The sequence below is a fragment of the Prevotella sp. P4-51 genome (genome assembly GCF_002251455.1).
In the GTDB taxonomy this organism is placed as follows: Bacteria; Bacteroidota; Bacteroidia; order Bacteroidales; family Bacteroidaceae; genus Prevotella.
Genome location: NZ_NPJM01000054.1, coordinates 1 through 57,671 on the forward strand (window position 1 = coordinate 1; position 57,671 = coordinate 57,671).

The 57,671-nt window shown below is 54.5% G+C and carries 40 protein-coding genes and 1 tRNA gene (1 of these 41 running past the window's edge); 28 read left to right on the forward strand and 13 right to left on the reverse strand.

What is annotated here, in order from left to right; translation table 11 throughout:
- Positions 1-757: 757 nt before the first annotated feature.
- A complete protein-coding gene (gene nadB / locus CIK94_RS07980; protein ID WP_094422508.1) occupies positions 758-2,347 on the reverse strand; it encodes an L-aspartate oxidase in 1,590 nt (529 codons plus the stop codon).
- Between the two features lie 89 nt (positions 2,348-2,436).
- Here nadB and CIK94_RS07985 point away from each other — a divergent pair, with 89 nt between their 5' ends.
- From CIK94_RS07985 to CIK94_RS08080, 17 genes are all read left to right on the forward strand, one after another.
- Positions 2,437-2,823, forward strand: coding sequence for a hypothetical protein (locus CIK94_RS07985; RefSeq protein ID WP_094384456.1), 387 nt, complete (start codon positions 2,437-2,439; stop codon positions 2,821-2,823).
- Positions 2,820-4,076 carry a D-alanyl-D-alanine carboxypeptidase/D-alanyl-D-alanine-endopeptidase gene (gene dacB, locus CIK94_RS07990; RefSeq protein WP_094422510.1) on the forward strand — a complete coding sequence of 419 codons (1,257 nt, stop codon included), beginning with the start codon at positions 2,820-2,822 and terminating at the stop codon, positions 4,074-4,076. The genes CIK94_RS07985 and dacB overlap by 4 nt, the downstream gene beginning before the upstream one ends.
- Positions 4,077-5,099: 1,023 nt before the next feature.
- The gene (locus CIK94_RS08000) at positions 5,100-8,180 is read left to right on the forward strand and encodes a SusC/RagA family TonB-linked outer membrane protein (protein WP_371591648.1); all 3,081 of its coding nucleotides are present in this window, start codon (positions 5,100-5,102) and stop codon (positions 8,178-8,180) included.
- Between the two features lie 12 nt (positions 8,181-8,192).
- Positions 8,193-10,163 carry a RagB/SusD family nutrient uptake outer membrane protein gene (locus tag CIK94_RS08005; protein WP_094422514.1) on the forward strand — a complete coding sequence of 657 codons (1,971 nt, stop codon included), beginning with the start codon at positions 8,193-8,195 and terminating at the stop codon, positions 10,161-10,163.
- A 24-nt stretch (positions 10,164-10,187) separates the two neighbouring features.
- Complete coding sequence (locus CIK94_RS08010; RefSeq protein ID WP_094388466.1) at positions 10,188-11,510, forward strand: DUF5000 domain-containing lipoprotein; 1,323 nt, start codon at positions 10,188-10,190, stop codon at positions 11,508-11,510.
- 22 nt (positions 11,511-11,532) lie between these two features.
- Positions 11,533-12,735 carry a DUF4998 domain-containing protein gene (locus tag CIK94_RS08015; RefSeq protein WP_094388467.1) on the forward strand — a complete coding sequence of 401 codons (1,203 nt, stop codon included), beginning with the start codon at positions 11,533-11,535 and terminating at the stop codon, positions 12,733-12,735.
- Between the two features lie 187 nt (positions 12,736-12,922).
- Positions 12,923-13,822 carry a diaminopimelate dehydrogenase gene (locus CIK94_RS08020; protein ID WP_094422565.1) on the forward strand — a complete coding sequence of 300 codons (900 nt, stop codon included), beginning with the start codon at positions 12,923-12,925 and terminating at the stop codon, positions 13,820-13,822.
- Between the two features lie 27 nt (positions 13,823-13,849).
- Positions 13,850-14,254 carry an FMN-binding protein gene (locus CIK94_RS08025; RefSeq protein WP_094422516.1) on the forward strand — a complete coding sequence of 135 codons (405 nt, stop codon included), beginning with the start codon at positions 13,850-13,852 and terminating at the stop codon, positions 14,252-14,254.
- Between the two features lie 1,035 nt (positions 14,255-15,289).
- Positions 15,290-16,780 (forward strand): IS1182 family transposase, encoded by a 1,491-nt coding sequence (locus tag CIK94_RS08035; protein WP_094422520.1) that lies wholly within the window; start codon positions 15,290-15,292, stop codon positions 16,778-16,780.
- An 805-nt stretch (positions 16,781-17,585) separates the two neighbouring features.
- Entirely contained in the window at positions 17,586-19,517 is a 1,932-nt protein-coding gene (locus CIK94_RS08045; protein ID WP_158216542.1) for a sialate O-acetylesterase, read from the forward strand.
- Positions 19,518-19,691: 174 nt separating this feature from the next.
- Positions 19,692-21,671 (forward strand): OPT family oligopeptide transporter, encoded by a 1,980-nt coding sequence (locus CIK94_RS08050; RefSeq protein WP_094422526.1) that lies wholly within the window; start codon positions 19,692-19,694, stop codon positions 21,669-21,671.
- A gap of 28 nt (positions 21,672-21,699) precedes the next feature.
- Positions 21,700-22,917: a hypothetical protein gene (locus CIK94_RS08055; protein WP_144008347.1), complete on the forward strand. Its 1,218-nt coding sequence runs from the start codon at positions 21,700-21,702 to the stop codon at positions 22,915-22,917.
- A 130-nt stretch (positions 22,918-23,047) separates the two neighbouring features.
- On the forward strand, positions 23,048-25,774 hold the full coding sequence (locus CIK94_RS08060) for a 3'-5' exonuclease (protein ID WP_094422530.1): 2,727 nt from the start codon (positions 23,048-23,050) through the stop codon (positions 25,772-25,774).
- Positions 25,775-25,842: 68 nt separating this feature from the next.
- Positions 25,843-27,138, forward strand: a complete 1,296-nt coding sequence (locus tag CIK94_RS08065; protein WP_094422532.1) for a sialidase family protein — start codon at positions 25,843-25,845, stop codon at positions 27,136-27,138.
- 263 nt (positions 27,139-27,401) lie between these two features.
- On the forward strand, positions 27,402-32,855 hold the full coding sequence (locus CIK94_RS08070) for an alpha-2-macroglobulin family protein (RefSeq protein ID WP_094422534.1): 5,454 nt from the start codon (positions 27,402-27,404) through the stop codon (positions 32,853-32,855).
- 1 nt (position 32,856) lies between these two features.
- On the forward strand, positions 32,857-33,951 hold the full coding sequence (locus tag CIK94_RS08075) for a DUF1573 domain-containing protein (RefSeq protein WP_254046172.1): 1,095 nt from the start codon (positions 32,857-32,859) through the stop codon (positions 33,949-33,951).
- 12 nt (positions 33,952-33,963) lie between these two features.
- Positions 33,964-34,827 carry a 4-hydroxy-3-methylbut-2-enyl diphosphate reductase gene (locus CIK94_RS08080; protein ID WP_022311286.1) on the forward strand — a complete coding sequence of 288 codons (864 nt, stop codon included), beginning with the start codon at positions 33,964-33,966 and terminating at the stop codon, positions 34,825-34,827.
- A 259-nt stretch (positions 34,828-35,086) separates the two neighbouring features.
- Here the strand turns inward: CIK94_RS08080 and CIK94_RS08085 are convergent, their stop codons facing one another.
- Complete coding sequence (locus tag CIK94_RS08085; RefSeq protein WP_158216543.1) at positions 35,087-35,812, reverse strand: radical SAM protein; 726 nt, start codon at positions 35,810-35,812, stop codon at positions 35,087-35,089.
- 361 nt (positions 35,813-36,173) lie between these two features.
- On the opposite strand from CIK94_RS08085, the gene CIK94_RS08090 reads away from it, so the two are divergent.
- Genes CIK94_RS08090 through CIK94_RS08100 form a run of 3 tightly spaced genes read left to right on the forward strand, consistent with a single transcriptional unit; the run spans position 36,174 to position 41,912 of the window.
- A complete protein-coding gene (locus tag CIK94_RS08090; protein ID WP_144008348.1) occupies positions 36,174-36,509 on the forward strand; it encodes a hypothetical protein in 336 nt (111 codons plus the stop codon).
- A 31-nt stretch (positions 36,510-36,540) separates the two neighbouring features.
- Positions 36,541-39,018: a glycoside hydrolase family 2 TIM barrel-domain containing protein gene (locus CIK94_RS08095; RefSeq protein WP_371591649.1), complete on the forward strand. Its 2,478-nt coding sequence runs from the start codon at positions 36,541-36,543 to the stop codon at positions 39,016-39,018.
- 56 nt (positions 39,019-39,074) lie between these two features.
- Entirely contained in the window at positions 39,075-41,912 is a 2,838-nt protein-coding gene (locus CIK94_RS08100) for a two-component regulator propeller domain-containing protein (RefSeq protein ID WP_094422542.1), read from the forward strand.
- Here CIK94_RS08100 and CIK94_RS14060 read toward each other — a convergent pair.
- Entirely contained in the window at positions 41,849-42,193 is a 345-nt protein-coding gene (locus tag CIK94_RS14060; protein ID WP_144008349.1) for a hypothetical protein, read from the reverse strand. The two genes, CIK94_RS08100 and CIK94_RS14060, sit on opposite strands and share 64 nt — an antisense overlap.
- A 422-nt stretch (positions 42,194-42,615) precedes the next feature.
- On the opposite strand from CIK94_RS14060, the gene CIK94_RS08105 reads away from it, so the two are divergent.
- From CIK94_RS08105 to CIK94_RS08130, 5 genes are all read left to right on the forward strand, one after another.
- A complete protein-coding gene (locus tag CIK94_RS08105; RefSeq protein ID WP_094422544.1) occupies positions 42,616-43,110 on the forward strand; it encodes an RNA polymerase sigma factor in 495 nt (164 codons plus the stop codon).
- A complete protein-coding gene (locus CIK94_RS08110) occupies positions 43,107-43,781 on the forward strand; it encodes a hypothetical protein (protein ID WP_094422545.1) in 675 nt (224 codons plus the stop codon). The genes CIK94_RS08105 and CIK94_RS08110 overlap by 4 nt, the downstream gene beginning before the upstream one ends.
- A gap of 11 nt (positions 43,782-43,792) precedes the next feature.
- Entirely contained in the window at positions 43,793-44,284 is a 492-nt protein-coding gene (locus tag CIK94_RS08115; RefSeq protein ID WP_144008350.1) for a hypothetical protein, read from the forward strand.
- Positions 44,285-45,041: 757 nt separating this feature from the next.
- Positions 45,042-45,281 carry a hypothetical protein gene (locus CIK94_RS08125; RefSeq protein ID WP_094384407.1) on the forward strand — a complete coding sequence of 80 codons (240 nt, stop codon included), beginning with the start codon at positions 45,042-45,044 and terminating at the stop codon, positions 45,279-45,281.
- Entirely contained in the window at positions 45,278-45,772 is a 495-nt protein-coding gene (locus CIK94_RS08130) for a hypothetical protein (RefSeq protein ID WP_094384405.1), read from the forward strand. Before CIK94_RS08125 ends, CIK94_RS08130 begins: the two co-directional genes overlap by 4 nt.
- Positions 45,773-45,876: 104 nt before the next feature.
- On the opposite strand, the gene CIK94_RS08135 is transcribed toward CIK94_RS08130, so the two are convergent.
- From CIK94_RS08135 to CIK94_RS08140, 3 genes are all read right to left on the reverse strand, one after another.
- Positions 45,877-47,079: an IS4 family transposase gene (locus CIK94_RS08135; RefSeq protein WP_254046173.1), complete on the reverse strand. Its 1,203-nt coding sequence runs from the start codon at positions 47,077-47,079 to the stop codon at positions 45,877-45,879.
- Between the two features lie 356 nt (positions 47,080-47,435).
- A complete protein-coding gene (locus CIK94_RS14405; RefSeq protein ID WP_158216544.1) occupies positions 47,436-47,612 on the reverse strand; it encodes a hypothetical protein in 177 nt (58 codons plus the stop codon).
- Between the two features lie 14 nt (positions 47,613-47,626).
- On the reverse strand, positions 47,627-50,254 hold the full coding sequence (locus tag CIK94_RS08140; protein WP_144008351.1) for a hypothetical protein: 2,628 nt from the start codon (positions 50,252-50,254) through the stop codon (positions 47,627-47,629).
- A 432-nt stretch (positions 50,255-50,686) separates the two neighbouring features.
- Between CIK94_RS08140 and CIK94_RS08145 the strand changes: the two genes are divergently transcribed.
- Positions 50,687-50,905, forward strand: a complete 219-nt coding sequence (locus CIK94_RS08145) for a LytTR family DNA-binding domain-containing protein (protein ID WP_158214788.1) — start codon at positions 50,687-50,689, stop codon at positions 50,903-50,905.
- A gap of 191 nt (positions 50,906-51,096) precedes the next feature.
- On the opposite strand, the gene CIK94_RS08150 is transcribed toward CIK94_RS08145, so the two are convergent.
- The 4 genes from CIK94_RS08150 to CIK94_RS08165 all read right to left on the reverse strand — a co-directional run bounded on the left by CIK94_RS08150 (position 51,097) and on the right by CIK94_RS08165 (position 53,757).
- Positions 51,097-51,187: transfer RNA gene (locus CIK94_RS08150), tRNA-Ser, on the reverse strand.
- A gap of 72 nt (positions 51,188-51,259) precedes the next feature.
- Positions 51,260-52,054, reverse strand: a complete 795-nt coding sequence (locus tag CIK94_RS08155) for a TatD family hydrolase (protein WP_094422553.1) — start codon at positions 52,052-52,054, stop codon at positions 51,260-51,262.
- The gene (locus CIK94_RS08160) at positions 52,054-53,025 is read right to left on the reverse strand and encodes a polyprenyl synthetase family protein (protein WP_173845688.1); all 972 of its coding nucleotides are present in this window, start codon (positions 53,023-53,025) and stop codon (positions 52,054-52,056) included. Before CIK94_RS08160 ends, CIK94_RS08155 begins: the two co-directional genes overlap by 1 nt.
- A 21-nt stretch (positions 53,026-53,046) precedes the next feature.
- Positions 53,047-53,757, reverse strand: coding sequence for an energy transducer TonB (locus CIK94_RS08165; protein WP_094389194.1), 711 nt, complete (start codon positions 53,755-53,757; stop codon positions 53,047-53,049).
- Positions 53,758-53,856: 99 nt separating this feature from the next.
- Between CIK94_RS08165 and porQ the strand changes: the two genes are divergently transcribed.
- A complete protein-coding gene (gene porQ, locus CIK94_RS08170) occupies positions 53,857-54,804 on the forward strand; it encodes a type IX secretion system protein PorQ (protein WP_094422555.1) in 948 nt (315 codons plus the stop codon).
- Between the two features lie 10 nt (positions 54,805-54,814).
- Entirely contained in the window at positions 54,815-55,507 is a 693-nt protein-coding gene (cmk, locus tag CIK94_RS08175) for a (d)CMP kinase (protein WP_022311278.1), read from the forward strand.
- Between the two features lie 392 nt (positions 55,508-55,899).
- Here the strand turns inward: cmk and CIK94_RS14410 are convergent, their stop codons facing one another.
- The 3 genes from CIK94_RS14410 to CIK94_RS08185 all read right to left on the reverse strand — a co-directional run.
- Positions 55,900-56,076 carry a hypothetical protein gene (locus tag CIK94_RS14410; RefSeq protein ID WP_158216545.1) on the reverse strand — a complete coding sequence of 59 codons (177 nt, stop codon included), beginning with the start codon at positions 56,074-56,076 and terminating at the stop codon, positions 55,900-55,902.
- Positions 56,077-56,127: 51 nt separating this feature from the next.
- Entirely contained in the window at positions 56,128-57,483 is a 1,356-nt protein-coding gene (gene nhaD, locus CIK94_RS08180; protein ID WP_094422557.1) for a sodium:proton antiporter NhaD, read from the reverse strand.
- 145 nt (positions 57,484-57,628) lie between these two features.
- Positions 57,629-57,671 carry the 3' portion of a uracil-xanthine permease family protein gene (locus tag CIK94_RS08185; protein WP_094422559.1) on the reverse strand. Its footprint extends 1,160 nt past the window's final position, so 43 of the gene's 1,203 nt are visible here — the last part of the coding sequence; the start codon falls outside the window, past its right edge — the gene reads right to left on this strand; the stop codon is at positions 57,629-57,631.

Genomic DNA, 57,671 nt, shown 5'->3' on the forward strand with positions numbered 1-57,671 from the left:
TGAATGTTAAACTTAAGGACATTGATACTTGGGCTGCCAAGAACATGTCCACAAACTGGGTTACAGAACGAACCAAAATATTCAGAAAAGCAATCTGAATTTGGAACCGTTAACTGGACACCCTAATCAACTTATTACATATGAAGGTAATAATGGATTAACCCCGCAATTGGCCTCCCGCAAGCAGCGGCAACTCTGTAGGAGTTGCGATTCCTCAGCCCAGGGTTGCGGGCGAAGCACGCTACCCTGGGTAGCTGCCCCACTAATCTGGCAACTCTGAACCGAAGGTCACCGGCGCGGCGCAGTGCGGCGCGGAAAGGTAATGGAGTTGCGCTTAGCCGTAGGCGTTACCCGCAGCAGGATGATTGGCAGGAATGGGTAGACGGATAATATCAGATTGAGAATAACGCCTTCGGCTAATCGCAACTCTTACAGAGTAGCTACACCTTATTATATATATACCCAGGGTAGAGGTGCTGCGCCCCTCAACCCTGGGCTATGAAATCGCAACTCCTACAGAGTTGCCAGGGGTGCGTACCATCAACCACATGCCCCATCCTAACCTTCCCCACGGGGAAGGAAAAAAGCCAAAACAAAGACCCCATACCAGCCTTTTTCAAGAAAAAGAGCGTAACTACAATCCCCTAAAGCACAGCGAGAATGAATTCCCGCCTCTTGGGGAGGGTTGGGGAGGGGCTTTCAACCCTCTCTCCTTGTGGAGGACCGTGTAGGGGCTTCCATTGTCTATGTGCCGTGCTTATTTCTTATCGTAAGCGTGTACCGGGTAGTCGATGGTGTAGTGCAGGCCACGGCTCTCTTTGCGCTCTATGGCCATACGGGTGATGAGGTAACCTGTGTTGATCATATTGCGCAACTCGCAGAGCTCCTTGCTTACCTTGACGCGCTTGAAGAGGTTTTCGGTCTCTTCGTAGAGCAGGTCCAGGCGATCCCAGGCACGCTTGAGGCGCAGGTCGCTGCGCACGATGCCCACATAGTTGCTCATGATTTCGCCCACCTCCTTCACACTCTGTGTGATGAGCACCTGCTCCTCGTTGGTCATGGTGCCGTCGTCGTTCCAGTCGGGCACCTTGTCGTTGAAGTCATACTCGTCGACGTGCTCTATGCTGTGGCGCGCTGCGGTCTCAGCATATACCACCGCCTCGATGAGCGAGTTGCTGGCCAGGCGGTTGCCGCCGTGCAGACCCGTACACGAGCACTCGCCGATGGCGTAGAGCCGGTTGATGCTCGAGCATCCGTTGAGGTCGACCTTGATGCCACCACACATGTAGTGGGCTGCGGGGCGCACGGGGATATATTCCTTGGTGATGTCGATGCCTATGGAGAGACACTTGGCATAGATATTGGGGAAGTGGTGGCGCGTCTCTTCGGGGTCTTTATGGGTGACGTCGAGGCAGACGTGGTCGAGTCCGTGGGTCTTCATCTCGCGGTCGATGGCGCGAGCCACGATGTCGCGTGGAGCCAGCGAGAGTCGCTTGTCATACTTCTCCATGAAGCTCTCGCCGTTGGGCAGACGCAGTATGCCGCCGTAGCCACGCATGGCTTCGGTGATGAGGTAGGCGGGGTGAGTCTCGCCGGGGTGGTAGAGCGAGGTGGGGTGGAACTGCACAAACTCCATGTCCTGTACGGTGCCCTTGGCGCGGTAGACCATAGCCTCGCCGTCGCCGGTGGCAATCACGGGGTTGGTGGTGGTCTGGTAGACGGCTCCGCAGCCACCGGTACACATCACGGTGACCTTGCTCAGATAGGTGTCTACCTTCTGGGTGTCGGGGTCGAGCACGTAGGCTCCATAGCAGTTGATATAGGGAGTGCGTCGGGTGACGCGCGCACCGAGGTGGTGCTGGGTAATAATCTCTACGGCAAAATGGTTTTCCTTGATATCGATGTCGGGGTTGCTGCGCACGGCTTCCATCAGACCGCGCTGTATCTCGGCACCGGTGTCGTCGGCATGGTGCAGGATGCGGAACTCGGAGTGGCCTCCCTCGCGGTGCAGGTCGAACTCACCGTTGTCCTTGCGGTCGAAGTTGACACCCCAGTTGACGAGCTCTTTGATTTGCTCGGGTGCCATCGTCACTACCTGCTCTACGGCCTTGGGGTCGCTGATGTAGTCACCGGCTATCATGGTGTCTTCGATATGCTTTTCGAAATTGTCTTTCAGCAGATTGGTTACCGACGCCACTCCGCCTTGGGCGAAGTAGGTGTTAGCTTCGTTGAGCGATGTCTTGCATATCATGCAGACCTTACCTTTATGTGCTCTCGCTACCTTAAGCGCATAACTCATTCCGGCTACGCCTGAGCCGATAATGAGAAAATCGTACTTGTAAACCATATTTATCTTATTTCGGTGCAAATTTACTAAAAATTATAATAATCATAACTCTTTTGGCAATTAAATTCGTAATTTTGCATACAGTTATTATGAACAGGATATTCCATTACAGGGTTACGGCCATCGATGTGAGTGCCATCGTGCTCATGGCTTTGCTCTCCTTCTACTTCTTCTGGATGCAGAGGGTGGTGGTGGCTCTGCCTGTGGCAGCCGTGTGGGTGCTGATGGTCGAGCGCGTGCTCCATACCACCTATTCCTTCACCCCCGAGGCCCTCGTGGTGAGTGGTGGTCGCTTCTCGCGTACCCGCAGCATTGCCTATGCCGATGTAAGCCGCTGCCAGACGATGACAAACTGCTTCGGGCTGGTCGGCTATGTACTCGTAGAGTATGGCAAGGGCAGGTCGCTGAGTCTGAAACCACAGATGGAACAGCTGTTTGTAGATGAAATGACAAAGAGAATAACTGTTAAACAATGACGCGTACCTATTTATATATATTAGGTTGGCTGCTGATGTGGCTGACCGCAGTTCCCGTACAGGCCCAGGACGTAGCGGGCGAGGACGAGACAGTGGGGGAGACTCTGCCTGCCGACACCCTCGTGCGCGACTCGCTCTCGCTGAAGTGGCCACAGTCTGCCGTACATGGCATCGACCGTCTCCTCGAAGCCGATATGTTCCAGACCTCTCAGGTAGGGCTCATGGTCTATGACCTCACAGCCGACTCTGTCATCTACCGTCACAACGAGCGGCAGATGATGCGTCCGGCGTCGACCATGAAGCTGCTCACTGCCATTGCCGCCATCGACCGCCTCGGCGGGTCGTATCAGACCAAGACCGAGCTGTGCTATACCGGGCATATCGCCAACCGTACCCTCGAGGGCGACATCTACTGCGTGGGTGGCATGGACCCCCTCTTCAATGCCGATGATATGTCAGCCTTTGTCGAGAGCATCCGTAAGATGGGCGTCGACACTATCCGCGGCCACCTCTATGCCGACAAGAGCATGAAGGACTACGACCTGCTGGGCGAGGGATGGTGCTGGGACGACGACAACCCCGTGCTCACGCCCCTCATCTATGGCCGCAAGGACCAGTTTATGGAGCGCTTTGAGCGTGAACTGCGCGAGTCGGGGCTTGTGGTCCAGGCTTTTGCCTCTACCGCCGTCAAGCCCGACACAGCCTTCTGCATCTGCGCCCGTTATCACACCATCGACCAGATACTCATGCGTATGATGAAAGAGAGCGACAATCTCTATGCCGAGTCGCTCTTCTATCAGCTCGCTGCCTCGGGTGGCGCCCGTCCGGCTTCAGCCCGTCACGCCCGCCAGTATATCCGTCGCCTTATAGACAAGGTGGGGCTCCACGGCCAGCGCTACCGCATTGCCGATGGTTCGGGTCTGTCGCTCTACAACTATGTCACCGCCGAACTCGAGGTGCGTCTGCTCCGCTATGCCTATCGTTATCAGAATATCTATATTCATCTGCTCCCTTCGTTGCCTAAGGCAGGAGTAGATGGCACTCTGGAAAAGCGTATGCACGGAACCTTCACCAAGGATAACGTCAAGGCAAAGACCGGCACCCTCACCGGTGTCATCTCGTTGGCAGGCTACTGCACTGCCGCCAACGGTCACCAGCTCTGTTTCGCCATACTCAACCAGGGGGTGATGCGCGCCAGTGATGCCCGCCACTTCCAGGACCGCGTCTGCGAAGTCCTCTGCAATCCGCAGTGATTGGCGGGAGAGGGGGAAGGTAGCAGGATGTGAGCGGAGGTGATAGCGTGTTGCGCTTAGCCGTATGTGTTATATGTCGCGTGTGGTTCCATATCCTTGAATATGCTATCGCAAGAAACTACAAAAAGATTTGTGGCTTTTCAGGGCTTCGCCCTATGCGTCTGTGTGTGTCGGTAAATATCTCGAGAGCATGCTCTCGGATATTCCCCGCCACCCCCATCCGCGCCTGCCTGGTGGCAGGCTGAAAAGCCGCAAATACAAAAAGACCGCCTTTGGCGGTAAAAAAAGTCCGGCTACGCCGGTACAAAAAAATGATTACCTGATTATCTATCGGTAGCGTCATATAAGCGTAATAACACAAGCTGCTATTCCTGCTGTGGTAACGCCTTCGGCTAACCGCAACTCTTACAGAGTAGCTCCACCTTATTATATATATACCCAGGGTAGAGTCGCTGTGCCCCTCAACCCTGGGCTATGAAATCGCAACTCCTACAGAGTTGCTGCTGCTTGCGGGCCATAATTCATCGTTGATGATGCGCCCGCCAAGGGTTATATATAATTTGGTTGTTGTCGATGATATGCACACCAACAACCATGTATGGTTATACCATCGTAGGCGGTGCGCATCCCTGGCAACTCTGTAGGAGTTGCGTTTCCTCAGCCCAGGGTTGCGGGCGAAGCACGCTACCCTGGGTAAGCGATCAACTAATATAGCTACTCTGTAAGAGTTGCGATTAGCCGTAGGCGTTACCAACCTTTCAACCCTCTACTATGTCCCCTTATATATATAAATAGGTATAGGGGGAAACGCAATTATTTTCTGATTAGTCCCCGTGGTTCTGGAATTGCGCAAATTTTGCGCTAAAAATTACCTACTGTAACGCAATTTTCACCTTAAAAAGTTTTTGGGTCTCATAATTAATTGTAAATTTGCATCAGCATCATCTTAATAATTGATAAAATATGAGTAAAAAATGTAGTTTAACATTACTCTTTTTCTTGCTTTTCATGCCTTTGTCTCTTTTGGCACAAGAGATAACGGTCAAGGGAAAAGTCTCTGAGAAAGGTACTGGCGAACCCTTGCCGGGCGCAAGCGTAGTAGTCCAGAAATCCACAAAGGGTGTTATGACCGACGTTGATGGTGGCTATGAAATCAAAGTCAAGCCAACCGACAAACTTGTGTTCTCCTACGTAGGTATGGAGGACAAAGTCGTTACCGTGGGAAACCAGACAGTTATCAATGTAGAGCTTGCCCCCAAGGGCAACGAGCTTGACGAGGTAACGGTAGTAGCCTACGGTAAGCAGAAGAAGGAAAGTATCGTGAGCTCTATCACCACGGTAAACGCCAAAGATCTGCGTGTGCCGTCGAGCAACCTTACCCAGTCTTTTGCCGGTAACATCGCCGGTATGATTGCTTACACACGTTCGGGTGAGCCTGGTCAGGACAACACCGACTTCTTCGTTCGTGGTGTGACAACCTTTGGTGAGGGTGGTTCCAACCCACTTATTCTTATCGATAACATTGAGCTGACATCTGCCGACCTTAACCGTCTGCGTCCCGATGATATCGAGAGTTTCTCTATCCTGAAAGACGCCTCTGCAGCTGCCCTCTACGGTGCCCGCGGTGCTAACGGTGTAATCCTCGTTACCACCAAGCGCGGTGAAGAAGGTCCCGCCAAGATCTTCGGCCGTATCGAGCACTCTTTCCAGAGCCCTCTTCGCAAGGTTGAGTTGGCTGACCCTGTAACCTATATGCAGTGTTACAACGACGCTTTGATTTCTCGCGGTTCGCTGAATATTGATGACCTCGTCTACAGCCAGGACAAGATCGAGCAGACCGGTAAGCCCGGTGCCAACCGTCTTATCTACCCTGCCAACGACTGGTACAACATGCTGTTCAAGAACGTATCTCACAGTACCCGTGCTGACGTTTCTATCCGCGGTGGTGGTAAGGTGGCTACCTATTATATCTCTGGTGCCTATACTCAAGATGGCGGTATGCTCAAGGTTGACCATCGCAACAGCTTCAACAACAATATCGACAGTAAGAAATACACCATGCGTGCCAATGTGGATGTCAATGTTACCAAGACCACCAAGGTGGGCCTGCGCCTTACCGGCAACTTTGACGACTACACCGGTCCGATGTCGTCTGGTAATGACATGTTTGTCAATGTTATGCACGCCGACCCCGTACTCTTCCCCGCTTACTATCCTATGGATGAAGAGCACAAGGGTATCAAGCACATCATGTTTGGTAACTACCTCGATGGTCGTTACATCAACCCCTACGCCGAGATGGTACGCGGTTACAAGGACTACCAGCGTTCACAGATGATCGCTGCCTTGCAGCTCGATCAGGACTTGAGCTTCATCACCAAGGGTCTGAAGTTCACCACCCTGTTCAACCTCTCTCGTCTCTCTGACTTCGGAATCAAGCGCTACTTCCAGCCTTATTGGTACACTCTCGGTGAGTATGACTCTTACACAGGCGAATACCACATTACTCGTCTGAACGAAAATGGTACTGACTATCTTACTTATAATGAAGATGCCAAGAACGTGGTGAACACCATGTACTGGGAAAGCCGTCTGTACTGGAACCGCACCTTTGGCAAGCACTCTCTCGGTGCGCTTACCGTATTCACCACTCGCGAGGAGCGCAAGGCTAACGCCGGTACACTCCAGCTCTCTCTGCCTTCACGCAACGTGAGCCTCGCAGGTCGTTTCACTTATGGTTATGATGACCGCTACTTCGCTGAGTTCAACTTCGGTTACAACGGTTCTGAGCGTTTCTCTAAGGAGCACCGCTGGGGTTTCTTCCCATCAGTAGGTCTCGGCTGGTTGGTATCTAACGAGAAGTTCTTCCAGCCTCTTACCAATGTCATCAGCAAACTGAAGCTCCGTGCTTCTTATGGTCTCGTGGGTAATGACAAGATTGGTGGTTCCAAGAACCGTTTCTTATATCTCTCAGAGATGTTAATGAATAATACCGGTGTAAAGTCTTATTTTGGTGAAAACCTTCAGACTTCATCTAATGGTATTACCTTCAAGCGTTATGCAAACTCAGCCATCACTTGGGAGCGCGCCAAGAAGCAGAACTACGCTATAGAGCTCTCTCTCTTCGGTGACCTTGACATCATCGCCGAGTACTACCGTGAGAAGCGTACCGATATCTATATGACACGTGCCGATATTCCTTCTACAATGGGTCTGCAGACCTCTATCGGTGCCAACATCGGTGAGGCAACTGCCCACGGTGTGGACATCCAGGTAGAGTATCGCAAGAACTGGAACAAGGACCTCTGGACATCTGCCCGCGGTAACTTCACTTTCGCCCGCAGTAGATATGATGTATACGAGGAGCCTACTTACAAGGAAGGCTATCGCCAGCACGCTGGTCGCAGCATCAAGCAGAAGTGGGGTTATATCGCTGAGCGTCTGTTCGTTGATGACGAAGAGGCTGCCAACAGCCCCTCACAGGCTGCTTTCGGTTCACAGTATGGCGGTGGTGACATCAAGTACACCGATGTCAATAAGGACGGTGTAATCAATGAGGCTGATATGGTGCCAATCGGTAATCCTACTTCACCTGAATTCATCTACGGTTTCGGTTTTTCTGTAGGTTACAAGGGCTTCGACCTCTCTATGTTCTTCCAGGGCCTCGCCAATGAGTCATTCTGGATTAATGCCGGTGGTTTCTCTACTACCAATGAAGAAACCAAGGGTGGTTTGGCTCCATTCTACAAGAACACCCAGCTGCTCAAGGCCATCGCCGACGACCACTGGAGCGAGAGCAACCGCAATCTCTACGCATTCTGGCCCCGTCTGAGCACTTATCTCAACAACAACAATACCCAGCCCAGCACTTGGTGGATGCGCGACGGTTCGTTCATTCGTCTCAAGCAGTTGGAATTTGGTTATACCGTTCCTCGTAACCTCACCAAGAAGTGGCACATGGAGAGCCTGCGCTTCTATGTATCGGGTAGTAACCTCCTCAACTGGAGCAGCTTCAAGATGTGGGATCCCGAGCAGGGCTCTTCTGCACTGAACTATCCTCTGCAGCGCACTATCAATGTCGGTCTGAATGTTACATTCCAATAAATAGCAATCATTATGATAAAGATATTCAATAAAATCAAGATTTCGGTAATGGCTGCCGTTGTTGCTCTGATGGGTCTTACGGCGTGCAACGATTACCTTGATGTAGTACCCGATGGTGGCGACCCTACTTTACCTGATGCGTTCGCCCTTCGTTCGGTAGCCTATCGTTACCTCGGTACCTGCTATAGCTATATGCCTAAGGATGGTACCGGCAGCGACCCTGCTATGCTGGGTAGCGACGAGCTCGTGGACCTCTATCCCCGTACCACAGGCAAGTATTTCAGTACCAGTATGACCATGATTGCCCGTGGTTATCAGAACAAGTCAACTGTTTATGGTGATGATTGGCATTCTCTCTTTACCGGTATTCGTGATTGCGACAACCTGATTGACAATGTTGATTTGGTTCCCGATATGAACCAGGAAGAGAAGAACCAGTGGAAGGCCGAGGCTCGTTTCCTCAAGGCTTACTACCACTTCTGCCTTATCCGCAAGTGGGGTGCTATCCCTGTGGTTAAGCACAGTCTACCTATGGACGCCAGTGTCGAGGATGTACGTGTATATCGCGATCCTATCGATACTTGCTTCAACTTCGTGCTCAGCGAACTCGATAAGGCCATCCCTGACCTTGCAGAGTCATTCTCCAATACCGAGTATGGCCGCATCACCAAGGCTATCGGTTATGCGTTCAAGGCACGTGTAGCCTGCTACGCCGCCAGTCCTCTCTTCAATGGCAACGATGACCAGAAGAACCTCGTAGACAAGCGTGGTGTGCAGCTCTTCCCCACTAAGACCGAAGAGCAGAAGCTCGAGCGTTGGCAGTATGCCGTTGACGCTTGTAAGGCTGCCATCGAGGAGTGTCAGAAGATTAACGTCAAGCTCTATGAGGGCGAGGATATCCTCTATCGTATGAATGATACGCTGAAGACCGACCTCATTCTCCGTGGCGCTATGTGCGAGAGATGGAACTCTGAGCTCATCTGGGGTAATACCCAGTCTTGGACTGCCGAGCGCATCAACTGGCAGGTTATGGGTTGTGTCAACCTGCAGTACGAGGATAATCCCCAGTTTACAGGTGCCCTAACCGGTTATCGCTGCTTCGGTGTGCCATTGAAGGTGGCTGAAGAGTTCTATTCTAAGCATGGTGTCCCAATCGCTGTTGACAAGGATCGTCAGGCAGGTTGGAATGAAATGGAAATCAAGCGTGGCGACGAGCAGAACCAGTTCTATCTCGAGCGTGGCTATGAGACTGTGAAGCTCAACTTCGACCGCGAACCTCGATTCTATGCCTTCTTGGGCTTCGACGGTGGCAAGTGGCTCGGCCAGCTTACCGATGCTGAGTACAACGACCTGACCTCTGACAAGGTGAAGAAGGTCAAGTGCCGCGTAGGACAGTATGCCGCCAAGGCAGGTGCCAACGTAGGTCCTGTGACAGGCTACTTCCCCAAGAAGACCTTCCCCTACAAGAACCGTGTCAATGCAGCCAACGGTACTACCAATATATCTTCTACTTGGTTCCCTTATCCTATCATGCGTCTTGCCGACCTCTATCTGCTCTATGCCGAGGCCATCAACGAACTTGAAGGTCCTAACGGTGCCCACAGTACCGACCTCTTCTATTATATCAACGCTGTTCGCGAGCGTGCCAAGATTCCAGATGTCAAGACCGCTTGGGATGACTACAGCACCAACCCCGGTTACTACAATACCCAGACCGGTATGCGCGCCATCATCCATCAGGAGCGTATGAACGAGCTCGCTTTCGAGAGCCAGCGTTTCTGGGATATCCGTCGTTGGAAGGAAGGTCCAACTGAGTACAATAAGAACATCTATGGTTTCAATATCGCAGGTGCTTCTGCCGAAGACTATTACAAGAAGACCCTCGTATTCGAGCAGCCCTTCTTGGTACGCGATTATTTCTGGCCCATCAGTACGTACAACCTGGAGCACAACCCCAATTTGATACAGAACACTGGTTGGTAAACTAATATTAGACATTATACGATTATGAAGAAATTATTATTATCGTTCAGCATATTGCTCCTGTCTGCTATGGCTATCTCCAGCTGTAGCGACGGAGACAGAATAGACCAGCGCGGAGGCTTACCCTTGCCCCAGCAGCCCAAGATAGTAGACGTTAAGTCTGTTCCTGGTGGTGCCGTGCTGAAATTCCAGATTCCCGATGACCCATACATCAAGGGCATCGTAGCTACCTATGAGCGCAATGGTGCCATGGTAGAGTCTCGTATCTCCCGTTATCTTGATACCTTGATGGTAGAAGGCTATGCCGACCTTCAGGAGCATGCTGTAGAGGTACGCAGCTTCAACGCCGACGACGTGAAGTCAGAGGCACAGACCGTGAAGATTACTCCTCTCGAGGCACCTGTCAATACTGCCAGCTTTGAGTTCTTCGAGGCTTTCGGTGGTTTCAAGGTAAAGATTAAGAACAATCCTACCAAGGCTACTCTCGCCCTCGTGGTTCAGGCCGATACCCTGAATGCCGACCAGGACCTCACCTACGAGCAGCGCAAGTGGAAGGACGTTTCTACGCTTTTCATGTCGAGCGACTCGGTTATGCTCACACGCCGCAACATGTCGGCTGTGCCCACCGTGCTTTCTGCTTATCTGCGCGACAGCTACGGCAACACCTCTGAGCGCCAGCTTATCAAGATTACTCCTAAGGCCGAGACTGAACTTGACAAGAGCAAGTTCAAGTATTACCCTGTTGCCGACGACAACTTTGTCAACGACCCCAATGGTGGTGGTGTTGCCGCACTCTGGGACAAGGCGACTACCGGTACTGGCAGATTCTTCGTTGCCGCTAAGGGTTGTCCTATCCCCACATGGCTTACCATCGACCTCGGTGTAGGCGAAGAGGGTACCGTGCTTAGCCGTATCAAGACTTATCCACGTTCCGACTACGATGTATTCCAGGGTGGTAACATCCGTCAGTGGGAGTTCTGGGGTATCTATGACGACCCCAAGGAAGACCTTACCAAGAATCCTTGCGCGAAGACCGACCCCGACTACCAGCAGCGTCATGGCTTCAGCCGTGGTTGGGTGATGTTGGCTAAGGGTGAGCAGTACAAGCCCTCTGGCTATGCTCCCGACGGCACTGTCGATGGATGGACTCCTGAGGACCGTGAGTATTATCTCTACAATACCGAGTATGAGGTAGACAATACCAATGAGCTTACTCCTAACGCTTACGACAAGATTCGCTACCTGCGTCTCGTAGTGGTCAATACCTTTGCCACTTACCAGTATCCCGCTACATCGGGTGCATGGTTTATCGGTGAGATCACACCATGGGGACAGGTGAACAAATAATAACTCTTAAAACGTTAAAGCAATGAGAAAACTATTATATATATCGTTGATAGCCGCACTCGTAGGTAGCTTTACCTCTTGTAAGGATCAGGATGATATCTACAAGGAGTGGGTAGTACCTGGCGGCAGCATTTATCCCGAGAAGGCCAATGGACTCAGAGCTATTCTGGGTTCAGGCAGAGTTCAGCTCAAGTGGGCTGCTCCCAAAGACCCAGCCGTTAAGCGCGCTGTCATCACATGGGACAATGGCGAGAAGACACGTGAGATTAGTTATGCTGACTTTGAGGGACAGGACAGCATCCTTGTCGAGATTAACGACCTCAAGGAGCAGAGCCACTCTTTCACCATCACCAACTATGATGCCGAGAACCACGTTTCCATGACTTCCGAGAAGTCAGCATCGCCCTATGGCGCCATCTGGCTTTCTACCCACGCAGAGCGTACCATCAAGTCGGCCGAGATGAAAGGCGCTGATGCCAACGTAGCCCTTGGCTTCGGTACCAACGAGATGGTTGCTACCAAGTTCCGTTACCTCAACGCCGACGGCGAATGGGTTGTCACCGAGCCCGTGCCCAGTGCACAGGCCAGCACAGTCTTTGCCAACGCCAAGGGTGGTGTGCGTTACCAGTACAGTTCTGGTTACTGCCCCGCCGAAGGTCTTGACACCATCTGGAATGACTGGAGCAAGAGTCCTACACCTATCGCCAGCCGTCTCGATCCCTCTGAGTGGGAAGTTACTGCTACAGGCTGGAACGCTGCAACACCTCCCAGCAAGGTATTCGACGGACTTGTTACCGCTGACATGACCAAGGCATGGGTTTGGAACAATGGTGGCAAGTGGCCGGTAGTCCTCCAGATTGATATGAAGAAGACTTCATACGTTATCAACCGTATGGTTGTACACAACTTCTTGCCAGGCAACATGGGTAGGCGTCGTCTGTACAATGTGTCTTACTTCTTCGGCGACGAGCCTTTCAATCTTGACCCAGGTTCTGCTTATGCCTCTCCATCTGGCACCCCATGGCCTATCGCTACTGAGCCTACTTTTGCCAAGGCCAAGTACTGGCGTGGCACCACCTTCTGGAATGGTGATGCTTCTCACAACGAGAATGCCAACGGTACTCAGTGTCGCTACATTGCCATGGTAATGCACAATAGCCGCGCAAGCTCTCAGATCGCTTGTCAGGAGATTGAGGTTTATGGCTATGACATGGAAGCCGAATAATACACCTTATTATATAATATAGTTTAGAAGAGTCCCGATGACCATGAGCGTCATCGGGACTTTTTTGATGGTTGGTGCGTTGGCATTTTATCTTTTCTCAGTAATAAATACTGTTAAGATGGCGGTTTTTACGCAGAAATGGAGTAATTTTGCCATCGCAAACAACAAATTTAACATTATACTGACAATGAAAAAGATTAGAGCCGCCGTAGTAGGTTACGGCAATATCGGTCATTACGCCGTGCAGGCCCTCGAAGCCGCTAAGGATTTCGAGATTGCCGGCATCGTGCGTCGTCAAGGCAACACAGACTGCCCATTGGAACTTACCCCTTATGAGGTAGTAGATGATATCTCCCTGCTCCACGATGTAGATGTGGCTATTCTCGCCACGCCTACACGTTCTTGCCCCGACTATTCAGCCAAGATAGTGGCTATGGGCATCAATACCGTCGACAGCTTTGATATCCATACCAGCATCCTCGACTATCGCCGCCAGCAGATGGAAAACTGCAAGAAGGCAGGCCGTGTCAGCGTCATCGCTGCCGGATGGGACCCCGGTTCAGATTCCGTAGTGCGCGTGCTCATGGAGAGCCTCGCCCCCAAAGGACTCAGCTATACCAACTTCGGTCCCGGCATGAGTATGGGTCACTCTGTCTGCGTGCGCAGCAAGGAGGGTGTACGCAATGCCCTCTCTGTCACCATTCCCCTCGGCGAAGGCATCCATCGTCGTATGGTCTATGTAGAGCTCGAAGACGGAGCCACCCTCGAGCAGGTTACCGCTGAGATCAAGGCCGACCCCTATTTCGCCAACGACGAGACCCATGTCTTCGCCGTAGCCTCTGTCGATGATGTGCGCGATATGGGCCATGGTGTCAACCTCGTGCGCAAGGGTGTGAGCGGCAAGACCCCCAACCAGCGTTTCGAGTTCAATATGAGCATCAACAATCCCGCCCTCACCGCCCAGGTGCTTGTCAATGTGGCTCGCGCCGCAATGCGTCTGCAGCCCGGTTGCTACACCATGCCCGAGATACCCGTTATCGACATGCTCGCTGGCGACCGTGAGGAGATTATCAGTCATCTGGTATAAACAGCAAGCAACAGAAAACGAATCATAATGAATCGCAAAACTTATCTTATGCTTGCCTCCGTGATGGCGGCAGTGGTAGTGGCGCTGCTCATCAGTGCGCGTCCTGCCGATGAGATCATGACCCGTAAGGGCAACACCACCATCGTCAACACCACCCAGTTGGGTGCGCAGGTGCGTGGCTTCAAGGGCGCCACTCCCGTGTTGATACATATCGAGAAAAACAAGGTGGTCAAGGTAGAGGCTCTGCCCAACAGAGAGACTCCCAAGTTCTTCGCCCGTGCCAAGGCTGTGCTCCAGCAGTTTGAGGGCCTTACAGTGGCCAAGGCCCAGAAGGCCGAGGTCGATGGCGTCAGCGGCGCCACCTTCAGTTCCAATGCGCTCACCAAGAACGTCAAGCTCGGACTGGAGTATTACATGAAGAACAAGAAGTAACCTGACAGTATTGGCAACGCCCATACCGCCCTATTTCATACAGCGTGGCAAGGATTGAGTTCCCTGCCACGTTTTTTTTATTGGTGTGGGGGAGGGAGGTGCATTGTGAGCCCCTCCCCAGCTCTCACCAAGGGATGGAAATCCATTCCCGTTGTGTTTAAGTAGGTTATGGTTACGCTCCTTTTCTTGAATAAGGCTGGAATGGGGCCTTTGTTTTGGCTTTTTCCTTCCCCTTGGGGAAGGTTAGGATGGGGCTTGTGGTTGATGGTACGCACCCCTGGCAACTCTGTAGGAGTTGCGATTACATAGCCCAGGGTTGAGGTGCGTAGCGCCTCTACCCTGGGTATAAATATAATAAGGTGTAGCTACTCTGTAAGAGTTGCGATTAGCCGAAGGCGTTATTCTCAATCTGATATTATCCGTCTACCCATTCCTGCCCATCATCCTGCTGCGGGTAACGCCTACGGCTAAGCGCAACTCCTACAGAGTTGCCAGGTTAGTGGGGTGCTTACCCAGGGTAGCGGACTTCGCCCGCAACCCTGGGCTTGGGAAACGCAACTCCTACAGAGTTGCTGCTGCTTGCGAGGGGTTCATTCGCGGGGTTAATCTATAATTGGCTACTTATGTAATGGGTTGAAATAAACACAAAAAGCCATGACGGCTGTTGTCGGCTTCTCCTTTTTGTGACTGTCGGTGACGCCAGTCGGAAAACGAGTTTTCCTCCTTGTTGTCGCCACCATCCCCAACGCCATGCTTTGCATGACGACAACAGCCGGCATGGTTCAAAAAGCGGCCTTTGGCCGTAAAAAAAGGCCGCCGTTGGCGGTAAAAAAATAGCTGATTGTAAGCCCCTCCCTAACCCTCCCCAAGGGGCGGGAATTCGTTCTTCTTGTGTTTGAGGAGGTTGTGGCGCACACCTTCCCCTTGGGAGGGCACTGAAAAAGTCCCCCATCCCCTACAAATAGCTGGATAATAGATGGGTAAATAGTTGCATATGTCAATGTTTTTTCGTATCTTTACATAAAATAAAGCCATATGTTACAGCAGCAAAAGCAAATAAAATTCAGCAATTATTCGGAGTTGTATGACCTGTTAGTCCCGCAGGACCATCTTCTGCGTTCAATTACCGAACTCGTTGATTTCAGTTTCGTCTATGACGAGCTCAAGGACAAGTATTGTTCCTACAACGGCCGTATGGCAGAGGACCCGATACGCATGTTCAAGTATCTCCTCCTGAAGACCATCTACAGTATCTCGGATGTGGATGTGGTAAAGCGCACGTTGACCGACCTTTCATTCAAGTATTTCCTCGGCCTATGCCCCGAGGAGACGAACCTGATAGACCCGAGCCTGCTGTCGAAGTTCCGCAGGCAGCGGCTGAAGGATACGAAGATAATGGACATGCTGATCAAGAAGACCGTATGCATCGCGCTGGAGAAGGGCATCATACAGTCGAAGCGCTTCTTCGTAGATGCCACCCATTCGCTGTCAAGGTCAAATTCCGTCAACGCCACCGACTATCTGACATACCAGATGGAACAGACCACACGGATTGTACACTCCATCAATGAAAGTTTCAAGCTGCCTGAATTGCCTGACTTGCACGGATTGTCCGAAAAGAAGAAGTTCCCGGTGGTACTGTCCACGGCGGTCGACTATGTGGCCGCCGTCGAGGCTGCCCCTCCGCTGGTCGCCATGCCGGCCGTGTCGGAGCGTCTGAACCTGCTCAAGGAGATCATCGCCGACGCCAAAATCCGGTACGTAACATCCAAGGATCCCGACGCCCGTATCGGGCACAAGACCAAGTCGCGCAGCTTCTTCGGCTACAAGACCCATCTGGTCATGAGCGAAGAGCGTATCATCGTGGCGGCAGATGTCACCTCCGGCGAGGCTGATGACGGAAAGATGCTGGAACGGCTCGTCGAGAAGACCGAGGAAAACGGAGTTGAGATAGACACCATCATCGGCGACACAGCCTACTCGTCAAAGGCAAATCTGGATATGATAAATGATAAAAACGAAAATGAAAACAAGGATATAAAACTCTGTTCACCACTCAACCCAGTCATCAGCAACGGTACAAGGAAGGGCGCTACCTTCGACTATAACAAGGATGCCGGAAGGTTCGTCTGTCCGGCCGGACACATGGCCGTTTCCAGGTCAAAACCGCAGCAGAAGACCAATGTCCCAGGAAAATACCATAACCCCGTTATCGTCTTCAGTTTCGATGTGGAGAGGTGCAAGGTCTGTCCGCTAAGGGAAGGGTGCTACAAACCGGGAGCCAAGAAGAAGACCTATAGCGTCAGGGTGTTGGCAAATACGCATAAGAAGCAGATGGAATACGAGAAGACCAGCGAGTTTGTTTACCTGCAACGTAAGCGGTACATGATAGAAGCCAAAAACGCAGAGCTAAAGAATGTCTTCGGGTACGACAGAGCCATGTCGTACGGACTCGCCAGTATGGAACTGCAGGGCGCAATGGCCATTTTTGCCGCAAATCTGAAGCGAATTATCAGAATAATGTAAGAAAAACGTAGGGAAACCTACATATCAGCCAAAACGTCCCCGAGAAAGCCGTTTGGAAGCGTTCCAAGCCCTTCTCGGGGACGATTTTTGCTTTTTACTCTCACCACACATCGTAGCCAGAACGCCTCGTAAACGCCCGATAATGACGCCTGACCACGCCGATAAAATGGAAATAACGGTAGTTTTTCAGTGCCCTCCCTTGGGGAAGGCTGGGATGGGGCCTTCGTTTGGGCTTTTTTCCTTCCCCGTGGGGAAGGTTAGGATGGTGCCTATGGTGGACGGGACGCACCCCTGGCAACTCCTACAGAGTTGCCGCTGCTTACGGAGTGTACCCAAGAAGCCCCTCTCTGGCTCTACAAAGGGAGAGAATTGAGCCCATCTCCCAAACCTTCGCCATGGGGTGTGAGTTCATTCTCCTTGTGTTTGAGGAGATTTGGTTGCGCTCCTTCCCCTTGAGGAAGACTGGGATGGAGCTTCACTTTGCCACCGCCGTGACCCTGTCGGCTGGCTCGTACCTTATGATACGTGAGCTCGTGCCTTATGATACGTGAGCTCGTGCCTTATGTTACGAGGGCTCGTGCCTTATGATACGAAGTTGGCGGTGTGGTCTCCTCGCTCCCCGTCTTCCCTTCCGCGCTCCGCAGTGCTATCTACTGCGACGCAACCATCCTCTCGTTGCCTACCAATTTCATCCCAATATGCAAAAACATGGCGGGGGATGGCGTTTTAACCGCTAAAAATGTGTAAATTTGTAGTCACAATGACCATAAACCTACTTATTGAGTTGTTAAACTTATCCACTGTCATGAAACAAAGAATCTACACATTGACACTCCTGCTCATGGCTTTTGCCTTGGGCGCTATGGCGCAACTCCGTTTGCCCGCCATCATTTCAGACCACATGGTGATTCAGCGCGGCGAGCCCGTACACGTTTGGGGATGGGCTGCCCCAGGTCAGAAGGTTACAGCCACCCTCGCTGGACACAAGGCTACCGTGCGCACCGGCAAGGACGGCCGCTGGAGTCTCTATCTCCCCGCCATCAGCGCCGCCGGACCTCACACCCTCACTGTCTCAGCCGGCAAGGAGAGCCTCTCCGTGACCGACATCCTCGCTGGCGAGGTGTGGATGACCAGTGGCCAGTCCAATATGGACTTCCGTCTGCGCAGCATCGACCGTGCCGACGACGAGATTAGCCATGCCACTAATGCCAGCATACGCCTCTTTGAAATCAACCACGCCCTGGTGAGCCGTCCTGCCGACGATGTGAGCGGCCACTGGGCTGTGACCACCCCCGAGGCTGCCGACTGCTTCACCGCCGTGGGCTACCTCTTCGCCAAAGAGCTCAATGCGGCGCTCGACTGTCCTGTGGGCATCGTCAACGCCAGTTGGGGCGGCACCCAGATTGAGAGCTGGATGACCATGGGGTCGATAGACCATTTCCCCAAGTATACCCAGCTCATGGAGCAGCTCCGCTCCGACGCCTTCCGTGCCAACGAGCTGCGCGGACTTGCCAACGACGCCCGCTTCGAGCGTGAGGTGGCTGCCGATCGTGGCGAAGCCGAAGGCTGGTATGCCCCCTCTTACGACAAGAGTCACTGGCAGCCCCTCGCCATGCCCGGTCTGTGGGCCGACGCTCCTCTCGCCCGGATGGACGGCGTGGTCTGGACCACTGCTAAGTTCACCGTGCCCGACTCCCTCGCCGGTCGCGAGGCTCTGCTCTCCCTCGGTTTCATCGACGATGCCGATGTGACCTGGGTCAACGGCCACCGTGTGGGTGCCACCCGTGGCTATGCCGTCAAGCGTCGTTACCAGATACCTGCCGGTGTGCTCCATGCCGGCGACAACGAGCTGACGGTCAAGATTATCGACGACCACGACGGTGGCGGATGCTATGGCTCAGCCAGCCTCTTCTATGTCCAGGTGGGCAGCCGTCGTCTCTCTATCCTCAATCATCCCTGGAGCTACTGCGTGTCGGTAGAGAAGGACAACAGCGGTTTCCGCAGCTACTTCTCCAACGACTTCCCCTCACGTATATATAATGGTATGGTCGCCCCCGTGGCTCCCTATCCCGTCAAGGGCATCGTCTGGTATCAGGGCGAAGCCAATACCGAGCGCCCCGGCGAATACTACGACCTCTTCCCAGCCATGATTGACGGCTGGCGACAGGCTCGTCAGCGTCCGGAGTTGCCATTCTACTGGGTGCAGTTGCCCAACTTCATCGCCACGCCCAAGAACGACCTTGCCGGACTGCGCGATGCCCAGACTTCAGCCCTCTCCCTTGCCCATACGGGTCAGGCGGTGACTATCGATGTGGGCAATCCCACCGACGAACATCCCCTCGACAAGCATACCGTAGCCCGCCGCCTTGCCCTCCATGCCCTGCACAACGACTATGGCCATAGCGACCTCGTCTGCCAGAGTCCTCGTGCCACCGGCGTTACCCGCCAGGGCGACGGCACCATCCTGGTTACCTTCAGCCATGTGGCCCAGGGTCTGCAGTGTCATGACCGCTATGGCTATCTCTGCGGATTTGCCGTCATCGACGCCCAGGGCAAGCGCTACTGTGTCAAGGCCGAGATAGCAGGCACCGACAGCGTGCGCCTGCTCACCACTCCCAACCTCGCAGTGACCACGGTGACCTATGGCTGGGAAAACAATCCCGAAGACGCCAACCTCTTTGGTTCGACAGGACTGCCTGCCACGCCCTTCATGATGAAGGTAGGGCAGGGGAAGTGAGTGGAAATGTAAAAAACAATAGATTGTTTTGTATTTCGCTCGGTTTGCATTACCTTTTGATAAGTTAGGCGGCGTCTCAACAATGCAAAATGAAAAATCTTATGCTTTTTCTTTGCATTGTCTTCGACTTGCACTACCTTTGTATCAGTTAAAACATTACTAATATATACTACAATGACAGAAAAAGAGAAAGACGCGGTGCAGCTGCCCGACAACGCTTTTCGTGAACTTCACGACGGCGAGGAGTACAAGCCCATTATGGGTCCCGAAAAGACCATTCCCGAAGTCACAGCATGGAGTGTGACGTGGGGATTGTTGATGGTAGTGCTGTTCTCGGCTGCTGCCGCCTATCTGGGATTGAAGGTAGGTCAGGTATTCGAGGCCGCCATCCCTATCGCCATCATCGCCATCGGTTTGTCGTCGGCCACCAAGCGCCGCAACGCCATGGGCGAGAATGTTATCATCCAGAGCATCGGTGCCTGTTCGGGCGCTGTGGTAGCCGGAGCCATCTTTGTGATGCCCGCCATCTATATGCTTGACCTCCAGGCCGACTTCCTGCGCGTATTCATCGCCTCGTCGCTGGGTGGTATCCTCGGCATCCTCTTCCTCATACCTTTCCGCAAGTATTTCGTCAAGGATATGCACGGCAAATATCCCTTCCCCGAAGCCACTGCCACCACCCAGGTGCTCGTGTCGGGTGCCAAGGGAGGCAGCCAGGCCAAGCCCCTGCTCGTGGCTGGTCTCATCGGTGGACTCTACGACTTCATCGTCGCCACCTTTGGTCTGTGGAACGAGAACTTCACCTCGCGTGTAGTGACATGGGGTCAGCAGCTTGCCGACCATGCCAAGCTCGTCTTCAAGGTCAACACCGGAGCTGCCGTCCTTGGTCTGGGCTACATCATCGGTCTGCGCTATGCCGCCATCATCTGCTTCGGTTCGCTTGCCGTGTGGTGGCTTATCGTTCCGGGTATGGCTTTGCTTTTCCCCGACACCGTCCTCAACCAGTGGGACCCCAATATCGCAATCCCTGTGGGTGAAATGACACCCGAAGCCATCTTCAAGGCCTACGGCCGTTCCATCGGTATCGGTGGCATCGCCATGGCTGGCGTGATAGGCATCATCAAGAGCTGGGGCATCATCAAGAGTGCCGTCGGCCTTGCCGCCCGTGAGATGAAGGGCAAGGGCGCTGGCGCCGAAGAGGTAGTGCGCACCCAGCGCGACATCTCCTTCAAGATTATCGCCATCGGCTCGGTGCTCACCCTTATGGTTACCTTCGCCTTCTTCTATGCCGGCGTGATGGACTTCAACCTCACCCATGCCGTGGTAGCCATCCTGCTGGTTGCCGTGATAGCCTTCCTCTTCACCACCGTGGCTGCCAACGCCATAGCCATCGTGGGTAGCAACCCCGTATCAGGCATGACGCTCATGACCCTCATCCTCGCCTCGGTAGTGATGGTGGCTGTGGGCCTCAAGGGCAATGCTGGTATGTTGGCAGCCCTCCTTATGGGTGCCGTGGTATGTACCGCCCTCTCTATGGCAGGCAGTTTTGTCACCGACCTCAAGATCGGTTACTGGTTGGGTACCACTCCCAAGAAGCAGGAGACCTGGAAATTCCTCGGCACCATCGTGTCGGCAGCCACTGTAGCCGGCGTGATGATCGTGCTCAACAAGACCTACGGCTTCCAGAGCGGCAAGCTCGCCGCACCCCAGGCCAACGCCATGGCAGCCGTCATCGCTCCGCTCATGAACGGTCAGGGGGCGCCCTGGTTGCTCTACGGCATCGGCGCCGTCATCGCCCTCGTTCTCGACCGTTGCAAGATTTCAGCCCTTGCCTTTGCCCTGGGTATGTTTATCCCTATGGAACTCAATATCCCCCTCCTCGTGGGTGGCGCCGTCAACTGGTTTGTCACCACCCGTTCGCAGGATGCTGAGGTCAACAAGGCCCGTGGCGAGAAGGGTACCCTGCTTGCCAGCGGATTTATCGCCGGCGGTGCCCTGATGGGCGTAGTGAGCGCTCTGCTCAAGTTTGGCGGCATCGAGTTCAACTACGACGCCTGGTGGGCCAACCACCTGAGCGAGCTCCTGTCTCTGGCTGCTTACCTTTTGCTCATTACCTATTTCATCATAGCCACCCGCACCACCAAGAAGGTCTGATGCGGGGCAGGCTTCAATCGTTGACGATATGAACACCTCTTCCTTATCCCTTGCCGTCCGCACTGGCATGCTGCTCATGGTCGCCCTGCTTGTGACCATGAGCGCCAGCGCTGCGGCCCGGCGCTATGCCAAGATTTCCCGTGCCTGGGTAGAGCACGATGTCATCCTGGACGGCCAGCGAGGCATGAAGGTCCACCTCTATCTTACCGTGAGCGGCATGAAGCGCCGCAGCGTGAGCCTCACCGGCGAGGTTACCCTCGACAGTGATGTGGCGGGCGACGACCCCGTGGTCATCTACCGCTGCGACGGTGCCCTGATGCCCAGCCACGACATCGACACCTATCTGGACTACACCCTCTTTGTCAACTACGACACAGGCAATTGGCCCGAGGGCGACCACCACTATTATCTCAATGTCCTCGTGACCAATACCGCCAATGGCGAAGCCCTCAACACGCCCGGTTCTACCATCCTCGACTTCTCGCTGAAGCGTGGTGACGACGGCTCCTACATCAGTTATGATACCACCGTCGAAGAGATTAAGCAGCGGATAGGCTATCAGCCCTCTACGCCTACCACGCCCGCTACTCCGGCGCCCGTGGCTACCCCCAAGCCAGCCCCTCAAGCGGCACCGGCGCCTGTGACTACCCCCAAGCCGGTTCAGAAGACCACTCCCTCGACACCATCTACCCAGGAAATGACCGACCAGCAGCGGTTGTACATCTCCTGGATGAAAGACCGCATTATCAAACAGCTCGATGCTGGCGATGGCAACTACATTGTGATATGCACCAACAGCTATGCTCATGGTCCGAACAAGGTGACAGACATCTTCTGGGTCCCCCGCGACTTCAGACCTTACAGCTCGGCATACAAGCAGCTCATGGCGACCGACAAATATATCAAGTGTTTTGTGGATGGCATAGATGTCCTCAAACTCATCAACCACACCCTCGCCGACGGCCGTGAATTCAGCACGGTCTATATATGCGACCGCGACCAACTTGCCAACGGTGAGGCTTGGGAGTATAAAAACAAGAACCATCCCGAACAGGCCACCCACTACTATATGGAAGAGCACCGCATATCCTCAAAGGCAGCAGCCTGGCTGCAACTGCTCATAGAGGGAAAGCTCACTACGATGAGCTTTCAAGGGCGTGACGGCTTAAAAATGGAGACCACCACGAGAGTAGCCCTCAAGGCTCCGCGTCGTATCCCTTATGGCAACTCGCCCGACACGTACTGATGTTGGCGTCGCCCCTTCGCCCTCTCCGCTGCCCATCACACCCCTTAACCTGATATAATCCTTATCCATGACCGTCATAGTCACAGCGCATGTGGCGGTTATGGATATTTTTTTGCAGATTCATACAACTATGACACAATCTATGTCCCCTGCCTGGCAGCCCGACGCAAGTCAGCTGCGCGTGATAGAAACCCCGTTAGGCGGTTACCACCTGGTGCTGGCGCCTCCTGGCTGCGGCAAGACCCAGATACTTACCGAGCGCATCCGCCGTGCCCACGACCAGGGCATAGCCTATGGCGACATGCTCTGCCTCACCTTTACCAACCGCGCTGCCCGCGGCATGCGCGAGCGCATCGCCCAGTATATCGAGGGTGCCGACCTCGGCCAGCTCTATGTCGGCAATATCCATAGATTCTGTTCCCGTTTCCTCTTCGAGCACCACCTTGTCGAGGCAGAGACCTCGGTCATCGACGACGACGATGCCCTGAGCATCCTTGCCCGTTACCAGAACGAGGAAGAAAGTGCCATCAAGCAGCGCCACAACCGCCGTCGCGAGTATGCTGAGATTATCCAGTTTGCCCACTTCATGCACCAGATTATCCATCATCATCCGCGTGGGCTGAGGCTCCATCCCGACTGTGTCAGTGCCGACGATGTGCGCGCTCTCAAAGCCATCTGTCGTGCCGAGCGTCGCGAGTTCACCCCCGACGCCATGATACATATCTACGACCACACCGACGACTACCGCGACTTCATCCATGGCGACGCCTTCGATGTGGGCACCCAAGCCCTTGCCGCCAACACCCTGCGCAAGATGCGCTATGCCCACGCCTACACCGCCTACTGCCGTCAGAACAAGCTCATCGACTTCGAGGACCTGCTCCTGCTCACCTACGACGCCCTCACTGTCGACAACGACTATCCCCACTACCGCTGGATCCAGGTCGACGAGGTTCAGGACCTCAACGCCATGCAGATGGCCATCATCGACCTCATCACCGATACCGCCGTCACCCGTGGCGAGGGCATGGTGATGTATCTCGGCGACGCCCAGCAGGCCATCTTCTCCTTTATGGGCGCCAAGAGCGACACCCTTGCCCTGCTGCGCCAGCGCTGTGGCGACCATATCTACCACCTCAACATCAACCACCGTTCGCCGGCGTCGCTCCTTGCCATGACCAATCACTATGCTGCCGAAGTCTTGGGCGTAGACCGCGCTCTGCTGCCCACAGCCCAGCCCAGCGACGCCGCCGACTGTGCCGAGATGCGGCTCATCGAGTCGCCCCTCATCGACAGCGAGTATCACGATGTGGCTGCCCTTGCCCGCAAGCTCGCCCTTGCCGACAACCGTGAGACCACCGCCATCGTGGTCAACTCCAACTATGATGCCGACAAGGTGGGCGAGGCACTCCATGCCCTCGATATGCCCTTCTTCCAGGTGTCGGGAACAGATATTTTTGCCTCAGTCCAGGTCAAGACCATGCTCGCCCATCTCAATGTGCTTGCCTCGGAGACCAACTTCATGGCATGGGCACGTTTGCTCTATGGATTGGGCGTCTTTGCCGCTCCCGCCTCTGCCCGCGAGTTTATGCGCAAGATGCTCAACCGCGCCCTCCTGCCCTCCGATTTTCTGCTCTACGACTCCACCACCTACGTGCAGGACTTTGTGGCTGCCGTCGACGCCGACGCTCCCGTGGTGGTCTTCGATACCGAGACCACCGGACTCAGCGTCTTCGACGACGACATCCTGCAGATAGCCGCTGTCAAGATGCAGCATGGCCGCATGGTCGAGGGCTCCTCCTTTGTGGTGCATATCCAGACCGAGCGCCCCATCCCCGAGATGCTCGGCGACATCCCCAACCCCATCATCGAAGAGCGGCGCCACGCCACCCTCGTCGGCCATGCCGAGGCACTGCGCCAGTTTGTCGACTACATCGGCGACTGCCGTCTGGTGGGTCACAATGTCGAGTACGACTACCAAATCCTCGTCCACAACCTCAGCCGCTATCTCCCCGATGTCGCCCTTCCTGCTCACGACCGCTGCATCGACACCCTCAAGCTCCTGCGCCTGCTCCATCCCGAGCTGGTGAGCTATCGGCTTGACTTCTTCCGCCGCCAGCATCTCTTCGGACTCAGCGAAGACAATGCCCACCTTGCCGATGTCGATGTCGAAGACACCTGCCGCGTCATGGCCCACCTCTACCGTCGTTGCCGCGAGGTCATCCCCGAGCAGCAGGAGTTTCTTGACCGTGCCGCCACCCGCAGGGCTGCCGACATGCTGCGCCGCAACTACCGCGACCTCTATGTCCGTGCCCGTGAGCAGCTCTATGACCACGCGCCGGCTGGCGACAGTCCTGCCATGGTCGGCCAGATGCGTGCCGTCTACGACTACCTGCGCCAGATGGGCGGCGACCATGCCCAACCCCACAAGATAGACTATGTGCTCAGCTATATCGCCCACGACATCGTCGACAGCAGCCTCGCGCCGTCGCTTGCCGAGCAGCTGCAGCGCCACCTTATGGAGACCAACACCCTCAAAGAGTCAGACCTCTGCGGATCAGATGTCCTCGACGAGCGCATCTTCGTCTCCACCATCCACAAGGCCAAGGGCCTCGAGTTCGACAATGTCATCGTCTTTGATGTCGTCGACGGCCGTTACCCCAACTACTTCACCCGAGACGACGAAGCCCAATGCGCCGAAGACCGTCGCAAGCTCTATGTAGCCCTCACCCGTGCCCGCCGCCGCGTCTATGTGGCGTGGAGCAGCGGGCGCATCGCCTACCGTGGCGACAGGGTCGTCCAGTATCTCTCGCCGTTCCTGCTGCCCGTGGTGCGTTACTTCGACAGCCTCAGTTGAACCCGCTGCCGGCACCGGGCTGACTCCTGTACCCAGAACAATAATCACAAATATAGTAAAGACTAATTATGAAGACAATCCTTACAGCCTTTGGCATGGTCGTCGTCGCCACTGCCGCGTGCGCACAGACCACGCTGTGGAAGACCGACACCGCCAGCCACAAGTACTACCGCATTCCCGCCATCGTGGCGTATGACAACCACGTCATAGCCTTCTCCGACAACCGCTCGGGCGTGACCGACGCCACCAGTTGGGGCGATGTAGGTTCGGTGGGCAACATCAGCATCGAGGTGCGCCACAGCAACGACGGCGGACAGACCTGGACCGCTCCCCGCTGCGCCGTCATGGGATTTGGCAGCGGCAACTTCGACCAGAGCCATGGCGATGCCGCCGTGGTGCGCGACCGCGAGACGGGCCGCATGCTCATTATGACCGGCTCGGGCGAAGTGGGCTACGGCAGGTCGCGTGTAGATGTACCCGGCGACTACTCCAAGGTACTCAAGGTAGGCCGCTACTACAGCCTCGACGACGGCTACACCTGGAACGGTGGCGATGTGACCTCGCAGATTTATGACCTCTATCGCGGTCATGGCAATATCTTCCGCCTCTTCTTCACCAGCGGCCGCATCTGCCAGAGCCGACTCGTCAAGCATGGCACCTACTACCGTCTCTACTCAGCCGTGGTGACCAATGAGGGCAGTCTGGTCGTCTACTCCGATGACTTCGGCCACACATGGGTACCCCTCGGCGGTGCCGACGCCCGTCCAGCCCCACAGGGCGATGAAGCCAAGATAGAAGAGCTGCCCGACGGCCGCGTGCTGCTCAGTTGTCGTCGCAGCGGTCAGGACGGCCGATGGTTCAACATCTTCACCTACGCCGACCGCCAATGCCAGGACGGCAGTTGGGCAGAGCCTGTAGCCTCGGAGAAGCACGACGGCGGTACAGCCACCATCAACAACAACTGCAATGGCGAGATACTCTTCATCCCAGCCCTCGATGCCGACGGCCGTAAGGTCTATGTGGCTCTCCAGTCGGTGCCCCGTGGCACCCCTGGCAACCATCCCACCAACCTTGAGCGCCGCAGCCATGTCTCCATCTACTGGAAAGCCTTCGACACAGCCGACAGTTGGGCCACGCCCGACCGCTGGGCTGAAGGATGGCAGCGCCACGAGATTACCGATGGCTATTCTGCCTATTCATCCATGGCGCTCGACGGCAATGGCGATATCTGCTTCATCTATGAAGACCATGGCGTCCACTTCCGTCTGGGCAGTCAGCCCACCGAGATGTACGACATCCTCTATCGCCACCTCAGTCTTCAGGACATCACCGGAGGACGGTATCAGTACCGTGCCGCCAAGTAGGGTGGTGAGTATAGCCCATATCGCAAAATCCCCGCAGTCGACAGTCGGCTGCGGGGATTGTTTTACGCATCATCGCGGCGCTCTCTCCGAGCAGTCCCAGCCTGTGGATGGCAGCGTCCGCGAGCCAGATAGAGTCGGGTGGGGCAGCGGTCAAGACAAAATGACAAACAATGAGCTTTTTTAATGACATTTATATAAATATTCTTGTAGTGACCACCTATTTTTACTAATTTTGCGATATAGTAACTACAGAACTGACAATAATGAAGAAATCGGTCATATTATTCACTCTGATGCTCATCGCCGTGGTGCAGGCATCGGCTGCCGACACCTACACCTCGCTCTGGCAGCGCTACGACAAGGCTGCCGCCGCATGGCAGCCACGCACTGCCATCGCTGTGCTCGACAAGATTATCGTGCGCGCCACTGCCGAGAAAGCCTACGGCCATCTGGTCAAGGCACAGATAGCCCGTGGAGGGTTGACCATCCAGATATCGCCCGACTCGCTCGACGCCGTGGCTGCGCAGATGGCTGCCGAAGAGCAGCGCGCCAAGTCGCCCGTGCTGCGCGCCGTCTATGCCACCGCCCTGGGCAAGCTCTACGCCATGCAGCAGAGAGGCATAAACCGCAAAGCCTATCAGCAGAAGAGTCGTGACTGCTTTGCCCGCGCCCTCAAGGACCCCGACCTGCTCGCCAAGACCCAGGCCAAGACCTACGAGCCTGCCGTGGAGCGCCGGGATATGAGCAAGGCGTTCGGAGGCGACCTGCTCCACGTTGTGGCTGGTGAGGCCAAGGAGTATGGGCTGCTCAACCGCTACTACGAAGCCCACGGCAACCGCCGCGCCGCCTGTCTGGCCGCCTGCCTCGACCTGCGCGAGAACCACAGCGACTGGCTTTACACCCGCAGCGGCAAGCAGCACTACCAGCACGCCATAGACTCGCTCATCAATGTATACCAAGACCTCGACGAGTGTGGTGAGCTGGCCATAGACCACTATGAGGCTATGGATGAAGACGCTAAAGACATCGTAGAGCGCCGCATAAGATACATAGACTGGGCTATAGCCAAGTGGGGAGCATGGCCCCGCATGAATATCCTGCGCAACAGGCGCACCGACCTCACCGCGCCCCAGTTCAACATCAGTCTCCAGGAGCGGCAGATGCTGCCCGGCAAGGAGCGCAAGATACATATCAACTCGATACGCAATATCCACCAACTCACCCTCAATGTCTATCGGCTCAGCAAGCCCTATGCCGACATCAGTAGCGAGTCTCTGCAACAGACAGACAAACTGGTGGAGACGCTCAGACAAGACGCAGGCAAGACACCCGTGCAGACGGTGGTGCGCAAGTATATCGGCCATGCCGACTACAAGCTGCTCTCCGACTCTGCCACGCTCGCCCCGCTGCCCTTGGGCAGTTATCTGGTCGAGGTGCAGGCCGATGTCAAGGGCGTGAAGCCCCAGTATGCCCTTCTCTCCGTAAGCGACCTGCTCCTGATGGTGCAGAGCCAGTCGGCGAAGGGCACTGCCAATATGAGGCTGGTAGTGGTAAACGCTACAACGGGAAACCCCGTGCCTGAGGCATCCATCATCATCAGACGCGACATGCGCCGCTGCGACCAGGACACCGTCATCCGCGTCAACCGTAAGGGCGAGGCGCTCTGCACGGGCAAGTGGGGAGACAGCTATATGCGCGCAACTTCGGGCATGGACATCAACAGTCCGTTTGGTCAGACATGGTCGATGCTCTCATACCTAAAGTCCAAGGCAGAAGAGCGGTTCAGCTTCTTCACCGACCGCAGCATCTATCGTCCCGGTCAGACCGTACAGGTGGCTGTGGTGGGAGCCTACAGGAGCAGCGCCACCCAAGGCGACGCCATCACAGGTCGCGGCCTCACCCTGCGTCTGCACGACGCCAACAGCCGGGTGATAGCCGAGCGCAAGGTGACCACCGACAGCTATGGCACCGCCCACAGCCAGTTTGTGCTGCCCGCCACCGGCCTCACCGGTAGATACTACATAGACAGCGACATGCCCTATTCGCTCAGCACCAGTTTCAGGGTCGAGGAATACAAGCGCCCTACGTTCAAGATAGAATGGGACACGATACGCACCTGTTACGAGGCTGGCGACACGCTCCTGCTCACCGGTAGGGTGATGACCTATGCCGGAGTGCCTGTGCAGTACGCCAAGGTGAGCGCCAAGTCTACACGCCGGATAGGACTGTGGTGGTGGCGCTTCGGTCGCGGTGAAAGCCATGTCGAGCAGTTGCCCACCACGGTCACCGACAGTCTGGGCCGCTTCGGTCTGCGTCTGCCCCTCACGGTCGATGATGCCGATTACGACCGTCGGGTCTTCTACTCCTTTGATGTCAGCGCCACCGTCACCGATGCCGCCGGAGAGAGCCACGACGCCCAGACCTCTGTAGCCCTTGGCACGCGTCCTACGATGCTCAGTTGCGACATGGCAGACCAGATAGAGCGCGACAGCATCGGCTCCATACGCTTTGACTACCGCAACAGCGCCGGTCAGAATATCGACGGCACCGTAAGCTACACCATCGGCAAGCATAGCTACACCGCCAAGGCCAACGAGGCGGTAGACCTGAGAGCCCTCCTCAAGGGGCTGAAGAGCGGCCGCCATGTGCTCACCGCCGTGTGTGACAGCGACACCCTCGTACACCCGTTTGTACTCTTCAGCGCTACCGACAGCCGTGCCCCCATCGATACCCCCGACTGGTTCTATCTGAGCGGCACCCGCTTCAAGGGCAAGGACAAGGTAAGGCTGCAACTTGGCTCTTCTGCCCCCGAACAGTACGTCGTCTACAGTCTCTTTGCCGACGACCGCGTGATAGAGAGCGGCTCGCTCCACCTCAAGGGCCAGCTCCATCTGCGCGACTTCACCTACCGCGATGACTATGGCGACGCCCTCACCCTCACCTATGCTTGGGTCAAGGACGGCCGCCGCTACATACACACCCAGCGCATCATGCGGCCTATGCCCGACAAGCGGCTTGTGGCACGCTGGACCACCTTCCGCGACCGCCTCGTGCCTGGACAGCAGGAAACGTGGACCCTCCACGTGAGCCGCCCCGACGGCAAGCCCGCCGACGCCCAGCTCATAGCCTCGCTCTACGACCATTCGCTCGATGCCATTTATGCCCATGACTGGCGTTTCTACAACGAGTATGGCGCAAGCCGGCTCTACAATGCCGACTGGCGCATACCCTACAGCCGAAGTATCGGTCTGTACAGTTATCTCGAGACCAAGATGCTGGCAGAGCCCGACCTGTCGCTCTCGCAACTTACGGCGTGGCCCTGCCGGTTCCTCTATCGCACCGCAGGCCCCATGTATGCCGGTTCGGCATCTGCAGGCAGGGAGCTCTTTGTGAGGGGAGTAGCCAGCGCCGAGTCGACCCGTGCCAATAGGGTCAAGGACAAACTGGCGTCTGATGCGGCGATGCCCGAGCCGTCGGTCACCGAGACAGAGAAGGAGCCCGAGTGGGCCTCTCTGCGCGAGAACTTCAACGAGACCGTCTTCTTCTATCCCTCCCTGCAGACCGATGCCAAGGGCGACATCGCCATCAGCTTCCGTCTGCCCGAGTCGGTGACCACGTGGAAGTTCAAGGGCCTCGTACACGACCGCAACCTCAATGCTACCACCATCGAAGCCCTCGCCGTGGCACAGAAGAAGGTGATGGTGCAGCCCAATATGCCCCGCTTTGTGCGCAATGGTGACCATGCCACCATCGCCGTGCGTGTGACCAATGCCTCGGACCAGCGCCAGAGCGGCCGACTGCGTCTGGAACTCACCACCGCCGACGGCAGTCGCACCCTCGTGGCGCGTCAGCAGAACTTTGATGTCGACGCCAAGGCTGCGGCTACCCTCTATTTCGCCTTCGACCTCTCTACCGACGAGACTCTTGTGGTGTGCAAGGCTATGGCTACCGGCAGCGACTTTGCCGATGGCGAACAGCACTATCTGCCCGTATTGCCCGACCGTGAACAGGTGGTCAACACCCGTCCGTTTACCCTCACGGGCACCGGCACCCACACCATAGACCTGACATCCCTATACTCCGCCGGCGCCACGCGCACGCATACCACTATAGAATATACCGACAACCCCGCATGGCTCATGATACAGGCTCTGCCGTCGATGGCCAACCCCTCGGGCGACAACGCCATGAGCCTCGTCACCGCCTACTATGCCAACGCCATCGCCCAGCACATCATCGGCAGTTCGCCCGCTATCGCCCAGGCTATAAGCCTCTGGCAGCAGCGTTCCGATAAGTCGCTCACAGGTGTGCTGGAAAAGAACGAGAGTCTGAAGCAGACCGTTCTGGCTGAAACCCCGTGGCTCATGGATGCCGCCCGCGACACCCAGCGTATGCATAGTCTGGCCCGATACCTCGATGCCAACCAGCTGGCTGCTTCGCAGTCGTCTATCCTGCGTCGCCTCGGTGACCTGCAGGACGAAGACGGTACGTTGGCATGGTGGAAAGGCATGACAGGCAACGTCTATATGACTGCCGCCGTGGCAGAGACGCTGGCAAGGCTCGACCGCATCGTCGGCAAGCAGACCGCCACGCAGAATATCCTGGACAACGCACTGACAGCATTGGACAGAGTGATGGCACAGCGCGTGGAGGAAATGAAGAAACGTGACCCCAAGAACCATACGACCGACCGCCTCGACTATATCGAGACACGCTATCTCTACGCCTCTGCACTCGCCGGGCGCAAGGCAACCCCCACCATCGACTATCTGCTCGATATCATGGAGAAGCAGAAGCACGTGGCCACCATCGCCGACAAGGCGCAGAGCGCCGTGGTGCTCGCCCTCTACGGACGCGATGCCAGGGCCAAGGAGTGCCTGAAGAGTGCGCGCGAGTTTACCGTCTACAAGGACGGCATGGGTCGCTACTACGATACTCCGCTTGCCGGCTACTCTTGGTGCAGCTACCGCATCCCCACACAGGTAGCCACCATCGAGGCAATGGGTCTGCTCGCTCCCCAAGACAGCGTTGCCATCGACGAGATGCGGCAGTGGCTCTTGCAGGAGAAGCGTACGACGGCTTGGGACACACCGATAAACAGCGTAAACGCCATCTATGCCTTCCTCAAGGACAACGGCTCGGCCCTCGCGCCAGCCACAGGCACACGCATCACCATCGACGGCAAGCCGATGGAAGCCGACACCAGCGTGCCGATGATCGGCGCGCAGACCTGGCAGGCCGACGGCGCCGTCAACTCGATAGCCATCACCAAGCAGCAGCCCCACACCAGTTGGGGTGCTGTCTATGCCTCGATGATGCTGCCATCCGACAAGGTAGAGAAGGCTGGTGAAGGTTTCAGCATCGAGCGCCAGGTCGTCGGAGGCACCCACCTCGGTGTGGGCGACAAGGTCACCGTGCGCATCATCATCCGCGCCGACCGCGACTACGACTTTGTCGAAGTCACCGACAAGCGCGCTGCGTGTCTGGAGCCCGTTGTCCAGCTGAGCGGTTATCGTCAGGGTTGCTATGAGGCTCCGCGCGACTGCCGCACATCCTATTATTTCGACCGGATGGGCAAGGGCACCCATGTCATCGAGACCTCCTACTATGTAGACCGTGCCGGCGACTACCGGGCAGGTCAGTGCACCGTGCAGTGTGCCTACAGTCCATCCTTTGCCGGTCGTGTTGCCGGTGAAATCATCCACGTAAATCCATAATATGACCATAATGAACCTATCCTCACACTCTCACCGTCTGGTGATGACCCTCTTCACGCTGTGTGTGGCGCCGATGGCGCTTATGGCACAGAAGATAACAGTAGCCCAACCCACCATAGACTGCGGTCAGGTGCAGTATTGCCGCCCCGTGACCGTACAGTTTGAGGCCCGCAACCAGAGCGGGCGTCCCATCACCATCGCCAAAGTGCGCAGCAGTTGCGGATGCACAGTGGCAAGTTACCCCAGTCAGGCCATAGCCAACGGCAAGACCTTCAAGGTAAGCGCTGTCTATGACGCCCGTCAGTTGGGACACTTCCAGAAAGAGCTGGCGCTCTATGTCGATGGCGGCAATAAGCCCGTGTATCTCACCCTGCGTGGCGTGGTCGTGGAAGAGGTCATCGACTATACCGGCGACTTCCCCCTCGAGCTCGGCGACCTGCGTGTCGACAAGACCGACGTGGAATATGATGACGTCAACCGTGGCGAGCGACCCTTCTTCCGCATCAATATCCTCAACCCCACCTCCAAGGCAGTGAGCCCGCAGGTGATGCACCTGCCCAACTACCTCGAGGCACAAGTGTCGCCGTCGACGATAGCCGCCGGGCGTCCCGGAGTGGTGACCCTCACGCTGCTGTCAGACAAGTTGCGCGACTTCGGACTCACCCAGACCACCATCTACCTGGGCAGCAATCCCGGTGAGCGCGTCTCTGCCGACAAGGCCATCGAGGTGTCGGCGGTGCTGCTGCCCTCGTTTAAGAATATCACCGACGCCACCCGTCAGTATGCCCCCAAGATGAGCCTCTCTGCCACCTACCTCGACCTGGGCAGCTTTGACGGTAAAAAGAAGAAGCGCGGCGAGATTATCATCACCAACAACGGACGCACCGACCTCGAGATACGCAACATACAGATGTTTACCGCCGGACTGGAGGTGTCGCTCTCGACCCGCAAGATAGCTCCCGGCGCGTCGGCTCGTCTGCGCGTGACCGCCGTGGCATCGGCGCTGCACAAGGTGCGTACTCGTCCACGCATACTGATGATTACCAACGACCCCGACAAAGCCAAGGTGGTGATAGCCGTAGATGTAAAACGATAGACACTTATCCTGATGATACAGATAGAAATAGACAGCGGTAGCGGATTTTGCTTCGGAGTGACTACCGCCATCAGCAAAGCCGAAGAAGAACTCTCTCGCAGCGATACGCTCTACTGCCTGGGTGATATCGTGCACAACGGCATGGAGGTAGAGCGTCTCCATCTGCAGGGACTGCAGACTATAGACCACAGCCAGTTGTCTCAGCTCCACGATGTCAAGGTGCTGCTGCGTGCGCATGGTGAGCCGCCGGCTACTTATGCCACCGCCGAGCGCAATCATATAGAAATCATCGATGCCACTTGTCCTGTGGTGCTCCAGCTCCAACGCCGCATCAAGCGCCAGTATGACGACAATCCCCAGGCACAGATTGTCATCTTTGGCAAGAACGGCCATGCCGAGGTCTTGGGTCTCGTGGGTCAGACTGATGGCAACGCCATCGTGGTAGAGAACCTTGACGACGCCAGCCATCTCTGTTTCGACCGCGACATTTACCTCTACTCGCAGACAACCAAGTCGCTCGACGAGTTTCATGCCCTTATAGCCTACATCCAGGCGCATATCTCTCCCCAAGCCACCTTCCGCAGCTTTGACACCATCTGCCGCCAGGTTGCCAACCGTATGCCCAACATTGCCGCCTTTGCCGCCCGCCACGACATGATACTCTTTGTGAGCGGCCACAAGAGCAGCAACGGCAAGGTGCTCTTCAATGAGTGTCTGCGCGTCAACGCCAACAGCCACCACATCGAGCAGCCGTCGGAGATAGACCTGCACTGGCTCGACGGAGTCAAGACCATAGGTATATGTGGGGCTACGAGCACGCCCAAGTGGATAATGGAGCAGTGTAGAGACCATATCCTCGAGGCGCTGAAGCGCTGAAGCGAGGGTGGGCTGTATCGCGGCTTCGCTGGGTGATGTCTCCGCGCCCGCTGAGATGACATCTACGCCCGCCGAGATTGTCCCCACGCCCGCCGAGATGACCTCCGCCCCCGCCGAGATGACCTTCTCGCCAAAAAATACTAACAGACCGCCGCTGAAGACAAGCCCGAGGGCCAACTTCAGCGGCGGTCTGCGTGTAGAGGGGCTGCCAGTCAATGCGGAGCCATCCTCCCTCTGTCTATACCTTATTATATATATACTATTTGGATGGCTTGACGATGTATTCGGTCCTCTCTATATGCGTCAAGCCCATCGCCCGTAGCTCGTCGACGCTCCGCTCTACATCGGTATCGGTGTTGAAGTCGGGGATGAGCGGCACCTTGACCCTAATCTTCTCTTCGGGCACCAGCTTCATGAGTTCGGCGAGCCGCTCCTTGACTACCGGTTCGGCGGAGGTGTATTCCCTGTAGATATAGCTGTTCATATCCTTGACATCGACTATCCACTCGTCGATATGGGGTGCCAGTGCCTCTATGGCATCGGTGGTGCAGCACAGCGAGCTTTCTATCGTGAACCTCCAGTGGCTGGGGCAGAGCGGGATGAAGGCTGTGATGAACGCGTGCTGCGTCGTGGGCTCACCGCCACCGAAGCAGATGCCTCCGCCCGTGGTCTGGAAGTAGATATTGTCCATCTTCACCATCTCGTAGAGTTCCAGTGGCGTGACCCAGTGTATGCCGGGCGTGAGGGTGTGGCCGTCGCTGCCGTCGCCGTTGCCGCCCACATCGTAGTGGCAGCGGTCGTTGAGGCAATACCTGCACTTCAGCGGGCAGCCCATCATTGCGACCAGGGTGGTGATGCCCTTGCCGTCGGTTCCCATGCGCAGCCGGCTGATGCCGAATATGGCAATCTTCTTATCCTTTATGTCTGTCATGATTATGGCTTTATCTGAGTAGGCAGTAAGCTGCTTGCCGACAAATTTACACATTATTACAATAATAGCGTTGGTTTCGCGCTGTTTTTTTTCGTATGATATTTTTGTCATTCATGGCACGATACGTGTAATGCACATCACGAATTATATCATTGGCACCTTGAATTTGTCATTTCATACTTTGAAGTCGGAAAAAAGATACCCCCCAGTCGTTTATCTGTCTGATTGTGGATAAAAGAGGCCGTCTTTCTTGGCAACATATCGGTCATATTGGCAACAAAACGGACAAAAACGCGCGAAATGACCACTTGTGTCCGTTTTATTTTTATCTTTGTCTGATATATGTCTTGTTGTTTTTACCCTATTGGCTAATTTTGCCACAGTTAAAAACCAACAACCTAACATAGTAACTAAAATGTACGCAATCTTAAGACAACTGAAGAGAAGCTATCTTCTCGTGGCATTGTTGCTCATGGGCTGTCTGCCAGTCTTGGCACAGACTCGAACCATCCAGGGTAAAGTGACAGATGCACAAAATGGTTCCCCCCTCATCGGCGCCTCGGTAGTGGTGACTGTCTACGTGGGTGAGAGCAAGAATGACCAACAGACCAACTACGGTTCGGACCCTTCAGACCTCTTCAAGCTGTCTACAGCCGACGGCAACTGGAACATCTGGTTCAAGGACGATGTCAACGGCACCGAGGTGACCGTCACCGCCGACCTCAACGCCATGACCTGGAAATACGAATAATACAACAACCGACTAACAATTATAGACAACAATGAAAAATATAATAGCAAAAGCCCTACTGCTGGCTTCCACACTTATGTTGGCCCTCTCCACGGGGTGCCGGGCCCAGGTAAGCCGTGTTATCGACCTCCCCGACTGGGATTTCTCACGCGACGGCCAGTCGTGGCAACCCGTCCGGGTGCCCCACGATTGGGCTATATCGGGGCCTTTCGACAAGAAGTGGGATCTGCAGATGGTCGCCATCGAGCAGAACGGCGAGTCCGAGAAGACCGAGAAGTCGGGCCGCTCGGGCGCGCTGCCCTGGATAGGTGAGGGATATTACCGCATGCGTCTGGCGCTGCCCAAGGGCTACAAGCGCGCCGTACTGGTGTTCGACGGAGCCATGAGCGAACCCGTGGTGAGCGTCAACGGGCGTGAGGCAGGCCGCTGGGCCTATGGCTACAACGCCTTCCGCATCGACATCACACCCTTTGTCAAGTTTGGCTCCAAGGACAATCTTGTCGAGGTGCATCTCAACAACCGCGAAGAGAGCTCGCGCTGGTATCCTGGTGGCGGTCTCTACCGTCCGGTCCATGTCGAGCTCTATGGCGATGCCGCCTTCTCTCCCTGGGACACCTATGTGCGCACCCTCAGTGCCACCCGCGATGAGGCCCAGGTCGAGGTGAGCGCTCTGCTTCAAGGCAATATGGGCAAGCGTGGCTACACCGTGGTCTCTCTGGCCGATGCCGAGGGTAGGGTGGTGGCTGCCGACACGCTGCAGGGCAACGCCCCCCAGTTCCAGACCACGCTCCGTGTGGTCGAGCCCCGACTCTGGTCGCCCGAGTCGCCCACGCTCTATCGGCTCAGCCTCGCCCGCTATGAGGGGCGCCGCCTGGTCGATGTGCAGACCGTCAAGACCGGCATACGCACCATCTCGGTGAGCCGCGAACACGGTTTCCAGCTCAATGGCGTGAGCCGTAAGATTAAGGGAGTGTGTCTCCACCACGACCTCGGACCCCTCGGCGCTGCCGAAAACAAGGCTGCCCTCATCCGCCAGATTAAGATGATGAAAGCCATGGGTTGCGACGCCATCCGCACAGCCCACAACATGCCTTCTACCATGCAGATGGAGCTCTGCGACTCGCTCGGCATGATGGTTATGGCCGAGAGCTTCGACATGTGGGTCTATCCCAAGTGCAAGAACGGCTACGCCCGTTTCTTCGAGGAGTGGGCCGACAGAGACATCACCAATCTGGTGAAGCACCACCGCAACCACCCCAGCATCATCATGTGGAGTATAGGCAACGAGATACCCGAGCAGTGGAGCAAGGAGGGCGTTGCCATCGCCCGCCGTCTGCAGGACCTCTGCCACCAGTACGACCCCTCGCGCCCTGTCACCCAGGGCATGGACCGTGCCGAAGAAGCTCTGGCTTCTGGTTTCGCCCAGGTGATGGATGTGCCGGGTTTCAACTACCGCGTTCACAAGTATTACAACAATATGGCACAGTTGCCCCAGGGTTTTCTGCTCGGGTCTGAGACGGCATCGACCGTGAGCTCGCGCGGAGTATACAAGTTCCCGGTAAGGGTAGGGGCGCACAACAACAATCCCTATCCCGACGGCCAGTGTTCGAGTTACGACACAGAGTATTGCTCGTGGAGCAATCTGCCCGACGACGACTGGCAGATGCAGAATGACCACAGCTGGGTTATCGGCGAGTTTGTGTGGACGGGCTACGACTATCTGGGCGAGCCCACGCCCTATGACACCTACTGGCCTTCGCGCAGCAGCTATTTTGGTATCTGCGACCTGGCTGGACTGCCCAAAGACCGCTATTACATGTATCGTGCCCACTGGAATGGGCGTGTACACACCACCCATCTGCTGCCCCACTGGAACTGGAGCGGGCGTGAGGGAGAGCCGACACCCGTATACTGCTACACCGACGGCGTCGAGGGCGAACTCTTCGTCAACGGCAAGAGTCAGGGGCGTGTGCGCAAGGACCCGACAAGCCGTCTCGACCGTTACCGCCTCAGATGGAACGACGTGAGATACGAACCCGGCGAGATACGCGTGGTCACCTACAACCAGTATGGAGAAAAGGTGGGCGAAGACTGTCGCCGTACAGCCGGAGAGCCATCGCAGATACGCCTCGAGGTAGACTGCCCCGACCACGTTTCTACCGCCGTGGCGTGCTTGGTCGAGGGCTGCGACCACAACCATGATGCCTCCCTCAACGCCGACGGTCACGACCTGGCCTTCATCACGGTCAGCATGCTCGATGCCGATGGCAACGAGTGTCCGCTTGCCGACGACGAGCTCACCTTCGAGGTCAGCGGTGCCGGAGAGTTCAAGGCGGCATGCAACGGCGATGCCACCTCGATCGAGTCGTTTACCCAGCCCCGCATGCGGCTCTTCTCGGGCAAGCTGGTGCTCATCGTCCAGAGCCTGAAGCAGGCGGGCAAGGTCACCGTGAGGGTCAGAAGCGCTGCCCGCAATATCGAGAAAACCGTTACTTTGAGAGTCGGTTGATTTTTTCTTGCCAATATGTTTGCCAGTGTGCTTTTTAATGCGTATTTTTGTTGTATATGAAGCAGACTATCAGACATATTGGCATGTTTATATTCATGCACATCATCTGTTGTGCGCTCCATGCACAACGGTTTACCAACATCACGCTCGACGGAGCGCAGACCATCTACGCCATCATGCAGGACAGTCAGGGCCTGATGTGGATAGGTACCGATGCCGGACTCTTCAGCTACGACGGGTACCACGGCTATCGCCACTTCGGCGACTGTACGGTGGCCAATACGCGCGTAAATGCTCTGGCGCAGCAGTCCAATATGCTCTATCTTGCCACCGCCAACGGTCTGCAGGCCTTCGACCTCGACACCTATGCCTATAGACCCAGTACCGCCACTGCTGCGGGCACTACCACTACCCGCAAGACTCCCACCGAGCTGCGCGTCATCGACCTGCGTCATGGCAGCGACGGCTATGGCAGCGATGTCTACGCCCTGCTTCCCACGCGGAGAGGGCTGCTCAAGGGCACCATCTCCGGACTCTATCTCGGCCGTAGGCAGATAGCCTTCTGCCAGGGCACCCAGCCACTGGTCAACGCCCTTGCCTACGATGCCCACCGCCGCTGCTACTGGATAGGCACCGAGGGCGCCCTCTACCGCGCCGACCTGCAGTTGAAGTCGTTTACCCGTATCGACGCCCTCAACGGTCACTCCATCAAGTGCTTTGTCCTTGCTGCCAACGGCACCCTGTATATTGGCACCGACGACGGACTCTTCTCCATGGCTGTCAGTGGTACCATCAGCCACTATCAGCACGACTCCCACGACGCCTCGTCTATCCCCAACAACATCGTGTGGGCATGCTATGTCGACAAGTGGCAGAATGTGTGGATAGGAACCGACAACGGGCTGTCGCGCCTGTCGTCCCATACCTATTATATATATACTCCGCTCTACAAGGCTACCCTGTCTAATGAGGGCAACTGTCTGCACGCTCTCTGCCAGACGCGCGACGGCGAATGGTGGATGGGTGGCACCAATGGCGTGATAAGACAGGGCAAGGCATGGTATCGGCAGAACAACAGCCAGCACCCGCTGAGCCACAACCGCGTGCGCAAAATCTATCAAGACCGCGAGGGCGGCGTCTGGGTGTGTACCGACCACGGCATCAACCTCTATGACAGCCGCTCGGGCCAGATGCGCAACTTCATCGTCTACGACCCCACGCGCAGATACTCCACAGCGTGGGCTTATGATATACTCCAAGACCGGCAGGGACGCATGTGGATGGCGTCATACATGGGCGGCATCTTCGTCGTAGACCGCCAGCGGCTCGTGCAGACCGTCACTGCAGCCACGGCCTCATCGCCGTCGGCTACGGCTACGCTCATGGCCGATGTGCATCTTGCCAACCATGGCGCCAATGCCCTCTCGGCGCTGCATGTGGGCCAGTTGGTAACCGATGCCCAGGGTATGGTGTGGGCTTCGACCGGCAACCACGTAGACCGCATCAATCCCAAGACCATGAAGGTCGAGGCTGTGCCCGCGGACGATGTGGTCAACTATCTCATGGCCGATGCCCGTGGCAATGTGTGGATGGGCAGCAATGGCAAGGTGAGATGCTATGTCATGGAGGGCAAAGCCACATGGCCCGTCAAGCCCCGCGAGTGGCAGATAGGCGGCAAGGTGGCATGTATGAGCGATGTCGACGGGCGCACCTGGGTGGTGAGCGGTCAGGAGTGCTGTGTCATCGGCCTCGACGGCAAGAGCTTCAGGTTCAAGATACCCCAGGACATCACGCCCATGACCATCTACTATTCGCCCACGCAGCGCCAGGTGGTGATGGGTGGCAATGACGGCTATGTGACGCTCAATGCCGACGCGCCCACAGCGAGCGCCCATCCCCGGAGGCTCATGCTCGCAGGCGTGATGGTCAACGGCCGCCAGCTGCAGGGGGCTATGGCCGACGGTCGGGCAGCCGGCAGCGACGACGGTCGTGTGAAAACCCTCGAGCAGGCTCCGCGCACCATGGACAGACTGGTGATAGAGAGCGACGAGAACAACTTCACGCTGCAGCTTACCGACCTGCCCTTCTCAGACCATCCCTCGGCGGTCTATGCCTATCGCCTCGAGGGCAGCGACCACGACTGGCAGTATATGACGCATCGCAATCTGGACATAAGTTACAACGGCCTGCCCCATGGTAGCTATCATCTCACGGTGCATGCCGTTGACGGTGAGGGAAATATCGGCGACGAGGTCTACAGGCTCGACATATCGATACTGCCACCATGGTATCTCTCGCTCTGGGCCAAACTCGTCTACACCCTGCTGGCTGCCGCCATCGCCTGGGGTAGCCTCAAGTTTGTGTGGGTCAGAAAGCGACTGGCGGAGGAACGCCGCCAGAAAGCGGAGATACTCGAGCAGGTCGACGCACGTATGAGTTTCTTCAACCGACTGGCCGAAGACCTGAAGAGCGCGGTGGGTCATCGCTCTTTTGATGAGATACTCGACCTCACCAACAACTATCTGGGCATCCAGGCAGAAAAGGTGGAAATCGAGGAACCCGAGTTGAGCCCCGCGGACCAGCGTCTGCTCAAGGAAATCACCGAGGCGATAGAAGCCCACATGATAGACTCAGACTTCAACGTAACCACCCTGCAGGAAATCGTGGGCATGGGTGGCAAGCAGCTCTACCGCAAGCTCAAGGCGATGACCGGCAAGACGCCCGTGGAGTATATCCGCGACATACGCATGCACAAGGCGGCGCTCATGCTCAAGGAGGGCAAGTTCAGCGTGTCGGAGGTGATGTATACAGTGGGCTTCTCCAACAGCAGCTACTTCTCCAAGTGTTTCTCCAAGGCGTATGGCACCACTCCCACTGAGTATATGAAGAGATAACCACCGTCTCTGCCCTCTCCGCCGTCAGGCAGGCTGTGGAGCAGGGTAGCGGCGTAGACTTTAGCATAGATGTTTGCAGCCAAGAGGGCAGCAAGCATCTTTTTTTGTCCATGTTTGCAGCGATAAGTGTTGTATGCGCCTTTGCTTGGTCCATGCTTGCAGCGGAAAAAGTCGTAATCACCTTTTCTTAGTCCATCTTTGCAGCGGTAGGAAAGGCAGATGCCGTCATGGAGCGTAGTGCTGCATCGCTGCGGGCTGTAGCTGAATATCGTGTAAGCCATTGATAATATGTGTATTCATGGCGGTTGCCGGTTCGTGCCTTATGATACGAGTCCACGTATCATATGTTACGAGCCTACGTATCATAAGGCACGAGGTCTCGTGTCATAAGTTACGAGCCGCCCATGGTGGTCACGGCGCCGCTAATGGTAATGCCCGCAGCGCTGTCATCGGTTGCGTATCGTCTGAGTCGTACTATTGTCTTTTTATATCTAAATTCCCTGCTTTTGTTTGTGGTTGCGACATTTATTTATTAACTTTGTCGCAAATCTTGCGACGTTTTCTACGGATTATCGTTGCATCCATAATGCTATGCTTGACCATCTGGTTGGCTTAGTAGACAACTATAAAGAAAAAGTCTGGTTGCTCTGGTAGCGAAACCAGGCTTTTCGTGTTATTATAGTAGTAACAAATCTTAGCGACGATGGATATACAAGAGTTCATACATGGTGTAGAGGGTCTGCGCAGCAATCTGCTGAAGCAGGCAAGGCACTATCTGAACGATGCAGACGACGCAGAGGATGCCGTCCAGGAGACTCTTGTGAAGCTGTGGGTAGTCAGAGACCGTGTGGCAGAAGCCTCGAAGATGAGGAATATGGCTGCCGTGGTCTGCCGGAACGTATCGCTCAACATGCTGCGCGACAAGCGGCAGATTGTCTCTATAGATGGGGCATGGGAGGTGGCCTCGCACGCCAATCCGGAGATACAGTTGGAGGAACGGGAGGGACGGCAACGGCTGCAACGTAGCGTCCGGGCGCTCACAGACAAGCAACGGGCAATGCTCAGGATGCGCAATGTGGAGAATATGCAGTATGCGGATATCGCCAAGATAATGGGAACGTCGGAGTCGTCGGTCCGGGGCATGATAAGCAAGGCTCGGATGGCACTCGTACAACTAATGAAAGGGCCAGAGTTATGATACAGACTAATGAAAACATAGGAAAACTTCTTGAAAGGTTTGTCCAAGGACTGACAACGGAGTCGGAAGAACAGCTGCTGTCGGACTACTTCTGCACGGCTGAGGCTATCCCCGAAGAGTGGATGGTGTATAAGGAGCTGTTTGACAGCTTCTCTACCGATGTCTATGACTTCAGTGAGGATGAAAAGGACGCCATGCTGGCTCGGGTTCCCCGAAAGAAAGCCAAGAGCGCAACTCTGTGGATCTGGGTGGTGGCAGCCTGTGTCGTAGCGGTCATGGTAATCGCTATCCCCATGATGAGGAATAGCGGGGAGATGGCTCAGAAGCCTGTGGCTGAGATCAGGCGGCAGGTTGAGGTCAAGCGCGTAGTGGAGACCACGTCCGATGTGCCGCCCCAGAAGGTAGAACCTCGCGCAGAGACGGCTCCTAAACCCGCCAAGTCTGCTGGTAGATCGCAGGAAAAGCAGACCGAGCGCATCAGTACCCCAGAACTGCTGGAGGCGGTGGCTCTGCTGGCCGATGTGGTGCCCGATGATATCGTCATCTCTTCTCACGACGACGAGTTCAAGGTCAGTACCGTGTCAGACAACGGTAACTCCAACTCGTATATGCTCAGGCGGGGCTCGGGCGAGTCATCCATAGAATTGATATCGCAATCCATAAACTTCTAAATCATATCAAAATGAAAAGAACGATTATCTTACTGCTCGTAGCAGTACTCTCTGTCGCAACCATGAGTGCGCAGAAGATTAAAAAGCCGGTCTATGTGATAGATGGACATCAGGTGGAAAACTTTGACGGCAGTCAACTCAATGGCAAAACCATCGTGAAATACTCGATAGAGCCAGTGCGCAACATTCACGTCATCGTCACTTCTGACTATAAGACCAAAGGCAGAACCATAAGTGATGTGAAGACGTTTACAACTGTAACGAAAGTCGACGTCGACAGCATCACGGTGAATACAACCCAGAGCACAAGTGTAGACAAGAAGGAGGATGTGCTCTGCGTCATCAATGGCAAGATAGTGCCTTATTCGGAAATGAAGAAGACGCCATCCTCCAAGATAGATTCGGTGACGATTATCAAGGACAAGGGTACTGCGACTTATGTCAAGTATGCCAAGGAAGCCGGGCGTGAACCCAAGTGTATCATCAAGGTGGTCACCAAGTAAGCCGGGGTCATCTCCGTCGTCCTATCCATCATCTCCACCGTCCTATCTATCATCTCCACTGTCGGGAGTGTAATGGAAACAATAAATCGAGTAGGAGGAAAACGAAGTAGTTTTCTTCCTACTTTCGTTTTCCGACCTCTCACACCACCGTATATGCGGTTCCGCATACGACGGTTCATATTTTGGGTGCTATTCGAGAAACGTCCCCATTAAAGTAGTATACTATGATTTCCTCGGAATATGACCCGCAATCAGCTCTGAAATAATTGATAGTAAGACCGTTCTGTTCAAATCTCTCAAAGAACATCTTCAGCGTGTCCTTCTGATGGAAACGAACGTTTTCGTTAAGCCAGATGAGCAGAGCTAAGTTTACTTAAGCTCTGTCATGGCGAGAAAACGTGCCATGAGATGGAACAATCTACACCTTAGACCGAGGGTTGAGTCGATTACGGATGACAATGTGGAGTCAAATTGCTCCATGATTGAAAATATTCCTCCAAAAGGAATGAGTTCCTCAGATTTAATTTGTATTTTTGCTATGTCTATCTTCGGATTCTAATCTCATCAAAGAGGCTCTATCAGGGTCTCAAATCGTCTCTGACCAGATTTGCCGACGCAGATAGCTCTGATAACTGGGAACTCGAAATTCCAGAATACGAGGTTACAGCCCCACACCCCAATAGAGGAGGATATTGGGGAAAACCTTATAGTCCATGGGGAGATATTCCAACAATAGATACAAATATAGAAGGAAACATTGCAAGACATTCTCTATTTTTTTAACACGGAAAAGAAATCATTTAGCAAATACAAAGGAGAAGATAAAAACTTATTCCGACTTGCCGCTATCTTACAATATTTTGATACTGGTGTTTGCCTTACGAAAATTAAAAATGAGAAAGATGCCGGTGGAGATATTGAAACTCATTATACTTCATACGGGGCTTACAAGAAAGCCAATGCAAAATACATAATCACTAAAATATGCCAAGAATGAAAAAGTTATTATTGCTCATAGCCTTCATAGCAGGGCTGTCTAAGGTATGCGCACAGAGTTATACCTACCACCCATTGAAAGAGTTTCGAGGAGATACAATAGCCTTTCTAAAACAGAATTTCTACGACCAGCGCAGCTATTTTATCGGCAAGAAGTTTGAGGTGCTAATTAATCAGTATATATGGGAAATGCCCCTGAAAGATTGTGAGTCGCAGGGCACATCCCCCTATATAGACCCAAAGGGGAAAACCTACCTATGCGGAGCCTGGCTACGCAGTATGGAATGCACCCCCGTGAGGTCTGACACAGCGTGTGCGGTAAATACAGCAAGTATCGTAGTGACATTTGTACCTCCATACACTGTCGATGACGATGATTTTTGCTATAACCAGCCCGATGACATCACTCCATATGGTGTGGCCAATCTCTTGAAAGACTATATCATCAAGGATATAAAGATAGACATTTTCGATCGCCGTCGTAAGTATTAGCTATTATTGCTGTCCGCTAAAACTCTAAAGAGCACAAATCCCTCGCCCGAAGTCCTCTGAAAATGGGACTTCGGGATTGCTTTTTCAAAAAGTAAGCCCCCACTCTAATCAAAAAGGCTTGGTTCAGGAGGTATTTCCTTAGCCTCCTGAACCATTTTTGCCCAGTCTTTTTCTGGTTCCTCAAGAAAAGTATAGCAGTTCACATAATACATGAGCATGATTCTTACCATTGATGCCAATCCAGAAAAGCTCCAAGAGCGTTTGATGCGTTTTTTTATGACCATCAGAAGGAGATTGGCTATCAGGGTGACCCAAATCTGTATCTTGATGGCGTTGGCGCTCTCCCCATAGAAGTATTTAAGCGGGAAATTTTGTTTCAACTGCTTGAACAGCAACTCTATTTCCCACCTTTGGCGGTATATGTCGATGATGTCTTCCACCTCCATGGTCATGTCGTTGGTAAGCAACGATATGACTTTCGCCTTTTTCTTCGCAGGATCGACATAGGTGACAATACGGGCCTTGTGTTTGATATTCTCTCCGCCCTTTATATGTTTCCTGAACTCCACGACCTGGACTCTACACTCCATGAGGCCACACGGCAACATGTACATTGTGTCAGAAAGAGTATCATATACAAGATTCTTCTTAATTTTTGTCACGTATGTGACACCACGATTGGTCAGTTCCTCAAACCTGGCATAGTCTATGTAGGCCCTGTCCATGGCAATGATATCTCCATCGTTATAATTCGCGGGCTTCAGCATAAAGCTGTCATTGGTTGCGGCTGACGTGAACTTGATGTCAGACGGCACGAACTCGTTGGCGTGGATATTGGTGTGCACTTTTATACCACCCTTTTTTTCCCCGGTCTTGGGATGCCTGCCTACGCCTTTGAAAATGAGGTTGGAAAAAAGGCTTATTGTCGTGGAGTCGATAATCTGTAGGCGGTTTAACCATGCAGGCATCCGCCGTTTTCGGCTGTCCGAGGAAAGTTCGTCCTTGTATCGGGCGTACAGGCTGCGGTACGTGGCCTCAAACACGGCCTCAGGCCTGCGGGCGTTGGCATCAGACAAAGTGCTGCGCCTTGGCATCGTCCTTATGCCCAAATGGGCGAGCTTGCGCGCTTCAGGAAACATAGAATCTGTAATCTCGCGCAATGTGTCGAATTTTCTGATGACAGCGTAAAGCATTATTGCCATATGCTGGTAGGCATCAAAGCGCTTTACGTAGCGTTCACCATTATACTCGCGGCTGAATTTGAGAATATCTTCCTTGTTGAGCAAATTTATTAGCTGACCATACATCGGCTATCCGCTAAAATGTGTACCTTTGTTCATAGTTACTTGAATTGAAATTTACAACAAGAAACAAAGGTAACTAAAAGGGCTGAATTCCAAGCGAGGAATCCAGCCCTAATTTTTATATGCTCAAAAAAAGTTTTAGCGGACAGCAATAATCCAGAATTGGGGTAAACTATACACTTTCTCTAACGAATAATCAACCAAATACACACTTTTTCTAACGAAAAAGAGACATTCTGCAAGAGCTTTTAGGGATAATATCCACTAAAGCTACTTACAGATTGTCTCACTACTAACCGGATTGCTTAACGCAACTAAAACTACATTTATTCAGAATATTTCATTCAATCTTCAAAGTCTTAGTCATCCCAAAAATCGCCGCGACCAGTATGTCCGTCACCATTTTCCTCATCAAAGTGAGAAAAGTCACGTTTTGGGGCAAACCCACCTACTATCTGTCCACCTTCGCTTCCACAAAGAAGAGACTCGATTCTAACTTTATACACATTGACTTCCGGCTTAATATAACTTTTCATATTTCCTTGGTTTCTTATTTGATAAATTTCTTTCCATTATGAATATACACTCCTTTGACAGGACGTGACACCTTTACTCCCTGAAGGGTATAGAACGATGCGTTGCCGTCTGTACTATTCGGCTTGACTTCTGTTATAGAAGTAGTGCTTCCGCCATTATCTTCGTCATCGAAGACAATAGCCATCTTGGCAAGCGACTGATTGTTCAGGTCCGTCTCATTTCCGAGAAACTGTCCGTTAAAATCGATATACCCGAACTTCGCTCCTACTCCACCGTCTACAACAGTATTTGCCGGAATACTCAGGTAAGCCTTGTTGGCATCGCTTCTACCATTCTGCGTAAGGCGGAAGAAACCGATATAGTCGTCTCCTGTCCCATTCTGCTTGTAATAGTTAGTGGAATGGAAGTTTGCAAGACCGAAGAAGCGATGGAGTATTTTTCCATCAGCATCGGTATCAGCATTTCCGAGATTGTCGATAGCCGTGACTGTCGGCTTGAGATAGTTGTTCCATTCTTGACCGGCATACTCGTCTGCCTTTGTCCACACTGCCGTGTAATTATCACCTTCTAACGGCATTTCAGCCGGTGCTTCCCTCAAAGAGAAATCCAGTTTGTCGCCGTCGGAGAAGGATCCCTCAGGCACTTCCCCTACGAGTACTACTCCCATATTTGCCGGAATGTATTTGAGCTGACGAAGATAAACCGTACCCATACGCTCTGAAAGTGGGTCTCCTGCATTCTCCGGTTTTTTGTAGCGATATGCCTCATACACTTTCACGTTGTCGTCGACAGGTGCCATTGCCACATTGTTGCTGTATGTACGGATAAACTTCCCTACACAATAGGTGAAAGGCATCTTGATGACTTTTGTTTCTGATATGGTATAGCGAGAGATGTCTTTACCATCCTTGTCAAGCTCTGGGTAGAACCTTATCGTCCATATTCCTGCGGGACGGTTCCAGAGGATATCCTTCTTATTAGGAGTTGTGCTTCCGAAGCCCTCCTCATCCTCTCTCGCCGTTTTACGGAACTGCACGTCGTTCGCATCGTCAGGCATACAAGAGTGGTTGTCTGCATCAGCGGCATTATCATAAGTGGGTCTTGCGAATCCTTTATTGTTTGTAATATTGTTGTCCGTCTCGCCCCAGTTTTGGTCTGCGTCACGGTTGGCAACAAACCTGAAATGCGATTTGGCGTATTTTGCGTCTACAGTAGATATCGTCAGCGAGAAGCAATGCTCGTTGTCATCATACTTCATGTCTCCTGCGGTAGAAGTATACTGCCAATTGCCCGTTGCTGCATCATAAGTTCCTTCCACGGCATCGCCTATCATAGACATGGTTTTTATCAGGGACTCAGCATCGTCAGCATTGCCGTTGATTATCTCTATACTGCCCGACAGACCATAACTGCCGTCTTGCATTGACAAATCGTTATTTCCTTTGTTAGGATTATAGTGTATTCTCTTTATACCCTGCAGATGAAGGGTGAAAGGTTTCTGGTTAGCCCATACCTTGTCACGATACTCGCTGGTAGAATTGTAGTCAACACCTCCGTTGCCGAGGAAGAATAGTTTATCGTGAGTTCCGGAATTGTTGTTTACGCTCTTTGTGGCATGAATATCCGGCGTTGCCGTTTTAGCCTGAGCAAGTGTCCCTGTAGAGGATACGTCATTCACAATATAATCGATTGCCCAATAGCTGTTGGAACCATCAAAATAGAGCGGAGCTTCCATCTTGTCGCTGAAATTTCCCTGGCCACCTGTACGAGTGTCATAGAGCGGCTGCGCCGTAGCCCCTTCCTTGTTGTCAATAAAATAAGTCACACGTGTATTGGCATCATGCTTCACCTGCCAGTCGGAGGGGTTTCCGTCTTTGTCAAGCCTAAAGCTGAAGGTATACATGCCATCGTCGTCTATCACTCCGTCATTGCGGGTCACGAGATTCCAGTAGTTGTTGCCCTCTTCCATTGTCGCAGAACCGAGAAGTGTCTTTGCCCCTGTTGTTCCACAAATAGTTCCCACAGTTCCGTTTGTTGACGGCCATGCGCTGGTATTATCCTTTGCACCATGCAGGTTGAATACCTCGCCCGGTCCGTAAACCATCTTATTGTCATACTCGTCAACAGCAAGAATCTGTGCATGTGCCGTGAGGCATGCCGGGATGCTGAACGAATAGCTCTTGTCCCTTTGCTGTTCGAATTTGAAATACACATGTTTTTTATAGTCTATCGTTGCGCCGTCGCCCCCCGGATTATATTCTCCACCTTTATTATATGGCGAGAAGAAATTGCCCACGAGATAGTAACCCGGTTCGACATCTGTTGCAGGCCCTACAACAGGCCCACCGCTTCCTCCTGTGGAAGTTTTCTTTCCTTCTATCCATACGCGGCGCGTCGCGCCTTCTGTGATGTCCACATTAACCGTGAGATATTCATATTCGCCCGCCGTATAGCTTACTTTCCAGGCTTTATCACTTCCGTTTGATATATTATTATAATAGGTGGGATTTTGTGTTCCTTCCTCGTTTATCGTAAGCGGATCACCATTGACTTCAGGCTGCATCTGATTACTCTCCCCTGACACTCCGATACGGAACCAGAAACTCGTTTCGGGCATGGAAGTGATTTTAAGGGAATACACATTGTCGCCATAAGAAGTGTTCTGAGCAAGCTGATGGTTGCTTGGCACTTTATACTCACCAACGATACCGTTGATTTTTTTGGGCTGTAAGCAGATATACATCTGCTGCCTTCATCTCCAATATTGTCCCAAGCATCAACATAAGGACAAATAGGCTTTTAGTTAATTTTTTCATCTTTTCAGAATTATCGCGTTATTAATAGATATGCTACGTTTTTAGTTAGTAGAGCAGGTCCTGCACATTATGCAGAACCAAGACCATCCTCGTTCTTTGGTTTTTTTCGACTGCAAATATATGTATTTTTGCATTACGCTATATTAGGGAAGATGGAAAATATGGGGAAAAAGTTATGCAAACGTTAGCACCGCCATCGTCTCAACCCTCTGAATAATGCAAGATTTCCAATGAGTTATGCTGTACTGAATCTAACTATGTTGCCAACGGACGACATTGCCTATATAGAAGCTTTTGGCAACTACTGTGACGTGCATCTCTTCAACGGAGAGTCGGTGACGATGACGTTCCAGTTGCACTACTTTGTAGAAGCCTTTAACAAGCTGAAGCAGAATTTCTTTACGCGTGTTGGCAAGAGTCTGATAGTAAACACAAATTATGTTTACGCCATCATACCGCCCAAAACTAACTACTAATACTTTCTTCATTGCTTTTCTATACATAATTAGGCTATGTATATGCCATAAGCAAATCGTTGCAGATGGTTTGTATGAAATGATATAGAAAATGTATAAAACTACACTATTGGTCGTAAATGTAATTTTTGAAAGGCACGGCAGGATTATAATAAAAGAGTCCTGCAAGTCTTTCGACTTACAGGACTCTTTGGCGGAGAGAGGGGGATTCGAACCCCCGATACGCTTTTGGCGTATACACGCTTTCCAGGCGTGCCTCTTAAGCCACTCGAGCATCTCTCCTCTTAGCTCGTGCAAAAGTACGAAAAAACTTTGGTAATCGTGGCTTTTGTCTTGAGTTTTTTTATATTTACCCTATTTTATTCCGAAGATACGTTCTACATTCCTGTTGGTCTGTTGGGCCACCTCGTCATCGCTCACGCCGTAGCTGGCGGCCAGGCAGCGCATTACGTCGGCCGCATAGGCACTCTCGTTGCGCTTTCCGCGATGGGGGACGGGCGCCATATAGGGGCTGTCGGTCTCGAGGACGATGCGGCTGAGCGGCACGACGGCGGGGAGGTCATCGCGGAGATGGCTGCTCTTGAAGGTGAGCACACCGCCTATACCCAGGCTGAACCGCTCGAAGCCGAGGAGCTCCTGGGCTTCGTTCTGGTTGCCGGTAAAGCAGTGGAATACGCCGCCCACCAGTTCCTGCTCATACTTGCGCAGTAGCTTTACCATCTCGTTCTGCCCCTTGCGGCAGTGTATCATCAGTGGCAGCCGATACTCTATTGCCCATTGCACCTGCCGCTCAAAGGCAAGCAACTGCTCGTGTTCATATTCGCGCGACCAGTAGTAGTCGAGGCCCACTTCGCCGATGGCTATAAACTCCTGCTTGCCGTTGCGGTCGGCGTCGAGCATCGTCTGCATCGTGTCGAGCTGCTTAGCCCAGTCTTCGCGCACCTCTTCGGGATGCAGACCTATCATGGGATAGGCGTAGCCGGGGTATTGGTGGCAGACATCGAGCACCGTGGCGACGCTCTTCACGTCGATGGCGGGAATGAAGACGCTGCCTACGCCTGCCGCCTTGGCCCGGGCGATGACCTCGGGCCTGTCGGTGGCAAACTCTTCGCCGTCGAGATGCGTATGTGTGTCTATGAATATTGTCATCAGTACTGGCGTTTCATCATTCGTTCGGCATAGCGTCTCAGTTCTATCTTGCGCGACTCGTTTACGTTTACTGCCTCGAGATAGCGATGACTCTCAGCGAAGTAGAAGGCTATCTTCTCGGTAGCCATTCTATCGATGCCAATCTCGTTGTACAGTCTGGTCACAGCCTCAATCTTCTCCTTCGGCCTGTCATTGATGGCGAGCCACTGCTCGAGCTCCTTGCGCTGACTGTCGTTGGCATGGGCGAGAGCATTGATGAGCATGAAGGTTTTCTTGCCGGCGAGGATGTCGCCGCCGATGGCCTTGCCAAACACCTTGGTATCGCCATAGACATCGAGGAAATCGTCCTGCAGCTGGAAGGCCAGTCCTATCTTTTCACCGAAGCGGTAGAGGTTGTCGCAGTCGGCCTCGGGAGCGTCGGCAAGCAGCGCGCCAATCTTCAGCGCGCACGCCAGCAGCACGCTGGTCTTCAGGCGTATCATTTCGATGTACTCTGCCTCTGTCACATCATTGCGCTGCTCGAACTCCATGTCATACTGCTGACCTTCGCCTATCTCCAGAGCCGTCTCGGTGAAGAGGTTGAGCACGTCGGCCAGCTTGTCGCGACGGCACTGGGCCATGCGCTGATAGGCGAGCACCAGCATGGAGTCGCCGCTGAGTATGGCAGTGTTGGCGTCCCAACGGCGGTGCACGGTCATGTGACCGCGGCGCAGGTCGGCATTGTCCATCAGGTCGTCGTGGAGCAGTGTATAGTTGTGGTAGGTCTCCAGGGCGCAGGCGGGCATAAGGATAGACTCTGGGTCGTCCTTGTAGAGATTGTACGCCAGCAGCATGAGCGTGGGACGGATGCGTTTGCCACCCAGAGAGAGTACATACTTGACGGGTTCATAAAGACTAAACGGTTTTCTGTCATAAGGCAGATGCTCAAGGAATTCATTGAACTTGGCAAGAATTTCGTCGGCTGTCATCATAATTATCTTGTTTTAGGGATTCTACAACTGGAACACTATGGGGATGGCGAATAGCGTGCGGCAGGGCTTGTCGTTCTCCTTGCCGGGCTTCCACCGGGGCATTATCTTGACCACGCGCATCGCCTCGCGGTCCAGCAGCGGATGTACCGACTGCTCTATCTTGGGCGAGGATATGCTGCCGTCGCGGTTGATGATAAACGACACCACCACCTTGCCCTGTATGCCGCCCCGCTGGGCTTCGGCGGGATAGCAGAGGTTCTGCGTGAGCCATTTGGTGAACGCCTCCATGCCGCCCTCAAACTGTGGAATCTGCTCGACCACCCTGAAGTGGATGGGCTTGTCGTCGGCAGGAGTCTGGGGTATGGCCTCGCTCACATGGGCCTTGTCCGTGAGAGCCTCGTCGCCGCCCGTCACTAAGGTGGGCCCCTCGGCGCTGTTGTCTGTGGCCTCGTCGGTCTGCGAGTCCACCTCCTTGTCTACCGCCTTGACCTGTGTGGTCACCGGCTTGTCGGGCTGGGTGGCAGCCATCATGTCTGGCTGGGTGGCGGGAGTCTGCATGTCTATGTCCTGCACCATCTCGTCGAGCGAGTCGTCGGTTGGGTAGGGCTGGGATATAGAGGTATACTCGAGGGCGACGTAGAGGATGGACAGGGCAAGCACCACACCCAGCAGGAAGCTCGGAAGGCGCTTGCTGTCGATGTCGCCAGAGTTGGTATGAGATGCTTTGTCCATTGTCGGCAATTATTTTGTGTCGTCTGCATTAATTCATATGCAAATTTAACTCAGTTTTTTGAAAAAACTCGTAACTTTGCGAAATAATCAGGTAAATAGATGAAAAAAAGTACATTTACTCTCCTGCTTTTACTGTTAGCTCTGTCATGCCGGGCACAGGAGAGCCAGACAGCATACAACTTTCTGCGACTGCCGGTGAGTGCGCATGCTGCGGCGTTGGGTGGCGACAACATCACGCTGACCGACGACGATGCCTCTCTTGCCTTCCACAATCCCGCCCTGCTTTCATCGGTGAGCGACAAGACCATCGGTTTCAACTATATGAACTACATGTCGGGTGCCAATATGCTCAGTGCATCTTACTCCTTGGTATTGGCAGACCGCGCGTCACTGGGTTTCGGGGCGCAGTACATCAACTATGGCACGATGCGGCGCACCGATGCGAGCAACGTGCAGACTGGCGAGTTCTCCGCCAAGGATCTTGCCCTCTCCGCCACCTTTGCCTATCTGCTTACCGACCGCCTGGCGGGAGGCATCACCGCCCGCATGGTGACGTCGTATATCGGCGACTACAACTCCATTGCGGCGGGATTTGACCTGGGGCTCAACTACTACGACGCCGACCGGGAGTGGTCGCTGTCGCTGGTCGCCAAGAACCTGGGAGGCCAGCTCAAAGCCTACAACGACGACTATGAGTCGATGCCCATCGATGTGCAGCTCGGAGCCAGCAAGCGCATCGAGCATACGCCTTTCCGCATCTCTGCCACGATGGTCGACATGAACCATTGGGATTACAAGTTCATCTACCACTGGGTCTTGGGCGTCGACGTGTTGCTCTCCGATAACATCTACGTGGCCGCTGGATACAATATGCGCCGTGCCAACGAGATGAAGATAGTGAGCGGCGACGACGAAGAGAGCAGCCACGGCGCCGGACTGTCCTTGGGTGCCGGACTGTCGCTCGAGCGGTTCAAGATAGGCGTCGCCTATGGCAAGTATCATGTGTCGAGCTCGTCGCTCGTCATCAATGCAGCTTATACATTATAATATTATATATATGAAGAAAATTGTGATAGCCATCGACGGCCACTCGTCGTGTGGCAAGAGTACCATGGCCAAAGACCTGGCTCGCGAGATAGGTTATGTCTATGTCGATACGGGCGCCATGTATCGTGCTGTGACCCTCTATGCCCTCCGTGCGGGACTCTTCGGTGCCGACGGCAGCATAGACAGCGAGCGCCTGCAGCAGCTGATGCCGCAGATACAGATTACCTTCAAGTTCAACGCCGAGACAGGACGCCCCGACACCTATCTCAACGGCTCTCTGGTAGAGCGCGAGATACGTTCGATCGAGGTGAGTTCGCATGTGAGCCCCGTGGCCACGCTCGCTTTTGTGCGCTCAGCCATGGTCGAGCAGCAGCAGGCTATGGGCCGCGACAAGGGCATCGTGATGGACGGCCGCGACATCGGCACCACCGTCTTCCCCGATGCCGAGCTCAAGATTTTTGTCACCGCCTCGGCCGAGGTGCGTGCCCAGCGCCGTTACGATGAGCTCAAGGCCAAGGGTATGGAGGCCGACTACGACGATATCCTTAAGAATGTGCAGGAGCGCGACTATATCGACTCCCACCGCGAGGTATCTCCGCTGCGCCAGGCCGACGATGCCATACTTCTGGACAACAGCCACATGACTATCCCTGAACAGAAGCAGTGGCTCATGGACCAGTATCTCGCCAAAGTCAACGCATAGACGCCATACCATTGCTCTCGGGCATACCGCCACGAGAGATATCCAGGGGAAGAGCCGTTCCCCTGGATTTTTTTTGCCCCAGGCTTTTCCCCCGGCTGCTCTCCCCGCACGTTTCATCCCCGCTATTCTTCCCGTCGCCGATGATGGCTGTGGCGAGTGCGTTTTCCCGTCTTTCATGCCAGCCTATCGGCTATCGCGGGGCGCCCCGCCGCGCAGACGGTCTGCCTCCCCGGAAGAACCAATCGTGTTGACTTTCTTCTCCATTCGCCATTGCGCTCATAGTGAGCTGCTTTGCGCCCGCCGCGGTTGACTCTCGAGGCTCGTATCGTATGACACGAAGGCTCGTGACATAAGGCACGTGAGCTCGTAACGTATGATACGTGGGCTCGTGTCTATTGATACGAGCCAGCCCAGATGACCTCCTCGCCGCCAGAGTCGGCTTCGGCGCGGACATCTCTGATGGCGATGCCGCTGTCGATACCCTCCCAGCCCACGCCGCTGCCAGCCAAATCTGCCAAACAGACAGCCGGGGCATCCTGCTTGGTCGAGGATGCCCCGGCTGGGGTCATGAGGGCGGCGCTGACAGGCGCTGCCGTAGTATGGGTTGCTGCCCCGATGGCTTAGAGCGCCACGGGCATGATGAAGGTGCGGATGAGGGCATAGGCCATGATGCCGGCGATATAGCCCACAAAGGCTATCCATGTGATGCGGCGCATGTACCATCCGAAGGAGATGCGCTCGAGGCCCATGACCACTACGCCTGCTGCCGAACCGATGATGAGCATCGAGCCGCCCACTCCGGCACAATAGGCCAGCAGCTGCCAGAAGATGCCGTCGACTGCCATGTCGCCTGTGGGTGCCACGGGATACATGCCCATACATCCTGCCACGAGGGGCACATTGTCGACGATGCTCGACAGCACGCCTATCACGCCGGTGACGAGATAGTGGTTGCCCTGGAATACGTCGTTGAGCGTCTCGCCCAAGGCTACCAGCACGCCGGTCTGCTCGAGACAGGCCACAGCCATGAGGATGCCAAGGAAGAAGAGTATGGTAGAGAGGTCGATGCGCGAGAGCAGCGTAGCCACACGCTTCTGCATGCTCGAGCGGTCGCTCTTCTGGCGCAGATGGCGGTAGAAGACCTCGGTGACGGTCCACAGGGTGCCCAGTACGAGCAGGATGCCCACAAAGGGAGGCAGATGGGTGATGGCCTTGAAAATGGGCACGAAGATGAGTCCGCCTACGCCCACATAGAACACGATGCGGCGCTGCGACTCGGTGAAGTCGAGCTCTGCGGTCTCTGTCTTGGTGCTGTCGTCAGCCTCGGCCAGCGTACCCTTGAGGGTAAACTGCAGGATAAAGGCGGGCACCATCATCGAGATGAGCGAGGGGATGAGCAGTTCGCTGATTACGCCGAGGGCTGTCACCACGCCCTTGTTCCAGAGCATGATGGTGGTCACGTCGCCTATGGGCGAGAACGCGCCGCCCGAGTTGGCGGCTATGATGACCATCGAGGCGTAGATGATGCGCGTGGGGCGGTCTTCGACCAGCTTGCGCAGTATCATCACCATGACGATGCTGGTGGTGAGGTTGTCCAGTATGGCTGATAGGAAGAATGTGGCGATGCTGATGCGCCATAGCAGCGCTCTCTTGCTGCGGGTCTGCATCACGCCGCGCACCCAGTTGAAGCCTCCGTTCTGGTCGACCACCTCGACGATGGTCATCGCTCCCATGAGGAAGAACAGGGTGGTAGAGGTGCTGCCCAGATGGTGCTCGATGACGGCGCTCACCTGGTTGGCGATGTCGGAGCCGCATCCGTTGATGTAGGCTGCCGGGTCTATCATGAACAGCGTCCAGCACGCCACAAACATAAGCAGCGCTATGGCTGCCTTGTTGACACGTGTCAGGCTCTCGAGCGCGATAAGCAGATAGCCGAACACAAAAACGATGATGATTGCAATAGTCAGTGTACTCATTGTTTTTAGTTAAACGTTAATGGATAGATATACTTTAATTGTTAGGATTAGCCTACCTGCCCGCCATCACCGCAGTCCTTGCCGCTGCGGTGGTGGGGTGGGTGTATGAGGGGGTGTGGGCCGTCACGGTCTGTGCCTGGATGGTCTACTTTTCCTCTGCCTTGGTCTTGGGCAGTACCAGATTGAGC

Bases quoted from the DNA above. Each gene is read 5' to 3' on its own strand.
- CIK94_RS08070 (WP_094422534.1), top strand. From the start codon at position 27,402: ATGAAGAAATCGGTCATATTATTCACTCTGATGCTCATCGCCGTGGTG.
- CIK94_RS08015 (WP_094388467.1), top strand. From the start codon at position 11,533: ATGAGAAAACTATTATATATATCGTTGATAGCCGCACTCGTAGGTAGC.
- CIK94_RS08135 (WP_254046173.1), bottom strand. From the start codon at position 47,079: ATGTATGGTCAGCTAATAAATTTGCTCAACAAGGAAGATATTCTCAAA.
- CIK94_RS08020 (WP_094422565.1), top strand. From the start codon at position 12,923: ATGAAAAAGATTAGAGCCGCCGTAGTAGGTTACGGCAATATCGGTCAT.
- CIK94_RS14410 (WP_158216545.1), bottom strand. From the start codon at position 56,076: ATGACCCCAGCCGGGGCATCCTCGACCAAGCAGGATGCCCCGGCTGTC.
- CIK94_RS08080 (WP_022311286.1), top strand. From the start codon at position 33,964: ATGATACAGATAGAAATAGACAGCGGTAGCGGATTTTGCTTCGGAGTG.
- CIK94_RS08025 (WP_094422516.1), top strand. From the start codon at position 13,850: ATGAATCGCAAAACTTATCTTATGCTTGCCTCCGTGATGGCGGCAGTG.
- CIK94_RS08010 (WP_094388466.1), top strand. From the start codon at position 10,188: ATGAAGAAATTATTATTATCGTTCAGCATATTGCTCCTGTCTGCTATG.
- CIK94_RS08060 (WP_094422530.1), top strand. From the start codon at position 23,048: ATGACACAATCTATGTCCCCTGCCTGGCAGCCCGACGCAAGTCAGCTG.
- CIK94_RS08085 (WP_158216543.1), bottom strand. From the start codon at position 35,812: ATGTGTAAATTTGTCGGCAAGCAGCTTACTGCCTACTCAGATAAAGCC.
- CIK94_RS08100 (WP_094422542.1), top strand. From the start codon at position 39,075: ATGAAGCAGACTATCAGACATATTGGCATGTTTATATTCATGCACATC.
- nhaD (WP_094422557.1), bottom strand. From the start codon at position 57,483: ATGAGTACACTGACTATTGCAATCATCATCGTTTTTGTGTTCGGCTAT.
- CIK94_RS07985 (WP_094384456.1), top strand. From the start codon at position 2,437: ATGAACAGGATATTCCATTACAGGGTTACGGCCATCGATGTGAGTGCC.
- CIK94_RS08005 (WP_094422514.1), top strand. From the start codon at position 8,193: ATGATAAAGATATTCAATAAAATCAAGATTTCGGTAATGGCTGCCGTT.
- CIK94_RS08065 (WP_094422532.1), top strand. From the start codon at position 25,843: ATGAAGACAATCCTTACAGCCTTTGGCATGGTCGTCGTCGCCACTGCC.
- CIK94_RS08050 (WP_094422526.1), top strand. From the start codon at position 19,692: ATGACAGAAAAAGAGAAAGACGCGGTGCAGCTGCCCGACAACGCTTTT.
- CIK94_RS08055 (WP_144008347.1), top strand. From the start codon at position 21,700: ATGAACACCTCTTCCTTATCCCTTGCCGTCCGCACTGGCATGCTGCTC.
- CIK94_RS08130 (WP_094384405.1), top strand. From the start codon at position 45,278: ATGAAAAAGTTATTATTGCTCATAGCCTTCATAGCAGGGCTGTCTAAG.
- porQ (WP_094422555.1), top strand. From the start codon at position 53,857: ATGAAAAAAAGTACATTTACTCTCCTGCTTTTACTGTTAGCTCTGTCA.
- CIK94_RS08105 (WP_094422544.1), top strand. From the start codon at position 42,616: ATGGATATACAAGAGTTCATACATGGTGTAGAGGGTCTGCGCAGCAAT.
- CIK94_RS08145 (WP_158214788.1), top strand. From the start codon at position 50,687: ATGTTGCCAACGGACGACATTGCCTATATAGAAGCTTTTGGCAACTAC.
- CIK94_RS08155 (WP_094422553.1), bottom strand. From the start codon at position 52,054: ATGACAATATTCATAGACACACATACGCATCTCGACGGCGAAGAGTTT.
- nadB (WP_094422508.1), bottom strand. From the start codon at position 2,347: ATGGTTTACAAGTACGATTTTCTCATTATCGGCTCAGGCGTAGCCGGA.
- CIK94_RS14060 (WP_144008349.1), bottom strand. From the start codon at position 42,193: ATGGCTTACACGATATTCAGCTACAGCCCGCAGCGATGCAGCACTACG.
- CIK94_RS08115 (WP_144008350.1), top strand. From the start codon at position 43,793: ATGAAAAGAACGATTATCTTACTGCTCGTAGCAGTACTCTCTGTCGCA.
- CIK94_RS08035 (WP_094422520.1), top strand. From the start codon at position 15,290: ATGTTACAGCAGCAAAAGCAAATAAAATTCAGCAATTATTCGGAGTTG.
- CIK94_RS08110 (WP_094422545.1), top strand. From the start codon at position 43,107: ATGATACAGACTAATGAAAACATAGGAAAACTTCTTGAAAGGTTTGTC.
- CIK94_RS08165 (WP_094389194.1), bottom strand. From the start codon at position 53,757: ATGGACAAAGCATCTCATACCAACTCTGGCGACATCGACAGCAAGCGC.
- CIK94_RS08160 (WP_173845688.1), bottom strand. From the start codon at position 53,025: ATGATGACAGCCGACGAAATTCTTGCCAAGTTCAATGAATTCCTTGAG.
- CIK94_RS08095 (WP_371591649.1), top strand. From the start codon at position 36,541: ATGAAAAATATAATAGCAAAAGCCCTACTGCTGGCTTCCACACTTATG.
- CIK94_RS08075 (WP_254046172.1), top strand. From the start codon at position 32,857: ATGACCATAATGAACCTATCCTCACACTCTCACCGTCTGGTGATGACC.
- cmk (WP_022311278.1), top strand. From the start codon at position 54,815: ATGAAGAAAATTGTGATAGCCATCGACGGCCACTCGTCGTGTGGCAAG.
- CIK94_RS08090 (WP_144008348.1), top strand. From the start codon at position 36,174: ATGTACGCAATCTTAAGACAACTGAAGAGAAGCTATCTTCTCGTGGCA.
- dacB (WP_094422510.1), top strand. From the start codon at position 2,820: ATGACGCGTACCTATTTATATATATTAGGTTGGCTGCTGATGTGGCTG.
- CIK94_RS14405 (WP_158216544.1), bottom strand. From the start codon at position 47,612: ATGAAAAGTTATATTAAGCCGGAAGTCAATGTGTATAAAGTTAGAATC.
- CIK94_RS08045 (WP_158216542.1), top strand. From the start codon at position 17,586: ATGAAACAAAGAATCTACACATTGACACTCCTGCTCATGGCTTTTGCC.